Here is a 57,671-nt window from a genome sequence, read left to right as displayed (position 1 = left end):
CCTGCCGGGGCGCCGACGGATCGCCGTCGCAATCACGAAGACCCGGTCCTGTCGGACGAGGACTGGGCGGTCATCGCCCGCCGCATGGTCGCCGCCACGAGCATCGCCCCCGACGACGAGGCGGCATGCCGGTGGGGCCGTACGGCACGCCGACGACCACATCCACATCATCGCCACCCTCGTGCGCGACGATGGCCGCCGCCCCCGCCGCCCCAACGAAGCCCGCCGCGCCCAGACCGAGGCGCGCAGCATCGAAGCCGACTATGGGCTGCGCCGCGTCACCCCCGGCGACGGCACTGCCGCCAAGCGCCCCACCACTGCCGAGCGCCACAAGGCCGAACGCGGCCAGGAAGCTGCCTCGCGTGAGCTGCTGCGCGACCACGTCCGCCGCGCCCTGGCCGGCGCCGTGGACGAGACTGAGTTCTTCGACCGGCTCGCCGCCGAAGGCGTACGCATCAACAAGCGCATCGCGCCCCCGGAGACGCGCTCGGCTACAAGGTCGCCTTGGTCCGCGAGCGCAACAAGGCACGCGAGCCCATCTGGTTCTCCGGATCCGAGCTTGCACCAGACCTGCCTGGAGATCATGATCTTGACCGTCGTTGCGCTGCCCGCTGGCACTCCGCCCGAGGCCACACCCAGCAAGCCGAGGCCGCGCAGCGCGCCGCCGACCACCTGCGCGCCGCCTACCAGGCCACCGCCGCGGCACCGCTGGCCGCCATGCGCGCCTACGGTCAGCGCCTTCCCGACCCAGTCCGGTGGCACCACGTCACCACGATCCACAAAGCGCTCCCCCACCTCGCCGAACGCCTCGAGGCCGAGCCCGGCTGGGGTGCCCTGGCCGCCGTGCTCGGCCAGGCCGAACGCGCCGGCCACGACACCAGAACCCTGCTGGCCAAGGCCACTGCGCAACGCGAACTGGACAGCGCCGACTCGATCAGCGAAGTCCTCGTCTGGCGGTTGCAGCATCTCGGCTACGTCACCCCGCCTGCGTCCGCGCCCCGTCCCCAGCGTCCTCAGACCCCGCCCAATCCGGTCCCCGCCGCAGCCGTCATCGCCCACCAGGCGGAGAAACGGACCGGCGGGGTGATCACGGTCTCAGCACGGGAAGCAGACAGGGGCTTTGCAGCAGCATGGTGCTGTGCCGGTCATCATGTCTGGTTCCGGCCCCCGTTCATCGGCCAGTGATCGCTGTGCGGTAGACAGGGGTCGGTTGCCATACTGCCAACCGGGGGGATGACATTGAGCGGTTTCGAAGTTGATGCCGGCCAGATGATCCGAGCATCCATGGCGATGATGGACGTCATGAGGGGTGTCCGGGACACGGCTATCGGTCTCGCGGGTGAGTTGCAGGACCAGCGCGGGATGGCTGGAGACGATGATGCCGGCAGGGCGTTCGCCTCGGTGTACAAGTCGGCAGCTGGGACCACGCTCGACCAGATCGGCTTCGGCTCGTACATCATGGGGGCGACGGGTTCGGGCATCATGCAGTCCGCCCGGGAGTACATGGCGGCCGAAAGCCAGGTGAGTGCCGGGCTTCTCGGCAAGCAGGAAGACCTCTCGGCCAATATGGGAGACCCGGGAGCCGACTGTTCGTCCCGTTTCATCGGACTGGGCGAGGAGTTGCCCGACGCCGTCGGTGACACCGCCTGGTACGACCAGTACGCGCCGGGCGGCGGCGATCTTTACCGCGGCTCTGCGCAGAAGGCGCGGGATGTCGCCGGGTCCTGGCGGCATGCTGGAAAGCTCATGGAGCGGTTCTATGGGGAAGCCCAGGTTTGCGCTTCGACCGCTCGACGCCATCACACCGGAGCCGCGGCCGATACGTTCCAGGACTACTTCAAGCGGTGCATCGGCACAGGCACCCCGCCCTCACAGGCGCATGGTGACGAGCCTCTGATGGCCAACCTTGTCGGCGCATGTACCCAGTTGGCCAATGCCTGCGACAGCTATGCCGACCACATCGAAACCGCGCTGGCTGCCATCGATGTTCACAAGGCCGACTTCTTCCGTCTCGACCTTCCGTGGGAGCAGCCGATGCTGGGCGGCAACGGCTTCGACGGCGGTCTCCACGATGCGGTCCGCGGCGATCCCCGCATACGTCAGCTCGGCGACATCGCGCACAGCCTGGACTCCTCGCAAGCACGGATCAGGCTGCCCGGCGGGGACACGGTGCCCCGTCCACCGCTGATGCCGGGCGGGGGCATCAGGGTGCCCGTACCGATCATGCTCGCCTCCACGGCACCAACCCTGGTGCCTATGGGACAAGCGGTTGACCCGGGCCTCGCACACAGTGACCCGTTGCCGCCCAACCACCCCAACCTGCTCTCCCCAGCTGATCAAGCCGCGTTCCGGACCTGGCGGAACTCGCTCCCCGCTCACGGCTTTGCCGGTGGTGGTGACGCCAGCAAGCCGGAGAACGCCTATCAGAAGCGGGTGGCCGGCTACCCCGAACGAGAAGTGCCGCTCCCCGCCGGAGCGCCTGGATCGTCCAAACGAGGGCTGAGCGTCGACGGGATGCGGCCTGCGGACGGCTACGCCGTGGAGGCCAAGTACGTGCGGGAGCCCGGATGCCGGAACACCTTCCGGCGTCTGAGCGAAGTGGACAAGACGCTGGGCACGCCGGTCCAGCTCAAGCAGGACGGGACGACCGTCAAGTTCGACCCGCGCCGGGACGGCATGTTCCCGGCAGACGAGCGGGAACTCACGCGCTACCACGCGGCTATGTCGGACCCGCGAAACGCCAAGATCAAGGGGTTCGAGATCATCACCAATGACAAGGAAGGCTCCGCGTACTGGCAGAGCATGATGGCCATGACCGGCGTAAAGGGCACAACCCGCTACGAACCCTGAGACTACGGACTCCCCCATGACTGACAACGAAGACCGCGCGACCCTCCTCTTCTACCCGCCGGTGGACAATGCGAACTCGTGGCACATGACCTTCGAAGGGTTCGAAGAGGCTCTCAAGCGCCAGTTTCCCGATGCCGTCACGCAGATGATGCCCACGATGTTCCGGGGCGGGACCTACCTGGACTTCGAGGTGACAGTGGGGCCGGGAGCCGACGTCCAGGGCATGGCCACCCTCCCCGTCGAGGAGTGCGGCTGCATCACGCTTATCGGTGTCTCGCCAGGCGAGGCAGCTCCTCTCGCGAAGTGGCTGCGCGATGAGTTCAGTCCCTCCCCCGAACTCATCCGGTTCAGCAGCGAGGGGGCGATGGAAATCGGTGACGAGACCCACTGGGAACTGCCGGCCGCTGGAAGTCAGGAAGAGATCGAGGAGGATCTCCGGGCGCATATCGCCTACATCGAAAGCGCCTGAATCGGCCAAGGCAAGACTGCCACCCAGCTCGACCTGCGGCCAGCTCGCTTCGTAGGCGGCGTCAAGGTAGGCCAAGCGACGGCGGCCCGGACTGTCGGGTGCTCCGGGGGCGGTCGCGTTGATCAGCGGAGCCCCAGATCGAACGGGGTGGTGACGCAGCGAAATCCCGTGTCGTTGTCGCTCATCGTCTCGAACGCGTCATTGAAGGAAGCCGGGTCGGCCAGGGCGAACGGGCTGGTGAACGCACTGCCCTTGAGAGCTCGGCGACCGGCTTTCGGCCGCAATACTTCGCGGAGGTCTGGCGCCCCGAGGAGCCGTCCCTCGTGATCCCCATCGCCACTAAGGGCAACCACAGCAACGCGGCCATCTTGGCCGGACAGTTGGCGTCCGCATCGGCACACGCCGAGGCCGTGCACATCGGGGCGTGGAACGAGACCCCGAGCCTGCTGTTTAGCACGGAGCTGCCCGCAGGCGGCACCCTGACCGTCCACGCGCTGCAGGCAGCGGGCCGTGACGGCCTGCTTGCCGTCCCCTCTGGCGGGAGCAGGGCCGACCTGGACTCCGATCCGGTGCAGGAGAACCCCTTTCCGGGAATCCAGCCGCCCCGGGACGGGGGCATGGCCCGCGAGCCCGTGCCCGGCTGCCACGTGACCCCCGAGTACTTCGGGTGGTTCCAACAAGTCCTCGGGCATACGGCGGCGGCCGGGCTCACGGCCTTCACCGGCTCCGGCCAGGGCACCGCCCGCTACCTCACCGAGCGGCAGGGCAACGACCGCTTCGACGATTTCGAACACGCCGCTGTGGGCAGCGTCCAGGACATCAGCCACCGGCTCCTCGGACGCGCCTACGCCGGCACCGACCACGTGTTCCGGCTGAACGGACCTCGCGTCGAAGCCTTCTCCGGTATGGATGAACAGCTCTTCGAACTCCTCATGGCAGGGAAGGCCGAGGAGTACCGCGTCCGCGTACACGCGGCCCGACACGCCCGTCCCAAGCTCGCCTGGGACAAGAAGTGGGATGGCCCCGTCTCCGTCCATGCCGACGGGTCCGTCCTCGCCATCCGCCTGCTGCCTGGTCAGCGAGTGAAGCGCAGCTAGCGGACCGTCCCGAAAAGGCCGGAAGGTCAAGCGCGGGACCTGCGAGAACCGCCGAAGACGCAGGTCACGGACTCTATCCCGCAGATCACACCAAGTGCCTACTAAGCACTTGGCCGCAGGTTCGAGTCCTGCCGGGGCCTCGAACCTGCGGCCACCACATACGTGGTTCCCCGACCGCCAGCCATGCGGCGCCAGGGGCCCGCACCGCAGCCTGCGTGCGGCGCCCGTGGGCAACGGGCACCATCCGCACCCTCACCCCGGCTCCTACCACCCCGCAGCGCCCGTCCACGACGAAATCCGCAGCCGGATGCGTCCCCATCCAACTGAACCGTCAGCCGCATCCAGCAGCGGTGCGGATAACCAGGGATTACGAAAGGTGACGAAGCGTCAGAAGATCCAGCACGGATCCGGCAACGGGCACGGCAACGGGGCCGACCCCATCTGACCTGCATATCTGGCGGATCGCTACGTCGATGCCACGGCGGCGACTCAACGTTGAACCGGAACACCGACGCCTCGGCTACGACCTGCGGAAACCGCTCATCGGAAGGCGCAATCCAGCAGCGATCCAGCGTGCGGCCGCCACCGCGTCAGCCCCGTGCAGCCCGAGCAGTGGTGAGCGGGCACAGCAGCGGGAATACCCGGGCACGGTGCGTAGCGACCGCATTGGGGCCGATTGGCGCCCGGCGTCGCAGAACCTCGTCGCTACCAGTCCCCCGACGACGACACCGAGCTCGCGAAGGGCCTCGTCCCCCGGCAAGGCCGCCGCCGACACCACCCCGGGCGCGAACACAGGCGGCTGCGTCGGATCAGAGGCGCTCTCCCTGCCCCGCCTACGGAGGCGGGCACCGTCCCCCCGCGCACGCACAAAACCCGCAGCTCAGGCGCCCTTAGCCGCCTTCTCCAGCACCACGACGCACTCCACATGATGCGTCATCGGAAACAAATCAAACGCCCGCATCCGCCGCGGAACATACCCCGCCTCCGCGAAGTACTTGAGGTCGCGGGCCAGGGCCGCCGGGTCGCACGCGACGTAGGCGATGCGGCGGGGGGTGAGGGAGGCGAGGTGGGTGACGGTGGTTTTGCCGGCGCCGGCGCGGGGTGGGTCGAGGACGATGAGGTCGACGTCGGTGATGCCGGTGCGGGGCAGGATCTGGTCGACCTTGCCGTGTTCGATGCGGACGCGGTCGAGGTCCTGGAGGTTGTGGCGGGCGTCCTCGACGGCGCGCTTGCCGGATTCGATGCCGAGGACCGCGCCCTTGTCGCCGACGCGTTCGGCGAGGGCGCCGGCGAAGAGGCCGACGCCGCAGTACAGGTCGAGGGCCATGTCGCCCTTCTTGGGCATCAGGCCCTGCATGACGGCCTCGACCAGGAGGTCGGCGGCCTTCGGGTGGACCTGCCAGAAGCCGCCGTTGCCGACCCGCCAGGTGCGGTCGGCGGCCCGTTCGCGGACGAAGGGGCGGCCGTGGACGCGGTGCACGCCGCCGTCCTTCTCCCCGACCCTCATGACCGAGACCGGCTTGTCGAGTTCGACGATGGGGAGGCGGCCGCCGGGGCGGGGGGTGAGGATGACCTGGCGGTCGTGGGAGCCGGTGGCGGCGATCGCCTCGACGGTGGCGATCTGCGGCCATTCGCGCTGCTCGATGCCGAGTTCGGAGACACCGGGGGCGGCGATCATGCAGTGGTCCACCGGCTCGATGTCGTGGGAGCGGTGCTTGCGCAGGCCCGCGTGGCCGTCGGCGTCCACCGCGTACTGGACGCGGGTGCGCCAGGCCGGTACCTCGCCCTTGGCGACCTTGTCGCCGGGGGCGGGCTCGACGGTGCCGTCCCAGCCCGCCTCGTCGGGCGAGAGGCCGGCCAGCCGGGCCAGCTGTTCGGCAATGACCGAGGACTTCAGGCGGCGCTGGGCGCCGGGGGCGGCATGCTGCCAGTCGCAGCCGCCGCAGCGGCCGGGGCCGGAGAAGGGGCAGGGGGCCTCGACCCTGTCCTTGGAGGCCTCCAGGATCGAGACGGCGTCGGTGCGCAGGAAGCGGGCGCCCTCCTCGCCGTCGGTGACGCGGGCGATGACGCGCTCGCCGGGCAGGGCGTGCCGTACGAAGAGGACCTGGCCCTCGTCGGTGCGGGCGATGCAGTGACCACCGTGGGCCACCGGGCCGACCTCGACCTCGTACTCCTCGCCGACCAGCGACTTCTTGGGTTCTGCCTGCATGGCGGGAGGGCTCCTGAGGTGGGTGGTGAGCGGGGACCGGGGCCGGCCTCCGGAGGGAGGCCAGCCGTCAATTCTACGTCCCGTGGGCCGTGCCCCGGCCCGTGCGCGGACGACCGCCGCCGGGGCACGGAAGACAGCCCGCGCTACTTCTTGGTGGCGGCCTTTTCCTTCTTCGGCTGGGCGACCGGGCCGCGGCGGACCGCACCGGGAGCGTTCCACTCGGCGCGCTTGCGGGCGCGCTTCTTGGCGGCCTCGGAGGAGTCCAGCTGCCAGGGCACGGAGGTGACCATGACGCCGGGGGTGAAGAGGAGGCGTCCCTTGAGGCGCAGTGCGGACTGGTTGTGCAGCAGGTGCTCGTACCAGTGGCCGACGACGTACTCGGGGATGTAGACGGAGACGGCGTCGCGCGGGCTCTCCCGGCGCAGCGACTTCACGTAGTCGATGATCGGCCGGGTGATCTCGCGGTACGGGGAGGCCAGGACCTTCAGCGGCACCTCGATGCCGCGGCGTTCCCACTCCTCCCGCAGGGCCTTGGTGTCGGCCTGGTCCACGTCCACGCTGACCGCCTCGAGGCTGTCGGAGCGCATCAGCTTGGCGTAGTTCAGGGCGCGCAGGGTGGGCTTGTGCACCTTGGAGACCAGGACGAGGGAGTGCACCCGGGAGGGGCGGACCACGTCGTCGTCGGGGGTGTCCTCGGCGGCGATCTCGTCGGCGACCCGGTCGTAGTGGCGGCGGATCGCGGACATCGTCACGAAGAAGATGACCATGCCGAGCAGGGCGACCCAGGCGCCGTGGGTGAACTTCGTCAGGAGGACGACCACGAGCACCAGGCCGGTGAAGAAGGCACCGAAGGCGTTGATGGCGCGCGAGCGGTGCATACGGCGGCGCTTGGCCGGGTCCTTCTCGGTGACCAGATGGCGGTTCCAGTGACGGACCATGCCGATCTGGCTGAGCGTGAAGGAGACGAAGACGCCGACGATGTAGAGCTGGATGAGGCGGGTGGAGTCCGCGCCGTAGAGGTAGACGAGGATCGCGGCGGCGCCGGCCAGCAGGACGATGCCGTTGGAGAACGCCAGGCGGTCGCCGCGGGTGTGCAGCTGGCGCGGCAGATAGCGGTCCTGGGCGAGGATCGAGCCGAGCAGCGGGAAGCCGTTGTAGGCGGTGTTGGCAGCCAGGAACAGCACCAGCGCGGTGGCGGCGGCGAGCACGACGAAGAGGAAGCTGCCCTTACCGAAGACCGCCTCGGCCACCTGCGAGATGACCGGGTTCTGGGTGTAGCCGGCGCCGACCGGCGTGCCGTGGTCGAGCAGGTCCTTGGCGGGGGTCTCGGCCATCCGCACGTGGGTGGCCATGGCCAGGCCGATGATGCCGCAGAACATGGTGACGGCCAGGCCGCCCATGAGGGCCAGGGTGGTCGCGGCGTTCTTGGACTTCGGCTTGCGGAAGGCCGGCACACCGTTGGAGATCGCCTCGACGCCGGTGAGCGCGGCACAGCCGGAGGAGAAGGCGCGCAGCATCAGGAAGATCAGGGCGAAGCCGGCCAGGCCGCCCTGTTCGGCGTGGATGGTGAAGTCGGCGGTGGGGGCCTTCATGGTGTCGCCCATGACGACGCCGCGGATCACACCCCAGATGATCATGATGAAGACGCCGGCCACGAAGACATAGGTCGGGATCGCGAAGAGCTTGCCCGATTCCTTGACGCCGCGCAGGTTCATCAGCGTCAGCAGCACGATGATGGCGATCGCGCACAGGGTCTTGTGCTCGACGACGAACGGGATCGCGGAGCCCAGGTTCTCCACTCCGGAGGAGATGGAGACCGCGACGGTCAGCACATAGTCGACGAGCAGGGCGCTGGCGACGGTGAGACCGGCCTTGGGGCCGAGGTTGGTGTTGGCCACCTCGTAGTCGCCGCCGCCGCTCGGGTAGGCGTGCACGTTCTGCCGGTACGACGCGACGACGGTGAACATCAGCACCACGACCGCGACCGCGATCCATGGGCTGAAGCTGTACGCAGACACACCCGCGACGGACAGGACGAGCAGTACCTCGCCCGGCGCATAGGCCACGGAGGACAGCGGGTCGGAGGCGAAGACGGGGAGTGCGATGCGCTTGGGAAGCAGGGTTTCCCCGAGCTTGTCGCTGCGCAGTGCGCGCCCGATCAAGATCCGTTTGGGCACGTCGGTCAGTTTGGACACGCAGAGGATGCTAAGCCTTCGTCAAGGTCCGCGCCCACCCGCTCCCCGCACGGTCTGCGGCGAGGAGGAGCAGAGCGGGGCGGCCGGGGCGCGTCGCGCCTGCTGAGGGGCGCACCACAGGCCACGCCTCCACAGAATCCGCACGTCACGCGCACGTCACGCCCCCGTCAGGGCGTCGTGAGGGCGCCTTCGTGGCATTCGTCACGGGAAGGCCGGTGTCGTCACAGGGTGCGACCTTGGGGTCACAGTGAGGTGGTTCGGCGGTCGGGGGCGGGGAGCGGGGGCGGCGTCGTGGCGGGGCGCGCGGTGGGCGCCCCGGCGTTGTCCGGCAGGTGGGTCCCGTCGCTCCCGCCCCGGCCGCCCCTGCCGGGCGCAGTCACGCCTGCCGGGCCCCGCTCGGCCGGGCCGCGGCCGCCGGCAGGTTCCGGGCGTGCAGATCGCCCAGCCCCTGCCGGGTGGCGGCCAGCAGCACCCGGTCCTGCGGCCGCAGGACATAGCCGTCGCCGAGCTCGTGCACCAGCTGGGCCGGCTTGCGCTCCTCGTCCGGCGGTGGCGCGGCTGCGGCGGTACCCGCGGCGTCCGGCTCCGGGTCGTCGGGTGCGGAGGTGTCGACCGCCAGCACCCGCAGCCGCCCCGGCCGCAGCACCTCGGCGACCGTACGGCCCTCCAGCGCGGCATGGCCCCGTACCTCGACCCGGGCGATCAGCAGGACCCGGCGCTCGACCGGAATGGCCCCGAGGATCTGCCGCCCCATCATCGCGCCGGCGAAGGCGGGCGCGGCCAGGTACGTGACGCTCCGGCTGCGGGTCAGCGCCCGTGGATGCGCGGCGCGCAGGGTGCGGTAGACGGCGGTGGCGAACCGGTCGTCGAACAGCCGCAGCGTCACCCGCAGCCGGGGACTGACCGAGCGGGCGTAGAGGGCGGCCTCCAGATTGGTGGTGTCCTCGCTGGTCAGGGCGAGCAGGGTGGCCGCCCGCTCGATCATCGCGGCTTCCAGGACGCCTTCCTGGGTGACGTCCCCCAGGACGGTCGGCACCCGCAGCCGGCGGGCCAGGGCGATGCCCCGGGCCTCCGGGTCCCCCTCGATACACACCACGGGGATGCCCATTTCATGCAGCCGCGCCAGGACCCGGGTGCCGACCTTGCCGAGGCCCAGCAGCACCACATGGCCCGACAGCCCGCGCGGCGGACGGCGCAGCGCCGAGGCGCTGCGGAAGGTGCCGAGCCCCTCGAACGCCGCCGCGACCAGCACCGGCAGCAGCAACAGCCCGGTCAGCCCGGACAGCAGCTGCAGCACCTTGCGCGGCGCCGGAGCGTTGATCGCCGGCTCGTTGATCGCGAAGAGGTCCAGCAGCGAGAGGTAGACGGCGTGCACCGGATCCTCGCCCATGGTCAGGGAGGACGCGACGGCCAGCGCCAGGACCGCACCGACGACCCCGGCCAGGGACCAGCGCAGCCGCCGGGAGAAGAGGGACGCGAGCGGTGCGCCCCGGCCACGGAGCCAGCGGCGCCGTACCGGCCGGCCCGTATAGGAGACGGTTTCCAGGACGACGGTGCCGCAGCCGACGGCGGCCGCGGTCGCGGCATCGTCCGGCAGGAGTACGGGCCCCTCGTCACCGGCCGCCGAACCGGGCGCATCCGCCGGGTCGTTGGCAGACGCGGAGAGCAGCGCCAGGGTGCACAACCCGGGGTCGCCGGGCCGGCCGGGCGGCACCGGCGTACGCTCCACCGCCCGCAGCAGCAGCCCGTCCGCCTCGATGACCCTGCTGGTACCGGCGACCGCGGCGCCCGCCAGCGCGGGGGCCACGGTGTCGGCGTCGGACAGCACGGTCGTGGACGCGTCGGCGCCTCCCGTGTCCCCGCCGTCCTCGGAGCCCAGGGCGGCGACCGCCGCCGCCTGGTCGAGCAACTCCTCCAGATGCTGGCCGAGTTTGCGGTTGTAGAGCCGGATGACCAGCCGCAGCCGGGGGTTGAGCCGCCGGGCGCGCAGCGCGGCATGGATGTTGAGCTCATCGTCGTCGTAGACCAGCGCCAGCGCGCCCGCCCCGGCGATACCGGCCTCGCTCAGCGCCGCATCGTCCGGCTGCGCCGACTCCAGGATCCGTAACGTCTCCTCCGGTGGCTCCGCACCGTCCCCGAACGCCTCGGACGCCGACGGACGCACCATTGCCGCCGACACCCGGCCCAGCAGCGCGCCGGCCCGGCCCAGCGCGCGGGCCGGCGGCGGAATACGGGGGCGGTGCGGCTCCCGGGCGGAGGGGACGACGAGCGTCACCCGTTCGCCGTAGACGTCCCGGAGTTCGGCAGCCAGGCGATGGGCCAGCGCATCGTCGCCGCAGACCACCATGTGCGAGGTGGAGGAGCCCTGTTGGGGCTGGAGAGGCAGGTTGGGCACACCTCGTAGCGTGCCTTACGGGCCGGGCACGGCGCAGCCCGGCACGGGATGCCGTCGCAGCGGGGCTGCGAACCCGCTGGGGACCGCGGCCCACCGCGCCCCCTACCGGAACCGCCATTACGGCTACGGTTGTACCGGACCACGGTGCGCCCGGCGCTCCCGCTGACGCACCCGGTCCTGTCGCGAGCCGTGGCTTCGTGTCGCCGGTACTGGGAGAAGAAAGTAGTGAGCAGGGTGTTTGTGCAGGTCAGCGCGCTAGTACAGGGCACGGGGTAATCAGCATGCACATCGTCATCATGGGGTGCGGGCGGGTGGGCTCCGCGCTCGCGCAGACCCTGGAGAGCCAGGGGCACACCATCGCGGTGGTCGACCAGGACCCGACCGCCTTCCGCCGCCTGGGCTCGTCCTTCGGCGGTCGCCGGGTGACCGGCGTCGGCTTCGACCAGGACACCCTGCGCGAGGCCGGCATCGAGGAGGCGGGCGCCTTCGCGGCCGTCTCCAGCGGTGACAACTCGAACATCATCGCCGCCCGGGTGGCCCGTGAGATGTTCGGTGTCGAGAACGTCGCGGCCCGTATCTACGACCCGCGCCGTGCCGAGGTCTACCAGCGCCTGGGCATCCCCACCGTCGCCACCGTCCGCTGGACGGCCGACCAGATGCTGCGCCGGCTGCTGCCGTCGGGCGCCGAGCCGCTGTGGCGCGACCCGAGCGGCGGCGTCCAGCTCGCCGAGGTGCACACCGCCGCCTCCTGGGTGGGGCACAAGATCAGCACCCTGCAGGAGGAGACCGGCGTCCGCGTCGCCTTCCTCACCCGACTGGGCGAGGCGATGCTGCCGACCTCGCAGACGGTGCTGCAGGAAGGCGATCTGGTGCATGTGATGATGCGCACCGACGAGGTCGAGAAGGTCGAAGCGGCATTCGCCACGGGTCCTGAGGGGGCGCACGCATGAGGGTCGCAATCGCGGGCGCGGGCGCGGTGGGCCGTTCCATCGCGGGCGAGCTCCTGGAAAACGGGCACGAGATCCTGCTCATCGACAAGGCGCCGACCGCCATCTCGGTCGAGCGGGTGCCGCTGGCGGAGTGGCTGCTGGCCGACGCCTGCGAGATCACCTCGCTCGACGAGGCGGCGCTGCAGCGCTGCAACGTCGTCATCGCGGCGACCGGCGACGACAAGGTCAACCTCGTCGTCTCGCTGCTCGCCAAGACCGAGTACGGCGTGCCGCGGGTGGTCGCACGGGTCAACAACCCGAAGAACGAGTGGCTGTTCAACGAGTCCTGGGGCGTCGATGTCGCGGTCTCCACACCGCGTCTGATGTCGGCGCTGGTCGAGGAGGCGGTGAGCGTCGGTGATCTCGTACGGCTGCTGCGCTTCAGCCACGGTGACGCCAACCTCGTCGAGCTGACGCTGCCCCCGGAGGCCGCGCTGGCCGGTACCCGGGTCGGCGATGTCGACTGGCCCGAGGACACCTCCCTGGTCACGATCATCCGCGGTACGCGGGTGCTCACGCCCAACAAGGAGGACGCGCTGGAGGCCGGCGACGAGCTGCTGTTCGTGGCGGCGCAGTCGCGCGAGGAGCAGCTGGAGGACCTGCTGTCGATGCGGCGCGAGGACGCGTAGCGCCGGCCGGCGGGTGCGTACGGCGGCCGTCCGCCGCCGGGGCGCACCACGCGGGTGGTACCGACGCCGGGGGCCCGGGAACCAAGCGGTTCCCGGGCCCCCGGCGTTCGTGTGGGTGCGTACCGTCAGCGGCGGTGGCGCGGTCCCCCGCGCGGACGCTCGGCGGCGGCCTCCGCGGCGCTCCCCTCCGTCAGATCCGCAGCGAGGCCGGCAGCGGCCCGGTCGAGCGTCTCGCGCTCGCCGCCGCGCCGCTCCTCGGCCTCCTTCTCGGCCTTCTCCTTCGCCTCCATCTCCGCGAAGACATCGATCGGCGCCGGCGCCTTCACCAGGAAGACCCAGGTGAGATAGACCGCCAGCAGGAACGGCGGGATCTTCAGCGCGATCAGCACCCAGCCGAGCTGGGTGGTGTCCGCCCACCAGTACAGCGGGAAGAGGATCGCGCACTTGCCGAGCAGGATCAGCCCCCAGGCCCAGCTGGCCTTCGCGTACGCCTTCTTCCGGCCCGGGTTGCGGGTGCGCCAGGAGAGGTTCTCCTTGAACACCGGTCCCAGGATCAGCCCGATCAGCGGGACGCCCGCGAGCGTGGTGAGCATGTAGGCGAAGGCCAGCCCGAGGGTGTAGAGCATGCCCGGCAGATAGAAGTCCTTGGCGTTGCCGGTCATCATCGCGAAGACCACGCCGAAGGCCACCCCGAAGACGCCGCTGAAGGCATGCTTGACGGTGTCCCTGCGGACCAGGCGGGCGGCCGCCAGCACCAGCGAGACGGCCAGCGCGGCGATCGCCGAGAGGTGCAGGTCCTTGTTGATCGTGAAGATCGTGACGAACAGCAGGCCGGGGGCAACGGTCTCCACCATGCCGCGTACCCCGCCGAACGCCTCGAACAGCGCCGCCTCGGTCACCTGCCTGCCGTCGGCGGCTCCTTCGGCGCCCGGGTCGGGCGAGGCGGGTGAGGGGCCTGCGGAGGTATCGGGGTCGGCGTTCGCGTCAGTGGTCGGTCGGTCGTAAGACGTCACCGGCTACTCCTGTCCGAGCGGTCGGAGTTCGTACTTCGGATTGAAGAGCACCCGGCGTCCATGGCTCAGGGAGACCCGGCCCGAGGCGATGAGCTTGCGGCCCGGCTCTATCCCGACGATGGAGCGGCGTCCGAGCCACACCACGTCGAGCGCCGCGGTGCCGTCGAACAGCTCCGCCTCGAGCGCGGGCACACCGGCGCGTGGCCGCAGCGTGACATGCCGGAGGGTGCCGGTGACCTTCACTATCTGCCGGTCGTCACAGTCGCAGATACGGGTGCAGCCCGCGTCCTGCGCGTCCTGTTGCAGCTCGGCGGACTGCAACTCCTCCTCGGAGGAGGACAGCCTGTCGAGCAGCCGGCGGAAGCGTCCGGCCGGCTTCTCGGATCGGGTCCCAGCACTCATGGCCCCAGCGTACCGGTGGCCGGGGCCCGGGATCACGGCCCGCACACGGAGTTCGTCCCCACCGCACAAAGCCGCGTCCGGCCGGCGGCGCTACTGCTCGAACCGGTAGCCCATCCCCGGCTCCGTGATGAAGTGCTTGGGATGCGAGGGATCGCTCTCCAGCTTGCGGCGGAGCTGGGCCATGTACACCCGCAGATAGTTGGTCTCGGTGCCGTACGAGGGCCCCCAGACCTCCTGGAGCAGCTGCTTCTGGCTGACCAGCCGGCCCGCGTTGCGGACCAGGACCTCCAGCAGGTGCCACTCGGTGGGGGTCAGCCGGATGTCCCGGCCGCCGCGGTTGACCTTCTTCGCGGCGAGATCGACGGAGAAACCTTCCGTCTCCACGATCACCTCGTCGTCGGCCGGTCCGGTCGGCTCCGCCCGGCGCACCGCCGCCCGCAGCCGGGCCAGCAGCTCGTCCATCCCGAACGGCTTGGTGACGTAGTCGTCCGCGCCCGCGTCCAGCGCCTCCACCTTCTCGTCGGAGGTCTGCCGGGCGGAGAGCACCAGGATCGGCACCCGCGTCCAGCCCCGCAGCCCCTTGATCACCTCGACCCCGTCCATATCGGGCAGACCGAGGTCAAGGACGATGACATCGGGGTGGCGGGCCGCGGCGAGTTTGAGAGCGGTGGCCCCGTCGGGGGCGGCATCGACCTCGTACTTGCGCGCCTTCAGGTTGATCACGAGGGCGCGAACGATCTGCGGCTCGTCATCGACCACAAGCACCCGGTTCACTGGCGTTCTCCTCGTGGTGTCGTCTCCCCGCGGGCCGGGCCCGCCGGGCATGGGATGAGGGGGGTCCGTGCGGCCCGGCTCATGTGGTGGCCTGGGCCGGAAGGTCGGGCCTGGCCGGCGGGCGGCCGGGCGCTGCCCGGAGGGTCAGGACCATGGTCATTCCGCCTCCGGGGGTGTCCTCGGCGGCGAGCGTGCCGCCCATCGCCTCCGCGAAACCGCGCGCCACGGCCAGCCCCAGGCCCACCCCGGCACCGCGCGGAGCGTCACCGTAGCGCTGGAAGGGCTCGAAGATCCGGTCCTTGGCGCTGTCCGGCACCCCCGGGCCGCGGTCGGCGATGCGCAGCTCCACCCGGTCACCGAGCGCACTGGCCGCGACCAGCACCGCCGCACCGTCCGGGCTGTACTTCACGGCGTTCTCGACGAGATTGGCGACCGAGCGTTCCAGCAGCCCCGGATCGACGGCGACGATCGGCAGCTCCTCGGGGATGTCGAGGGTGACACTGCCCTCCGGGACGCCGCCGAGCGCCATCGGCACCACCTCGTCGAGGTCGATCTCCCGGATCAGCGGAGTGACCGTGCCGGTCTGCAGCCGGGACATGTCCAGAAGGTTCCCGACGAGATGGTCCAGCCGGTCGGCACCCGCCTCGATGCCGGCCAGCAGCTCCGCCTCGTCGGCCTCGGACCAGGCGACATCGTCGGAGCGCAGGGACGTGACGGAGGCCTTGATGCTCGCCAGCGGGGTCCGCAGGTCATGGCTGACGGCGGCCAGCAACGCGGTCCTGATGCGGTTGCCCTCGGCCAGCTCCCGGGCCCGCTCCGCCTCGCCCACCAGCCGCTGCCGGTCCAGGACGACGGCGGCCTGGGCGGCGAACGCGGCCAGCACCCGGCGGTCCTCGGCGGGCAGCACCCGGCCGGTCAGCGCCAGCGCCATGTGGTCGCCCACGGGCATGTCGACATCGGCGTCCTCGGGGCGCAGGAGCGGCTTGCCGTGGTCCGTACCGGCCCGGCCCGCACAGGTCCACGGCTCGACATCGCCGGCCCGCTCCAGCAGCGCCACCGTCTCCATCCCGAAGGTCTCGCGTACCCGCTCCAGCAGGGCGTCCAGGGTCGTCTCACCGCGCAGCACACTGCCCGCGAGGAAGGACAGGATCTCCGACTCGGCGCGCAGCCTGGCGGCCTGATGGGTGCGGCGGGCCGCGAGATCCACCACGGAGGCGACCGAGACGGCCACCGCGAAGAAGATCACGATGGCGACGAGGTTCTTGGGGTCGCTGACCGTGAGGGTGTGGGTGGGCGGGGTGAAGTAGAAGTTCAGCAGCAGGGAGCCGACCGCGGCCGACGCCAGCGCCGGCAGCTGCCCGCCGAGCAGCGCGGCGAGGACCGTCAGGAAGAGGAAGAGCAGAACGTCGTTGGCCAGGCCGGGACCGTTCGCCATGCTGGTCAGCAGCAGCGAGAGCAGCACCGGGCCGGCCACGCCGACGAGCCAGCCGGCGATGATCCGGGTCCGCCCCAGCCGCGCACCGCGTGCCACCGGCAGCCCCCGGCCCTTGGCGACCTCGTCGTGGGTGACGATGTGCACATCTAGATCGGGCCCGGACTCGCGGGCGACCGTCGCGCCCACCCCCGGCCCGAAGATGTACTGCCAGGCCTTGCGGCGACTGGAGCCCAGCACGATCTGGGTGGCGTTGACGCCCCGCGCGAACTCCAGCAGCGCGCTCGGTATGTCGTCGCCGATGACGTGATGAAACGTCCCGCCGAGGTCCTCCACCAGGGTGCGCTGGAGGGCGAGTTCCTTGGGCGAGGCCGAGGTCAGCCCGTCGCTGCGCGCTATGTAGACGGCGAGCACCTCGCTGCCCGAGCCCTTGGCCGCCATCCGGGCCGCGCGGCGGATCAGCGTGCGCCCCTCCGGCCCGCCGGTCAGGCCGACGACGATGCGCTCGCGCGCCTGCCAGGTGGAGCGGATCGAATGCTCCGCCCGGTACTCCTGCAGATACTCGTCCACCCGGTCGGCGACCCACAGCAGCGCCAGCTCGCGCAGCGCCGTGAGGTTGCCCGGCCGGAAGTAGTTGGACAGGGCGGCGTCCACCTTGTCGGGCTGGTAGATGTTGCCGTGCGCCATACGGCGGCGGATCGCCTGGGGCGACATGTCGACCAGTTCGATCTGGTCGGCCCTGCGGACGATCTCGTCCGGCACGGTCTCGCGCTGCCGCACACCCGTTATGGACTCGACGACATCCCCGAGCGACTCCAGATGCTGGATGTTCACCGTCGAGATCACGTGGATCCCGGCTTCCAGCAGCTCCTCGATGTCCTGCCAGCGCTTGCTGTTGCGCGAACCGGGGACATTGGTGTGTGCCAGCTCGTCGACCAGCGCCACGGCCGGCCCGCGTTCCAGGACCGCGTCCACGTCCATTTCGGTGAAAACCGTGCCGCGGTACTCCAGCTCCCGGCGCTGGATCTGCTCCAGCCCGTGCAGCATGACCTCCGTACGGGGCCTGCCGTGGTGCTCGACGAACGCCACGACGGCGTCCGTGCCCCGCTCCACGCGCCGGTGCGCCTCGGACAGCATCGCGTACGTCTTACCGACGCCCGGTGCCGCGCCGAGATATATCCGTAGCTTGCCGCGTGCCATGGCCCCATTGTCTTACGTGAAGGCTGCCCCCACCGGGCTGAACCTGCTGCGACCCTACCGACCGAACAAGGGGACAAAAGGTGCAGTTGACGACTTGGGGCCGGGTCTTTACGCGACTCTGATACGGGGCTGGGTGGGGGGCTGGGGGCTGGGGGCTGAGGGCTTGTGGAGGGGCGGGGCTTTGCGGGCGTGGGGTGGGGGGACTGCGGGTGTGGGGTGGGGGGCCTGGCTCGGGCGGGTGGTGGGTGGGTGGGGGTTCAGGTGGGTGGTGGGAAATCGATGGGGTGGCAGGAGTGGGGAGGGAGGAGCGGTCGGGGGTGGGTGAGCGGCGGGTCAGAGGGGGCGTTTGAGGGGCGCGTCAGGTGGGGGCGCCGGGTGAGGCGGCCGGGTGGGCAGGGCGCAGGGTGTGGGGCGTGGGGTGGCCGCGGTCGGCGCGTGGGGTGGTGGCGGTCGGGTGGACGGGGGGCGCATCAGGTGGACGGGGTGGCACGTCGGACGACCGCAGTCGGGCACGCGGGGTGGCGCGTCGGGTGGCGACGAACGGATGCGCAGGGTGACGCGTCAGACAGCGCCGATCAGGCGGACGGGATCGCACCTCGGACGACCGCAGTCGGGACGTGAGGTGACGCGTCGGGAGGCGGCGAACGGATGCGCGGGGTGACGCGTCAGACAGCAACGATCCAGTGGACGCGGTGGCACGTCAGATGGGCCGCCAGGGGATGAGCGGAAGGGCCGGACGGGAAGCCGATTCAGCCGGGATGTGCCCCGTGCAGGCACAGGGCGGGCGGGCGCCGCCCGAAGAGGTACGCGACGCCCGCCGAGCGTCCGGCTGACGGGCCGGACCCGGACAGCGCACACCACGCGCCGCCGAGCGGCGGCTGCCCCGGCGGCGCAGATCGCCCGGTCATGCCCTCATGACACCGGCGGGGGCGGAGGCGCGCCAGCCCAAGACGCCCTCTTTGACGCTTCTCTGACGCCGGACAACCGGAGGGAAGGCGTGAACCATGGCCGGAATTATGCCGTCGCCCGGCCACCGGCCGCCTGCGACGATGCCCCACATGACCGAGGCACATCTGACGACGCCCCGCATGACTGACGTACGCATCGCCCACACCGCCGACCTGGACGCCACCACCCTCAAGGCGGCCCGCACCCTCCTCTATGACGTCTTCGACGACATGACCGCGGAGGACTGGGAGCACTCACTCGGCGGACTGCACGCCCTGATCCACGAGGACGGCGAACTGATCGGCCATGCGTCCGTCGTCCAGCGACGCCTCCTGCACGACGGCCGGGCGCTGCGCTGCGGATATGTGGAGGGCGTCGGCGTACGAGCGGATCGGCGCGGCCGCGGCCATGGCGCGGCCCTGATGGACGCCCTGGAGCGGGTGGTGCGCAACGGCTACGACCTCGGTGCGCTCGGCGCCGCCGACGAGGCCGCGACGTTCTACGCGGCCCGTGGCTGGCAGCAGTGGCGCGGCCGCTCGTGGGCACTCACCCCGGACGGCATCCAGCGCACCGCCGACGAGGACGGCTGCATCTACGTCCTGCCGACCGCGGCCACCCCTCTCAACCTCGACACCGACCTCACCTGCGACTGGCGCGACGGCGACGTCTGGTGACTTCTGGTGACGCACAGGAGAGCGGTCGGGGCAGGCTCCGCACCGGGGGCGGGGCCCGCCCCCGCACCTCCCCTCCCCTGTCCTCACCCCACCCGCGCCCCCGTACCCGTCTCCGTGATCACGCCATCGTTCAGCTCCAGGACACGGTCGGCCAGGCCCAGGAGGTTTGCGTCGTGGGTGGCCACCAGGGCCGTGACGCTCTCGCTGCGGACTACGGCGCGCAGCAGGTCCATCACCTCCATGCCGGTCTCGGCGTCCAGTTGCCCGGTCGGCTCGTCGGCTATGAGCAGGGCGGGCCGGTTGGCGAGCGCACGGGCGATGGCCACGCGCTGCTGCTGACCACCGGAGAGTTCGCCTGGCCGCTGCTCGGCATGGTCGGCCAGACCCACCAAGGACAGCAGGAGCGCAACGCGGTCCTCACGCTCGCGCGGCGGGACCTTGCGCAGCCGCAGCGGCACCCCGACGTTCTCCGCGGCGCTGAGGATCGGTATCAGCCCGAATGACTGGAAGACGAACCCTATGCGGTCGCGGCGCATCTCCAGAAGCCCGCTCTCGCCGAGGTCGGCCAGCGGTGTCCCGTCGACGGCGATCCGTCCCGAGTCGGGGGTGTCCAGGCCTCCGATGAGGTTGAGGAGAGTCGTCTTGCCCGATCCGGAACGGCCGCGCAGGGCGACCAGTTCGCCCCGCGGGACACTGCAGGACACCCCGCGCAGGGCGTGTACGGCGCCGGCGCCGGTGCCGTAGCTGCGGTGCAGGTCCTCGACGACGACCATCGCGCCGGCTGCCGAAGGATCGGCGACTGCCACTCCTGTCCTCATCCCCTCCTCCGGCGCCTCGTGCGCCTCGTGCACCTCGTTCCGAGCCCTGCCCCCGCGTCGGCTCTCGCCCGACGTGCTTCCCCCGCCATTCATGGTCTGCTCCCCCACTCCGTTCACGGCATCACTCCCCGCACCGGCCCGGCCGCTGCCGCGCCTACGGCCTGCCGCGCCAACTGCCCCCGCCTGCCTACACCTTGGCCGCCTCGGTCGCGGGCCTCGGGTTGCCTGCCGGTTGCGTCAGTATGCGGACCGCGCGCTTCGGCAGGCAACGCCTGTGGATAACTCTCGGACCGGCTTCGCCGCACACGCCGGGCCGGCCCGGAGCAGCTCCGCATCAGCCCCGGATCACCTCGGGTTCTCCGTGTGGGTCAGGGGCTCCCAGCCGACGAAGAGGTTGTCGCAACCGGCCCGCCGCCGCTACTCGGTCCTTCATGAGTGGGTGCCTTCCTGCCGAGAGGCTCGCCGAACCGGAAGCCGTTCTCGTACATGAACGGCTAGACGCCGACGTGAACACCTGCGAGGACTGGCGAACGCAAGGGCAAGCCATCGCGCCGTCAAGGCTCGACCCCGGGCGCCGGCGTCAACCCTTGACGTCAACGTGAGGCCACATCAGCCACCCTTCCCCCAGCGGCTGTTCACCTCACCGCTCGCGGAAAGCACCGAGCGGCCCCGGGAACATCTCCCCGGGGCCGCCCCTTCATGGCCCGCAGCGGTAGCGCAACCGTCCGGTACCGCACGGCCGCATCACACCGGCCGCCTCAGCCGCACCCGGGCTCCGCCACCCGCCACCGGGCGCCGCCGCCCGCACCTGCGCTCCGTCACCCGTACTCAGCCCTTGCCCGCGCTCCGCACCAGATCCTTCAGCGCGATATTCAGCTCCAGGACGTTCACCCGCGGCTCGCCCAGGAAGCCGAGGGCGCGTCCGTCGGTGTGTTCCTCGACCAGCTTGTCCACCGTGCCGGCGGGGAGGTGGTTCCGCTGGGCGACCGTGGCGGTCTGCAGTTGGGCGTAGTCCGGGGAGATGTCCGGGTCGAGGCCGGAGCCGGAGGAGGTGACGGCGTCCGCCGGGACCTTCGACTCGGGGACTCCGTATGTGGTGGAGACCCAGTGCCTGCGCTCCTTCACCGCTTTGATGAGGTCGGTGTTGGTGGCGCCCAGGTTGGAGGCGCCGGAGACCTGGAGGTCGTACTGGGTGTTGACGCCGTTGGCCTTGTTGCTGCCCAGTCCCGCCGAGGGCCGCGGCTGGAAGTACCTCAGGTCGGGCACCGGCTTGCCGTCCTTGTCCTTGCCCTTGTCGTAGCGCTGGCCGAGCAGCGATGAGCCGACGACCTTGCCGTGGGAGCTCACCTCGGACCCGTTGGCCTTATGGGGGAACGCTGCCTGCGCCACCCCCGTGACCAAGAGCGGGTAGAGGACGCCGCAGACCACGGTCAGGACGAGCAGGGCGCGCAGGCCCGCCCCGATCAACCGGGCGGTGTTGCTTACGGAGTTGTTCACGGCGGTCACCCGATTCCGGGGAGGAGAGAGAGGAGCAGATCGATGAGTTTGATGCCGATGAAGGGGGCGATCAGACCGCCGATTCCGTAGACCGCCAGGTTGCGTCGCAGCATCTTGTCGGCGCTGACGGGGCGGTACTGCACGCCCTTGAGGGCGAGCGGCACCAGCGCGACGATGATCAGCGCATTGAAGATGATCGCCGAGAGGATCGCGGAGTTGGGACTGGACAGCCGCATGATGTTGAGGGTGTCCAGGCCCGGATAAGCCACCGCGAACATCGCCGGGATGATCGCGAAGTACTTCGCGACGTCGTTGGCGATGGAGAAGGTCGTCAGTGCGCCCCGGGTGATCAGGAGCTGCTTGCCGATCTCGACGATCTCGATGAGCTTGGTCGGGTTGGAGTCCAGGTCCACCATGTTCCCGGCCTCCTTGGCGGCCGAGGTACCGGTGTTCATGGCCACCCCGACGTCCGCCTGCGCCAGCGCGGGTGCATCGTTGGTACCGTCGCCGGTCATCGCGACCAGCTTGCCGCCGGCCTGTTCGCGCTTGATGAGCGCCATCTTGTCCTCGGGCGTGGCCTCCGCGAGGAAGTCGTCCACGCCCGCCTCGTCGGCGATGGCCTTGGCCGTCAGCGGGTTGTCCCCCGTGATCATGACGGTCTTGATGCCCATCTTGCGCAGCTCGACGAAGCGTTCGCGCATACCGTCCTTGACGACGTCCTTGAGGTGGATGACTCCCAGGACGCGGGGGCCGCTCTCGTCCTCCAGGGCGACCAGCAGCGGGGTGCCGCCGGCCTGCGAGATGGCGTCGGTGAGCTGCTGAGCGTCGTCGGCGACGGTGCCGCCGCGCTCCTGGACCCAGGCGATGACGGAACCGGACGCGCCCTTGCGGACCTTGCGCCCGTCGACGTCCACACCCGACATCCGGGTCTGGGCGGTGAACGGCACCCACTCGGCGTCCGTCAGCTCGCCCTGATGGCGTTCGCGCAGCCCGTACTTCTCCTTGGCGAGGACGACGATGGAGCGGCCCTCGGGCGTCTCGTCGGCCAGTGAGGACAGCTGGGCCGCGTCCGCGACCTCGGCCTCGGTGGTGCCGCGTACGGGGACGAACTCGGCGGCCTGGCGGTTGCCGAGGGTGATGGTGCCGGTCTTGTCGAGCAGCAATGTCGATACATCGCCGGCGGCTTCGACGGCGCGGCCGGACATGGCCAGGACGTTGCGCTGCACCAGCCGGTCCATACCGGCGATACCGATGGCCGAGAGCAGTGCGCCGATCGTCGTCGGGATCAGACAGACCAGCAGGGCGAGCAGCACGATCATGGGCTGTTCGGCGCCCGCGTAGATCGCGAACGGCTGGAGGGTGACGACTGCCAGCAGGAAGACGATGGTGAGCGAGGCGAGCAGGATGTTCAGCGCGATCTCGTTGGGGGTCTTCTGCCGTGCGGCGCCCTCGACGAGGTTGATCATCCGGTCGATGAAGGTCTCGCCGGGCTTCGTCGTGATCTTGATGACGATGCGGTCGGAGAGCACCTTCGTCCCGCCGGTCACCGCGGAGCGGTCACCGCCGGACTCGCGGATGACCGGGGCGGATTCGCCGGTGATCGCGGACTCGTCGACGGAGGCCACACCGTCGACGACATCACCGTCGCCGGGGATGATGTCACCGGCCTCGCACACGACCAGGTCACCGATGCGCAGCTCGGTGCCGGGTACCTGTTCCTCGCTGCCGCCGCTCAGGCGGCGCGCCACGGTGTCGGTCTTGGCCTTGCGCAGGGTGTCGGCCTGCGCCTTGCCGCGGCCCTCGGCGACCGCCTCCGCCAGGTTGGCGAAGATGACGGTCAGCCACAGCCAGAGGGCGATCGCCCAGCCGAACCAGTCCGACGGGGACGTGCAGGCGAAGACCGTGGTCAGCACGGAGCCGACCTCGACCACGAACATCACCGGGGACTTGACCATCACCCGCGGGTCGAGCTTGCGCAGCGCGTCCGGCAGGGAGGTGACCAGCTGCTTGGGGTCGAAGAGACCGCCGCCCACCCGGCCGTCGCCGGGCTTGTGCCCGCTGGGGACGTCCTGGTGCGGAGCGCGCGTCGGTGTGGCGGTGGACATGGAGCCGGGCTCCTCCGGTTTCACGGGGGCGGTCATGACAGACCCTCCGCCAGTGGCCCGAGAGCCAGCGCCGGGAAGTAGGTCAGACCGGTGATGATCAGGATCGTGCCGACGAGCAGCCCGGCGAAGAGCGGCTTTTCGGTACGGAGGGTGCCCGCGGTCTCCGGGATCGGCTTCTGCTCGGCGAGCGAGCCGGCCAGGGCGAGCACGAACACCATCGGCAGGAAGCGGCCGAGCAGCATCGCCAGACCGATCGTGGTGTTGTACCAGGGCGTGTTGGCGTTGAGGCCGCCGAACGCGGAACCGTTGTTGTTGGCGCCGGAGGTGAAGGCGTACAGCACCTCGGAGAAGCCGTGCGAACCGGCGCCCAGCGCCTTGGTGTTGAGCATCGAGCCCAGCGCGTCCGGCAGCACCATCGAGGCGGCGGTGAAGCCGAGCACCAGCGTCGGGGTGATGAGGATGTAGCAGGCGGCGAGCTTGATCTCGCGGGTGCCGATCTTCTTGCCGAGGTATTCGGGCGTCCGGCCCACCATCAGTCCGGCGATGAACACCGCGATGATCGCCATCACGAGCATGCCGTAGAGGCCGGAGCCGACACCGCCGGGGGCGATCTCGCCCAGCATCATGCCGAGCAGCTGGATGCCGCCGCCGAAGGCCGTGAAGGAGGAGTGGAAGGAGTCGACCGCGCCGGTGGAGGTGAGCGTGGTGGCCACCGAGAAGATCGCGGAGGAGCCGACGCCGAAGCGGGTCTCCTTGCCTTCCATGGCGGCGCCCGCGGCCTGCAGGGCCGGCCCGCCGTGCGCGAACTCGGTCCACATCATCAGCGCCGTAAAGCCGAGCCAGATGATGCCCATCGTGGCGAGGACGGCGTAGCCCTGCTTCACGTTCCCGACGAGCTTGCCGAAGGTGCGGGTCAGCGAGAACGGGATGACGAGGATCAGGAAGATCTCGAAGAGGTTGGTGAAGGCGTTGGGGTTCTCGAAGGGGTGGGCGGAGTTGCCGTTGAAGTAGCCGCCTCCGTTGGTCCCCAGTTCCTTGATGACCTCCTGGGAGGCGACCGCGCCACCGTTGGTCTGCTGGGAGCCGCCCATGAACTGGCCGACCTCATGGATGCCGGAGAAGTTCTGGATGGCGCCGCAGGCCACCAGGACGACGGCGCCGATGACGGCGATCGGGACGAGTACCCGCACGGTGCCGCGGACCAGGTCGGCCCAGAAGTTGCCGAGATCGCCGGTGCGGGACCGGGCGAAGCCCCGGACAAGGGCCATGGCGACGGCCATGCCGGTGGCGGCCGAGACGAAGTTCTGCACCGCGAGACCGGCGGTCTGTACGACGTGGCCCATGGCCTGCTCGCCGCTGTAGGACTGCCAGTTGGTGTTGGCGACGAAGGAGGCCGCGGTGTTGAACGCCTGGTCCGGGCTGATCGACGCGAAGCCGAGGGACAGCGGCATCCCGCCCTGGAGGCGCTGCAGCAGGTAGAGGAAGAGCACGCCCACCGCGGAGAACGCCAGGACGCTGCGCAGGTAGGCCGGCCAGCGCATCTGGGCGTCCGCATTGGCACCGATGCAGCGGTAGACGACCCTCTCGGCACGGAGGTGCTTGGGGGAGCTGTAGACGGCGGCCATGTAGTCGCCGAGGGGACGGTACGCCAGGGCCAGCGCCGCGACGAGCGCGGTCAGCTGGAGCACGCCTGCGAGAACGGGGCTCATGTGGCCCGCTGCGGCAGCAGCAGTCGACACCTCAGAACCTCTCCGGGAAGACGAGGGCGAGGACCAGATAGCCGAGCAGGGCGACGGCCACGATCAGGCCGACGATGTTTTCGACGGTCACAGCTTCGCCACCCCCTTGGCGACGAGAGCCACCAGCGCGAAGACCGCGATCGTGACGACGACGAAGGCCACGTCGGCCATCGTGTGCTCCTAGATGGATGGGGCGGACAGGACCCCTAGAGCAAAGCGCCCTTCCCGGCCCGCGCGACCGCCGTTGACGCCTCCCTTACGGCCATTAGCGCTCCGTTGACGGCTTTCTTACGCATCCCGACCTGACCTGCACAAACGGAGGGGCCCGCACCCCCCATCGGGGAGTACGGGCCCTGGTGACCGTCACGATCCGGCCGTCGCCGGGCGCCTTCGCGCCGCCCGGCCGCCGGGTGTGGTCAGCGGATCTCGGTGATCTCCGGTCCACGCTCCAGACGCTCCACGCCGCCGCCGAAGCGCGACTGCTCGACCTGGTCCTGCTGCACACCGTCCGGCACCATCTGGGCGTCGTCCGGCAGCTTCAGGACGATCGGGTCGCGGGGGGCCATCGGGCCCTCGCCGCGGATGATGACGGTGTCCCGGAAGATGTGCTCCAGCACGCCCGCGGCCTGCGGCTGCACCGCGCCCTGGCCGGAGATCACACCCCGCAGGAACCACCGGGGGCCGTCGACCCCGATGAAGCGCACGACCTGCACACCGTTCGTGCCGTCCGGCAGCTGTACGGGTACCTGGGCGCGCAGCTCCCAGCCCAGCGGGCCCTCGACCTCGTCGATGACCCCGCCCTGCTGGGTGATACCGGCGGCGATCTCCTCGCGGACCTCGCCCCAGATCCCCTCGTTCTTGGGGGCGGCGAAAGCCTGCAGCTGTACGGCGCTGTCCTGCAGCACCACGGTCGCGGCGACGATGGCGTCACCGGCGACCTCCACCCGAAGTTCCATGCCCTCGACACCCGGCACGAACAGCCCGCCGAGGTCCACCCGGCCCTCGCCGGGCTCGGAGACCTCCGACGAGTCCCAGGGACCGTCGGGACGCGGCGCGGGCGGAAGACTGAGCCGCTGCTGCGCCGCCTCGTCCTCGTCGGCGTCGCTCACCGCTCGCTCGTCGGCGAGCGTGGTGTCCTTGGCCGACTCTTCAGGAGCCTCGTTCTTCTTGCGACGTCCGAACACGTCACTGTCCTTCCCGGTCGGCACCGACCGATGCGTATTCATTCCCGCCCGTGGAGCCGCCCACCGCCGCATGACCGCCGGTGGAACCGAATCCCCCCTCGGCCCGCGCCGAGCCGGGAAGTTCCGCCACCTCGTGGAAGCGCACCTTCTCGACCTGCTGGACGACCAGTTGGGCGATCCGGTCGAATCTTTCGAACCGCACGCGCTCGCGCGGGTCCAGATTGACCACGATCACCTTGATCTCTCCACGGTACCCGGCATCCACCGTCCCGGGAGCATTCACCAGCGCCAGTCCGCAGCGCGCGGCCAGCCCGGACCGTGGGTGCACAAAGGCCGCGTAGCCGTCGGGCAGCGCGATCGAGACCCCGGTGGGCAGCACGGCGCGCTCCCCCGGTGCCAGCTCGGCGGCCTCGGTGGTCACCAGATCCACGCCCGCGTCGCCGGGATGCCCGTACGACGGAACGGGCACGTCCGGGTCCAGCCGGCGCAGCAGCACATCCACCGGATTCCGTACCTGACTCACGGGTTCACCTCGAAGGCACGCGCTCGTTTGACCTGGTCCGGGTCGGCCATCGCCGCCTGGATCTCCTCGGTCCTGCCGTTGTCGATGAAGTGGTCGACCTTCACCTCGATGAAGACGGCCTCGGCGCGCACCGCGACCGGGCCGTCCGGGCCGCCTATGCGCCCCACGGCCGTCGAGTAGATCTTCCTGCCGTGTACGGCGGTGACCCGCGCGTCCAGGTGCAGCACGGTGCCCAGCGGCACCGGCCGTACGAAGTCGGTCTCCAGCCGGCCGGTCACCGCGATCACCCGCAGCAGCCAGTTCAGCGAACCGAGCGTCTCGTCCAGCGCGGTGGCCAGCACTCCGCCGTGTGCCAGACCGGGCGCACCCTGGTGGGCCTCCTTGACGGTGAACTCGGCGGACACGCTCACGCCGTCGCCGGCCCGAGCCTCCAGGTGCAGACCGTGGGGCTGGCCCGTGCCGCAGCCGAAGCACCGGTCGTAGTGCGCGCCGAGGAGTTCTCCGGGTGCCGGCGCCTCGGCATGCCGGACCGGAGCGACGGCGTCCGTCGGTGGCGTCAGCCGTGCCCTGGGTTCGTCAGTTCCACTCACGAGTGCAGACCCTACCCGCGCGCGTAAGGGGCCCGCGCCGCCGTGCCAAGCTGGAGCCATGCAGTCGTACGAAGAACGCCTCACCGCGCCCCGCTCCTGGTGGGTGATCGCCGCGCTGATCGGCGTCGCCTGCGCCTTGATGCTGCTCCCCCTGGGGACGCTTCCGATGCTCGGCGGTCTGATCGGCGGGGCGGCGCTGTCCGCGGTGGCGGTGAGCACGTACGGCTCGGCGCGGATCCGGGTGGTGGGCGGTGCGCTGATCGCCGGCGACGCGAAGATCCCGGCGACGGCGCTGGGCGAGGCACGGATGCTGGACGCGGACGAGGCGCTGGCGTGGCGTACGCACAAGGCCGATGCCCGTGCATTCATGCTGCTGCGCAGCTACATCCGCACCGCGGTGCGGGTCGAGATCACGGACCCGCAGGACCCGACGCCGTACGCCTATCTCTCGACGCGGGAGCCGGAGCGTCTGGTGGCCGCGCTGGTGGCCGCACGCGCCTGACGGCGGCCTGCGGGGTCTGCTTCAGCCGTCGGCCGGGGGCAGGGGCGTTCCGGTCCCCGCACCGTCCGTGAGAGCGGCCGGGGCGGAGTCGGGGAGGGCGTCCCAGGGGACCTGCTTCGTGCGCAGGTCCTTACGGACTTTTTCCGCGAGTTTCCGGGTGTCCCTGCGGTTCATGAACGCGCCGACGGAGGCGCCGATCATGAACGGGATGAGATTGGGGAGGTTGCGCAGCGTGCGCTTCATGATCTGCTGGCGCAGTTCGCGCCTCATCTGCACACCGAGGGCGATGTTCAGCGAGGCCGGTTTCGTGACCTCGACGCCCCGCTCCTCCGTCCAGGACGTCAGATAGGCCATCCCCCGCTGCCGGAAATTCCCCGCGGGCCTCAGGCCGTAGACCTCGTGGAGCTCGGCGATCAGTTTGATCTCGACCGAGGCGACGCCGGTGACCTCGGCGGCCAGCTCGGCCGGCATGGCGGGCGGTACGGGCAGCATCGCTGCCGCGCCGATGCCCGCTCCGACAGTGGCGGTGCCCTTGCAGGCGCCCGCGACGAGCTTGTCGGCCAGGTCCTCGGGGGTCAGTCCGGGGAACTGGGCGCGCAGGGTGGCGAGGTCACGGACCGGGATCCGCGGGGCGAGATCGATGATCCGGTCGGCGATCACGGCGAGCCCTGCCCGCACCCGGCCGCCGCCCTTTCCGGCACCGCGGCCGATCATGGCCGCGAGCGAGGCCGTGCGGCCTCGCTCCTGTGGTGCATCGGTCGTCCGCTCCGCGGGGAGGGCGGTCGGGTCGGCGGGCACGGGCGCGGTTTCTTCGCGTGATCGTGCGCCGGCCGCCGGGCCTTCGGCGCCCTTGGGTCCCTTACGGAACGGGTTCACGCCTGCCACGGCGTAGACCGTTCTCAGGCCGCGCAGTCGCGGCAGATCGGGTTGCCGTTCTTGTCCTCCGCGGCCAGCTGGCTGCGGTGGTGGACCAGGAAGCAGCTCATGCACGTGAACTCGTCCTGCTGCTTGGGCAGCACGCGCACGGCGAGCTCTTCGTTGGACAGGTCCGCGCCTGGCAGCTCCAGGCCCTCGGCCTGCTCGAACTCGTCGACGTCGACGGCCGAGGCGGACTTGTCGTTCCGCCGCGACTTCAGCTCTTCAATGCTGTCCTCGTTGAGGTCGTCGTCGGTCTTGCGTGGGGTGTCGTAATCCGTAGCCATTTTCGCTCTCCCCCTCTGGGTGTCTGCGGTGTCTCAGCGCTCGTAACGCGTGAGAGGCCGGACTTGTGCCCGACCTGAGGCGGAGATTTTGCCTCACATCAAGGTCTGTTACTCAATCGACACCCAACCGCACCCCTGAAGAGGTGATCGGTTTGGATGGCGATCAGGACCGTACACGGTCCGAATGTCGCACCTCGCGCAGCCCATCACCTGTACTTCCCGTGATCTGACCCCCCGGAAACCCGGACTTCCCAGGCATTCCGACGGGCATTTTGATCACGGAGGGTAGATGGCCGGAATTTCGCGCCTGTGAGGGATCACACACGCGAAGACCGGCGGGCGGACCGGTCCAATTCCGCGCAAAGCGAACTTGGCGAAGGATCCACGCCGACCCCCCTCCTCGTCAAACCAGGAGGCGAGGCGGCGTACGGCCGCGAGACGAGCGATCGTACGCACAGATGTCCGACGACTGCCCACGGGGGCGCACAGGGGCTCCAGCGGGCGTACAACCGCCCTCTGGCCTGCGTCAGAGCGGCAGGACGACCCTCATGACCAGTCCGCCGCCCTCGCGGGGCCGGGCGGTGATGGTGCCGTCGTGGGCGCGCACCACCGACCGCACGATGGACAGGCCCAGACCGACGCCCTTGTCGCTGCCGGTGCGCTCGGTGCGCAGCCGCCGGAAGGGCTCGAAGAGGTTCTCCACCTCATAGGCCGGCACCACCGGCCCCGTATTGGCGACCACCAGCACCGCACACCCCGGCTGCGGCTCGGTGACCACCTCCACCCAACCCCCCTCCGCCACGTTGTAGCGCACCGCGTTCTGCACCAGATTCAGCGCGATCCGCTCCAGCAGCACACCATTGCCCTGCACCAGCACCTGCCGGCGGACCCCCCGCAGCTCCACCCCCTTGGCATGCGCCTCCTCCCGCGACTGATCCACCGCCTGCGCCGCCACCTCCGACAGATCAACCGGCTTCTTGTCCACCACCCTGTTCTCACTGCGCGCCAGCAACAACAACCCCTCCACCAGCTGCTCACTGCGCTCATTCGTCGCCAGCAACGTCTTGCCCAGCTGCGCCAGCTCCGGCGACGCCCCCGGATCAGCCAGCTGCACCTCCAGCAACGTCCGATTGATCGCCAACGGCGTCCGCAACTCATGCGACGCATTCGCCACGAACCGCCGCTGCGACTCGAACGCCCGGTCCAACCGGTCCAGCATCTGATCGAACGTGTCCGCCAGCTCCTTGAGCTCATCATCCGGACCACCCAGCTCGATCCGGCGATGCAGATCCGAACCCGCCACCCGCTGCGCCGTCCGCGTGATCCGCCCCAACGGCGACAACACCCGCCCCGCCATCGCATAACCGAACGCGAACGCCACCACCGTCAGCCCCAGCAGCGCCAGCAAGGAACGGTTCAGGAGGCTGTTGAGCGCCACCGCCCGCTGATGCTGCAGACAGCTGTTGACGGCTTCCTGGAGCAGCTGCCCGGACGTCTCGGTGGGCAGGTCGCAGATGTCACTGGTCGACTGGAACTTCCCGCCGAGGATCTTCAGCGGCAGCGCACTGCCGTCGTGCAGCGCGTCCGCGGCCAGCATGTAGATGATCGTCAGCAGCACGATGCCGGCCATCAGGAACATGCCGCCGTACAGCAGCGTCAGCCGTATCCGGATCGTGGGGCGCAGCCACGGGAAGGGCCGGACATTGACCGGCCGGGGGTCCCACGTGGGCTTGGGCGGAGCGGACGGCGGCGGGCCGGCCGTCTTGGAGAACGAAGGCAGGGAGGGCATCGCCGGTCAGATCCGGTATCCCGAGCCGGGGACGGTGACGATCACCGCGGGCTCGCCGAGCTTGCGCCGCAGGGTCATGACCGTGACCCGTACGACGTTGGTGAACGGGTCGGTGTTCTCGTCCCAGGCCTTCTCCAGGAGCTGCTCGGCCGAGACGACCGTGCCCTCGCTGCGCATCAGGACCTCCAGCACCGCGAACTCCTTCGGTGCGAGCTGGACCTCCTTGCCGTCGCGGAAGACCTCGCGGCGGTTGGGGTCGAGCTTGATGCCGGCCCGCTCCAGGACGGGCGGCAGCGCGACGGTCGTACGGCGCCCCAGGGCGCGCACCCGGGCGGTCAGCTCGGTGAAGGCGAACGGCTTGGGAAGGTAGTCGTCCGCACCGATCTCCAGGCCCTCCACGCGGTCGCTGACGTCACCGGAGGCGGTGAGCATCAGGACACGGGTGGGCATCCCCAGCTCGACGATCTTGCGGCAGACGTCGTCGCCGTGGACGACCGGGAGGTCACGGTCGAGCACCACGACGTCATAGTCGTTGACCGCGATCCGTTCCAGAGCGGCAGCGCCGTCGTAGACCACGTCGACCGCCATGGCCTCCCGGCGTAGTCCGGTGGCCACCGCATCGGCGAGCAGCTGCTCGTCCTCGACGACGAGAACACGCACGTCGCTAGTCCTTCCTCAGGGCCCTTGCGGGCAGGCAAAACTTGTCTGAAAGCTCTTCCATCCTGCCCCGAAGAGCCGTAAACCGGCGGTAAGAGGGGTGCGGGGTGGGTGGAGGGCGGGGCCGAGGCCCGACGGGCAGGATTCCTGGGCGGGTTGAGGTTTCCCTGAGGTGGCGGGTGGGGAGGACGACTGCACACCCGCGATCACGCCCTGTTTCTTCGGCTACTCGCCATGGACTGATCCATCGCAGGGACCACGCCGTGATCGACCCACCCGTCGGCACACCCCCGTGCCCACCGACCCACGACGAGGGGGCGCACATGGACGCGTTCACCGCAGGCATTTTGCAGCGCATACAGAACACCGAAGCCGATCTGGACCGGGCCCGCGCTGCGGGCGATGACTTCCTCGCCGAGGTCGAGCAGGCAGAGCTCGAGGACCTGCAGCGACTGGCGACCGAGCACGGCGTGCGCTTTGGAGCGGTCAGCAACGCCTGACCGCTGCGCAGTGCACGAACGACAGCGCCCCGGCATCCAGGGGATGGTGCCGGGGCGCTGTCGTGCCCGGACGGGGTCCGGTCAGTCGTGCCAGGCGCCGAGCTCGTCCAGCAGCGGCTGGAGCTGTGCGAAGAGGTCAGGGGACGCGGCGAGGGTCAGCTCCAGGGAGACCGCCCGGCCGGGGCGGCCACCGGTGAGCGCACCGGCCTCGCGGGCGATCAGGGCGCCGGCCGCCAGGTCCCAGGGGTTCAGGCCGCGCTCGTAGTAGGCGTCGAGCCGGCCGCAGGCCACGTCGCACAGGTCGATCGCGGCCGAGCCGCCGCGCCGGATGTCGCGGACCTGCGGCAGAAGCGTGCGCAGCACCTCGGCCTGCGCAGCCCGGCGCTCGGCGAGGTAGGAGAAGCCGGTGCCGAGCAGCGCCTGGGAGAGCGGCGGGGCGGGCCGGTGACGAATGCGCTCGCCGTTGTTGAACGCGCCACGGCCCAGGACGGCCTGGTAGGTCTCCCCGCGCATCGGGGCGGCGACGACCCCGACGACCACCTCGCCGTCCTTCTCCGCCGCGATGGACACGGACCAGGACGGCAGCCCGTAGAGGTAGTTGACGGTGCCGTCGACGGGGTCGATGACCCAGCGGATGCCGCTGGTGCCCTCGGTACTGGCACCCTCCTCCCCCAGGAAGCCGTCGTCGGGGCGGCGCTCCGCGATGAAGCCGGTGATCAGCTTCTCGGAGGCGATGTCCATCTCGGTGACGACGTCGATGGGGCTGGATTTGGTGGCGGCCACACCGAGGTCGGCGGGCCGGCCGTCGCGCAGCAGCGTCCCCGCACGGCGGGCGGCCTCCAGGGCCAGTTCGAGAAGTTCGTCGTACAGCGCTTCGGTCTGCGCCGGGTCGGACTGCGGGACGTCGGGGTGCAGCGGATCGGGCACGATGCTCCTTGCTCGGACGAGCGGTGGTCGGGCGGGCGTACGGGCTTACACGGGGGCCTCGGCGACCGGGCCCCGCCAGTCGGCGCCGGCCGCGGCCGGGCGCGGTGCGCGCGCGGGGCAGCAGCCGACCGGGCACAGGTCGTGGCTCGCGGCGAGGGCGCCCAGGGCGCAGCGCTCCGGGGTGCCGCCCCGTTCGGTGGCCGCGCGCTCCAGGAGGAGGTCGCGGACGGCCGCGGCGAACCGGGGGTCGGCGCCCACGGTGGCCGACCTGGCGACCGGCAGTCCCAATTCGGCGGCCTTGGCGGTGGCCTCGGTGTCGAGGTCGTACTTGACCTCCATGTGGTCCGAGACGAACCCGATGGGGGCCATGACGACGGCCGGGACGCCCGCGGCGTGCCGCTCTTCCAGGTGGTCGCAGATGTCCGGCTCCAGCCAGGGGATGTGCGGTGCACCGCTGCGGGACTGGTAGACCAGCTGCCAGGGGTGGTCCACACCGGTCTCCGCGCGGACGGCGTCCGCGATCGTCCGGGCCACGTCCAGGTGCTGGGCGGCATAGGCCCCACCCTCGCCGCCCCGGGTGTGGTCGCCGGGGGTGCCGGAGGTGTCGGCGGCGGCGGTGGGGATGGAGTGCGTGGTGAAGGCGAGATGGGCGCCGTCCCGCACGTCCTGGGGCAGTTCGGCGAGGGATGCCAGCACCCCGTCGACCATGGGGCGGACGAAGCCGGGGTGGTTGAAGTAGTGCCGCAATTTGTCGACCTGCGGCACCGGCAGGCCTTCGTCCTGCAGGGTGGCCAGCGCGTCGGCGAGGTTCTCGCGGTACTGCCGGCAGCCCGAGTACGAGGCGTAGGCGCTGGTCGCCAGGACGGCGATCCGGCGGTGGCCGTCCTGAACCATGGTGCGCAAGGTGTCGGTCAGGTAAGGCGCCCAGTTGCGGTTGCCCCAGTAGACGGGCAGGTCCAGGCCGTGTGCGGCGAAGTCGCTGCGCAGCGCGTCCAGCAGCTCCCGGTTCTGGGCGTTGATGGGGCTGACGCCACCGAACAGGAAGTAGTGCTGCCCCACCTCCTTGAGGCGCTCACGGGGGATGCCGCGGCCACGGGTGACGTTCTCCAGGAACGGGACGACGTCATCGGGGCCTTCGGGGCCGCCGAACGACAGGAGCAGCAGGGCGTCATAGGGGCTGGGATCGCGCTGTTCGGGCATGCCATCGATCCTGCCACCCTTCCCGAGGGGGCGGCGGGCAGGCCCCGGCGCGGACCGGGCCGCCGGGCCGGGGGGCACCGCCGGAAAACCGGAGGCGGCCGACGGCACACCGGCCGTAAGCTGTATCGGCCACAGACATCCCTTACCGATCTTCGGTCCTCACCGGCGGAGCACTCCCGTTGCCCAGTCCCTACCGCGCCATTTTCGGCCGCCCCGGCACCAAGTCGTTCTCCGCCGCCGGACTGCTGGGCCGGATGCCCCTGTCGATGATGGGCATCGGGATCGTCACGATGGTCTCCCAGCTGACCGGCCGCTACGGCCTGGCGGGCGCGCTGTCCGCGACCCTCGCGCTGTCCGCCGCGGTCATGGGCCCGCAGATCTCCCGGCTGGTGGACCGGCACGGCCAGCGCCGGGTGCTGCGCCCGGCCACCCTGGTGTCGATCGCCGCGGTCGCCGGTCTGCTGCTGAGCGCGCAACAGCGCTGGGCGGACTGGGCCCTGTTCGTCTTCGCGGCCTGTGTGGGGTGTGTGCCGAGCGTCGGCTCGATGATCCGGGCGCGCTGGGCGGAGATCTACCGGGGCTCCCCGCGCGCGCTGCACACCGCGTACTCGTGGGAGTCGATCGTCGACGAGACGTGCTTCATCTTCGGGCCGATCCTGTCCATCGGCCTGTCCACCGCGTGGTTCCCGGAAGCCGGTCCGCTGCTGGCCGCCGGTTTTCTGGCCGTCGGGGTCTTCTGGCTGACGGCGCAGCGTGCGACGGAGCCGGTGCCGCACCCGCGGGAGCAGCACGCCAAGGGGTCGGCGCTGCGCTCACGGGGGCTGCAGGTGCTGGTGGTGACGTTCGTGGCGACCGGCGCGATCTTCGGGGCGATCGACGTGGTGACCGTGGCGTTCGCCGAGGAGGTCGGGCACAAGGCCGCGGCCAGCCTGGTGCTGGCGGTCTATGCGCTCGGCTCGTGTCTGGCCGGTGCCGTCTTCGGGCTGCTGCACCTCAAGGGGCATCCGTCCCGGCGGTGGCTGGTGGGGGTCGGTGCGATGGCGGTGAGCATGGTGCCGCTGCAGCTGGTGGGTTCGCTGCCGCTGCTGGCCGTCGCGCTGTTCGTCGCGGGGCTGTCCATTGCCCCGACGATGGTGACCACGATGGCGCTGATCGAGGAGCATGTCCCGCGGTCGAAGCTGACCGAGGGCATGACCTGGACCAGCACCGGCCTGGCGGTGGGCGTCGCGCTGGGGTCGTCGGCGGCCGGCTGGGTGGTGGACGCCGCGGGGGCCACCCGGGGCTATCTGGTGCCGGGGGCGGCCGGTCTGCTCGCCGCGCTGGTGGCGTTCTCCGGCTACCGCAGGCTCCGTCCGCAGCCCGCCCCCGCGCTGGCGGGCCCGGCCGCGGCAGGCGGGCTGCCCGGCCAGGGCGACACGGAGCGGCAGGGCGAGGAGAGCGTCGCGTAGGGCCGGTCCGGCGGAGCTCGGGTCGCAACGGGCCGGTTCGGCGCGCGGCGTGAACGGGGGCCGCCCGCTTGCGTGTTACCGGCGGTACGAGATGTCCGGGAGCAGGTCGGTTCCGGCCGGTTCCCCGCTCATGTGATTCCCGTCACCCCTCCTGGATGTCGCGTCGGTGACTGACATCATGCGCTCACACCAACGGCGGCCGCCCGCGGCCGGCCCGTGCGGAGGGAGGGGACGTCACCATGGCAGTCAGCAACGCCGTCGGCGGCTCGGGAGGGCGGGGTCCGGCCACCGGGCCCTGGCGCAACTGGGCGGGCAATGTCACCGCCCGCCCCGCCCGGAGCGTGGCCCCGGCGAGCACCGGGGAGCTGGCGGCCGCGATCCGCGCCGCCGCCGCGGACGGACTGACGGTCAAGGCAACCGGCACCGGCCACTCCTTCACCCCGGCCGCCGTCACCGACGGACTGCTGATCCGCCCCGAGCGGCTGACCGGGATCCGTACGGTCGACCGCGAGGCCGGGACGGTGACGGTGGCGGCCGGTACGCCGCTCAAGCACCTCAACGAGACGCTGGCCGCGCACGGGCTGTCGCTGACCAACATGGGCGACGTCATGGAGCAGACCGTCTCCGGGGCGGCCGGTACCGGCACCCATGGGACGGGCCGCGACTCGGCATCGATCGCCGCCCAGATCACCGCCCTCGAACTGGTCACCGCCGACGGCTCGGTCCTGACCTGTTCCGCCGGGGAGAACCCGGAGGTCTTCACCGCGGCGCGGCTGGGCCTGGGCGCGCTGGGCGTGATCAGCGAGCTCACCTTCGCCGTGGAGCCGGAGTTCCTGCTGACCGCCCGCGAGGAGCCGATGCCCTTCGACGAGGTGACGGAGCGGTTCGACGAGCTGGCCGCCGAGAACGAGCACTTCGAGTTCTACTGGTTCCCGCACACCGGCAGCTGCAACACCAAGCGCAACAACCGCAGCCAGGGCCCGGCGGCGCCCCCCGGGAAGGTCAGCGGCTGGATCGAGGACGAGCTGCTGTCCAACGGGGTCTTCCAGCTCGCCTGCAGTGTCGGCCGGGCGGTGCCGGCCGCGATACCGGGCATCGCCAGGATCTCCAGCCGCGCGCTGTCGGCCCGTACGTACACCGACATCCCGTACAAGGTGTTCACCTCGCCGCGGCGGGTGCGGTTCCTGGAGATGGAGTACGCGCTGCCCCGCGCGGCCGCGGTCGCGGCGCTGGGTGAGCTGAAGGCCCTGGTGGAGCGCTCCGGCTTCAAGGTCAGCTTCCCGGTGGAGGTGCGCACCGCGCCGGCCGACGACATTCCGCTGTCCACCGCTTCGGGCCGGGACACCGTGTACCTCGCCGTGCACATGTACCGCGGCACGCCGCACCAGGCGTATTTCGCGGCCGCCGAGCGGATCATGACGGCGCACGACGGGCGTCCGCACTGGGGGAAGCTGCACACCCGCGACGCCGCCCATCTCGCCGACGCCTATCCGCGGTTCGGTGAGTTCACCGCGGTACGCGACCGGCTGGACCCGGAGCGCCGGTTCACCAACCCGTATCTGCGGCGGGTCCTGGGGGACTGACCGACGACGGCCGTGCCGCGGAGCCCATCAGGGGCACCGGGGCACGGCCGTCGCGGCTCCACCGGGCGGGTCCGTTCCTTCGGACGGTCCGCCGGGGTCAGGAGGCGTCGGGGGCCGGGGCCTGTCCGTCGGACTCCTGCTGGTGCTGCTGGTCCCCCTGGTCCTCGCCGCCGGTCGAGCCGTCGCCGTTGCCGGTGCCACCGTCGCCGGTGGCATCGCTCGGGGACGGGTTCGGGGACGAGGGCGTACCGGGGTCCGGCGACGTCTTGTCGCCGTCGGACGGGCTCGGGGCCGGCGACGGGGAGTCGCCGTCCGTTCCCTTGCCCGTGCCGGGGTCCTCCGACGTGCCCGGGTCCGGGTTCGGCTCACCGCTGTTGCCGTGGCGCTTGCCGTGCTCCGGGGAACCGGGATCGGGCGACTGCGGCGAACCGGGCTGCTGCCGGCTCCCACCCCCGGTATGGGTGATGTTGCTCAGCGTGGTGCCCTTCTCGCCGCTCGGCGTCTGCCCGGTGACCAGCTCGGTGCCGGTGACCACCCCCATGGCGAGCGCAAAGACCGCGAGCGCACCGAGCGCCGGCCGCTTCCAGCCGCGCAGCCGGGTGCCGTACGTCGTGGTGCCGAGCTCCTCGGGCGGGCCGGCCGGGTGGCGCGCGGGCCGGCCCGCCGGGTCGGCGGGCGCCGGGGCCGGCGCCATGGTCCGCCCGTCGAGGCGCGGCACCAGTTGCGTCCGGTCGGCGGGCCGCCCGCTGCCCGCGCTGTCCGCCGTGCGCGGGGCGCCGATCGCGCCCTGGCCGGCGGCGCGCAGCATCCGCGTCGCGTCGTCGGACTGCGGAGCCGGGTGGGCACCCGCCGGATCACGGCGGCGGGCCTGCTCGGCCCGCGGGATCAGCTGGGTACGGGCCGTGTCGCGCCCGGGTGTCCTGGCGGCGACGGAGGTGACTTGGTCCTCCGTGCCCTGCCTGTCGAAGGTCGCCAGCACCATCGTGGAACCGGCCTGCCGAGCGTGCGGTGCGGTGGATCGACTGCGGGTGGAGGAGAAGCGGCGCGGCTTCGGTCGCGTGGTGACCGTCGCCTCCTTGATCTGTTCGCCGGTGCGCCGGAACAGGTGGTGGAATATCGAGCCGCCGGTCGTGGCCACGACACTGACCAGACCCGCGCCGATGATGGTTCCGTAGACGCCGAGCCGGCCCGCGAGGTACGCGGCGACGGCCGCAGCGAGCGCGCTGCCGGCAACCTGAGCGATGCTCAGGTCTATCCGCTTCTCCTTCTTCTTCGTGTCGGTTTCGGTTTCTTCGTCCATCTCCTACCTTTGATAGCCCCTTCGATCCATCTTGCATGGAGAAGTGACCATTCGGCGGAGCCATTAGTTCCGATTTTGGGGAATCTGTGAAACTCGCCACCTGAGCGCCAGGTAGAGAGGTCGACAAGGCGACCGAACACCCTTGCCCACCCAGAAGTTCGGCGGCGCGGCGGTCCACCTAAGTGGTCCAAATGGAGTACTGTGGCGAGCCCTGGCCCCGGTTCCCGTCCGGCTGCCCGGAACCCGCGGGAGGGGCCCTGAAGGCGGCACTCACCCGGGGCGCCGCCGCTCAACACGGGTGCACGGCGACAGGGCAAGCGACACGGTCACTGAGCGTGGCGAACAGGTAACCGTGTCATAACGGCGTTTCAGGGCCAAGCCCCGACACGCCGGGCAACTCGGCAATGTTGTGGCAGGCTGCACCCGGGCAGGCCACACTCGACTAGCGGAAGCAGCGACGCACGTGACGTCGGCAGGCACCACCCGGGAGGTCCCCATGCCCGAACTGCGTGTCGTGGCCGTCTCCAACGACGGCACACGGCTGGTGCTCAAAGCTGCGGACAGCACCGAGTACACGCTTCCGATCGACGAACGGCTGCGCGCCGCCGTCCGCAACGACCGCGCGCGTCTCGGCCAGATCGAGATCGAGGTCGAGAGCCATCTGCGTCCACGGGACATCCAGGCACGTATAAGAGCCGGTGCCTCCGCCGAAGAAGTCGCCCAGCTCGCCGGTATCCCCGTCGACCGGGTGCGGCGCTTCGAGGGCCCGGTGCTCGCCGAGCGCGCCTTCATGGCCGAGCGGGCTCGTAAAACGCCCGTGCGACGCCCCGGTGAGAACACCGGCCCGCAGCTCGGTGAGGCGGTCGCGGAGCGGCTGCTGCTGCGCGGGGCCGACAAGGAGAGCGTCCAGTGGGACTCCTGGCGCCGGGACGACGGCACCTGGGAGGTGCTGCTGGTCTACCGCGTCGCGACCGAACCGCACTCGGCGAGCTGGACCTACGACCCGCCGCGGCGGCTCGTCCAGGCCGTGGACGACGAGGCGCGGGCACTGATCGGCGAGAGCGACGACACTCCCGAGCCGAGCTTCCCGTTCGTACCGCGGATCGCGCGGCTGCCGCGCGACCGGCCGCTGGACCGCGCCCTGGACCGGCAGTCGCCCGAGCGCAGCGAGCGCGCGGCGCAGTCCGGCGGTGAGGACGACGAGCCGCGGGTCGCGGAGGAGGCCACGGGTGAGCGGGAGCGGGATTCGCTGACCAGCCTGCTGGAGGCGGTACCGAGCTTCCGTGGCGACATGGTCGTACCGGAGAGCGCCAAGTCGCCGCAGAGTGACGAGGAGTCCGAGGCCGAGGTCGAGGAGCCGCCCGCCCCGGCGGCGAGCGCGGGCGCGGGTTCCGCGTACGCCGATGTGCTGATGCCGCGCGCGGTGGCCGGGCATCGTGACCGGCTGACCGGGACGACGGACCGGCAGGCCGAGGCGGACGGGGTACGGCCCGGGCGCCGTGCCGCGGTGCCCAGTTGGGACGAGATCGTCTTCGGCACCCGGCGCAAGAAGCCGGAGTAACGGGGCCGCCTGCCCCCAGCGCGTAACGCCGTCCGCCCGCCCCGGCTTCCCGGGGCGGGCGGACGGCGTCGTACGAGGCCTCGTCACAGGGCCCGGCGGGGGCTCAGCCGGGCTGCGGGCCGGTGGCGATCGGACGGGACGGGTCGGCCGACCACTCGCTCCAGGAGCCGACGTACAGCGCGGCGGGGATGCCCGCGACCGCGAGGGCCAGCACCTGATGGGCGGCGGAGACCCCGGAACCGCAGTAGACACCGACCTCCACGTCCGTGGTGGCACCCATCGACGCGAACCGCTTGGCCAGGTCAGCGGCGTCACGGAAGACGGTGTCCCCCTCGACGACGTTCTCGGTCGTCGGTGCGGACACGGCGCCCGGGATATGGCCGGCGACCCGGTCGATGGGCTCGACCTCGCCCCGGTAGCGCTCGGCGGCCCGGGCGTCCAGCAGGACGCCGCGGCGGGCCAGGGCGGCCGCGTCATCCGCCGTGAGCAGCGGCAGCGCGCCGGGCAGGGGCGTGAAGTCACCGGCCGGCGGCGCCGGTTGCTCGATGCTCAGGGCGCCGCCGGACGCCTGCCAGGCGGCGAGACCGCCGTCCAGCACCCGCACATCGGGGTGGCCGGTCCAGCGCAGCAGCCACCAGGCGCGGGCGGCCGCCCAGCCCTGGGCGCCGTCGTAGACGACCACAGGACGGTCCGCGCGGACGCCCGCGGCCCGCATGGCCCCGGCGAAGACATCGACGTCGGGGAGCGGATGACGGCCGGCCGGACCGGGGCGCGAGGCGAGCTCGCTGTCGAGATCGACATAGACCGCGCCGGGTACGTGGCCAGCCGCGTACTCGGGGCGGCCGGGCGGCCCGCCGAGCTGATAGCGGACGTCCAGGAGCACCGGCGGGGTGGGCCGTGCCAACTCGCTCGCGAGTTCGGTAGCGGTGATGATGGCGTTCATGGGACTCATCCTTGCGTAGCGACGACTACGTACAGAAGGTGGGTGCCCACCCTCCGTATGGCGCAGTTACACCCTGCCGTATCACCGCCGAAACGGATGGGGGAACGTCAAAACGGGCATTCTCCCTCGCGAACGTGCCATCGACGGCGCGGCCGGGGCGCACACCAGGTCACCGGGTGCGAGCATCTGGACGGGACCCGCGCCCGTACCGCACATGGTCAGCACCCGACGCTCCGAGGAGAGAGTGACAATGACGACCGAGGCAGCGACCCGGCGGATGCCCGGCGCGCCCTGCTGGGTGAGCCTCCTGGCCCACAGCCTGCCCGCGACGCAGGAGTTCTACGGCGCGCTGTTCGGCTGGGAGTTCCGCCCGGGGCCGCAGCACTTCGGTCCGTACGCCCGGGCCTTCCTCGACGGCCGGGAAGTCGCCGGGGTCGGTGAGCTGGCACCCGACCGCCATCTCCCGGTCTCCTGGACCACGTATCTGGCCAGCGATGACGCGGATGTGACCGCCGAGCAGATCCGTTCCTGCGGTGGGACGGTGGGCGTCGGGCCGCTGGACGCCGAGGACGACACGGGGCGGATGGCGATCGCATCCGACCCGCAAGGAGCGATCTTCGGCGTCTGGCAGGGCAGGTCGATGATGGGCACCGCGTTCACCGGGGAGCCGGGCACCGCCGTGTGGAACGAGCTGGTCACCCGGGACACCGGGTCCGTCGGGCCGTTCTACGAGCATGTCTTCGGTTTCGAGGCGGAACTCCAGGCCTCGGACGACGACGCCGACTTCGACTATCTGACGCTGCATCTCAAGGACCACCCGGTGGCCGGCATCCACGGTGTGGGCAGCGCCCTGCCACGTGACCGGGGCTCCCACTGGATGACGTACTTCGCCGTCTCCAATACGGACGCGGCCGCCCGCCGGGTCATCGAGCTGGGCGGGCGCGTACAGGACGGCGCCCGGGACTCCGCGCACGGCAGGCTGGCGACCGTCGCCGACAGCGAGGGCGCCGTCTTCACGATCATCCAGCGACGCTGAACGCCGGTCACACCGGGCCGAGTCCACCGTCCGGCGCGGACCGTCCCACGACCGTGTGGAGGGGCCTGTGGGCGTGGTCGGCGCCGCGCCGGTCATCGGGACCGCCGGTCGCCGCCTCGGCCCGTCCGCGGCTCCTACCGCATGCTGTCGACCGGCAGTACGTCCGGGGAGAGCGCGGCCGCGCGGGCGGTCGCCGAGGTCTGGCGGCGGCGGTGGTGACGTCGGCACAGGACCTCGTAGCCGACCTCGGCCGGGGGGCCGTCCACGTCACCGACGACATCGCCGACCACGACCTGAGCGCCCTCGACGACCATCCGGTTGCCGACCGTACGGGCATTGTGCGTGGCGCGGGCGCCGCACCAGCACAGCGCCTCGACCTGCAGCACCTCCACCCGGTCGGCCAGTTCGACCAGGCGCTGGGACCCGGGGAAGAGCTTGCTGCGGAAGTCGGTGGTGATACCGAAGGCGAAGACGTCCAGTTCGAGGTCGTCGACGACCCGGGCGAGCTGGTCGATCTGTTCGGGGGCGAGGAACTGTGCCTCGTCGGCGATGACGTAGTCGACCCGGCCGCCGGAGGAGAGATGGCCGACGACATGCGCGTAGAAGTCCATGCCGTCGGCCGCCTCGACGGCCTCGGTGACCAGACCGAGGCGGGAGGAGAGCTTGCCCTGACCGGCCCGGTCATTGCGGCTGTAGATCATTCCCTGTAGTCCGCGGGAAGAGCGGTTGTGCTCGATCTGCAGAGCCAGCGTCGACTTGCCACAGTCCATCGTTCCGGAGAAGAACACCAGCTCGGGCATGGGAAGTTGCGGGCCTTTCGGGCTCGTGAGGAGGGCGGGGCGACGTGCGGGCGGGCGACCGTACGGGTCAGGTGCGGACTTCCAGGAGCGGCACCAGCTGCTCCACCGGGGTCATGGAGCCGTGCATCCCGACCATCTCCGACTCCCGGGGCTCCCGTTCCGTCGCGATGATCACCATATCGGCATGGGCGGCCGCGACGACATCGCCGATCCGGGCACGCACCCGGTCGTCGATCTGCGGTCCGAACCACCCGGCGGCGATGGCCTCTTCACGGCTTGCCACCCACATCTGCTCACCGACCACCTCGCGCCATACGGCGAGCACATCGGCGGCCGCGCCCGGGTGGGCGTACACATGCCGGGCCCGGCCCTCGCCGCCCAACAGGCGTACGCCGGCGCGAAGTTCCCAGTCCTCGTCGAAGTCGATCCGGGACTCGGGGTCGAACGGGATGTCGATCATGCCGTGGTCGGCGGTGATGTAGAGGGCGCTGCGCGGCGGAAGCTGCTCGGCCAGCCGCTGTGCGAGCCGGTCGACGTACATCAGCTGGCCGCGCCAGGCATCGGAGTTGACGCCGTAGCGGTGTCCCTTGCCGTCGACTTCGGAGTAGTACGTGTAGACCAGCGACCGGTCGCCGGCGGCGAGCTGCTCGGCGGCGAGGTCCATCCGCTCCTCGCCGGAGAGCCGGCCGTGGAAGGTGCCGCCGCTGAGCGCGACCTTGGTGAGCGGAGTGTGCTGGAAGTTCGGTGCGGAGACCTGGCAGGTGTGGATGCCGGCGTTGTCCGCGAGCTGGAAGACCGTCGGATACGGCTGCCAGACGTAGGGGTCGGTCCAGGGAGACCAGCGCAGCTGGTTCATCAGGGCGCCGGTCGCCGGGTCCTCGCAGGTGTAGCCGGGCAGACCGTGGGCGCCCGGCGGCAGTCCGGTGCCGACCGAGGCGAGGGAGGTGGCGGTGGTGGACGGGAAGCCCGCGGTGAGCGGACGGCCGCTGCCGTTGAATGACGTACCCAGGAGCGAGGTGAGGAACGGTGCCTCCTCCGGGTGGGCACGCAGCAGCTCCCAGCCGAGGCCGTCGATCAGGAAGACACAGGCCCGGTCGGCGGGGGCCAGCTCCATCGCACCGGCGAGGCCGGGTATGCCCAGCCCGGCGGCGATGGTGGGCAGCAGATCGGCGAGCGAGGCGGTGCCGTATCGGGGCACCGGGGCGCTGAGCGGGTCGAGCGGTTCGGGTTCCGGCCAGGCGGGGGCGGTGTGGACCATCAGCGGGTGGTGGTGGCCGCGGTGGCCTCGGAGAGTGCCTGGGCGAAGGTGAGCGTCTCGCGCACCGAGTCCGGTCCGTCCCCGGCCTCGCTGACCCGCAGCGAGAGGTCGTCGGCGGTGGAGGAGCCCGTGTAGCCGTGGTCCGCCTCGCAGTTGGGGTCGCCGCAGGCGGCGGGCTCCAGGTCCAGGCGGGCGACCGCGCCCCAGCCGATGGTCAGTACGACCTCGCGGGGCAGCTGGCCCGGGGTGTACGACTCCGGGTTGGCGACCACGCGGCTGAGCACCACGGAGGAGATCCGGCCCAGCTTGACGGACTCGGTGGAAGTCGTGGCGTACGGCGACGGGGAGGTGGCGTCGGCGGCCTGCTCGTCGGTATGGCTGACGATGAAACGGGTGCCGGTCAGGACCAGGACCGTGACATGGCGGCGGACCTCGTTGGCGTCGAAGGTCGTCTCTTGATGGACGAGGTACGACACCACGGGCTCCCCGCCGACCGCGGCCTGCACCGCCTCGGCCACGAGCGTCGGGTAATAGCCACTGCGCTCGATCGCCGCGCGCAGCCCCTGGGTCGTCGTACCGGTCTTAGCCATGGAGCCCATCTTACGGGGCGTACCGGGCCGCGAGAGCCTCAGTAGACGGGCAGCCGGCGGGGGCCGAGGTCAGTCGTGGCGGGCGGCCGGGCCAGCCGGACGGTGGCGCCCAGGACGGAGAGGCCCTGGGCGGCGACGACGACCGGTTCGAGGTCCACACCCACGACCTCGGGGTGGTCGTCGACGAGCCGGGAGACGCGCAGCAGCACCTCCGCCAGGGCGGCGGTGTCCACGGGCTGGGAGCCGCGCCAGCCGAACAGCAGCGGGGCGGCGCGGATCGAGCGGATCTGCTCGGCGACCTCGCGGTCGGTGGCGGGGATGAGGCGGTGGGCGATATCGCCGAGCAGCTGGGAGGGCGCCCCGGCCAGGCCGAAGGAGAGGACGGCGCCGGCGGCGGGGTCGATGGCGGCCCGGACGACGGTGTCCACGCCGCGCGGCACCATCGACTGGACGACCGGGCGCAGCTCCTCCGGGGAGCCGAGGAAGTCGGTCACTTCGGTGTAGGTACGGCGGAGTTCGGCCTCGCCGGCGATGTCCAGGCGTACGCCGCCGAGGTCGGGGCGGTGGCGCAGATGGGGTGCGGTGGTCTTGAGGGCCACCGGGTAGCCGAGGCGGGCGGCGGCGCGGACGGCGGTGTCCGGGTCGGGGGCCGGGAGGACGGGGTGCGTGTGGATGCCGTAACGGGCGAGCAGGGCCTCGGCGTCCTGGGGCGGCACCGGGACGGAGCTGCCGGTGGGGACGTCGGGGGTGAGCCGGTCCAGGAGGCGCTCGATGTCGGCGCCGGCCGCGGCCTCCTGGATGTCGTCGTACTCCGGCACCCGGCCCGGGTCGGCGGCCTCCCGGCGCCAGGCGGCGTAGCGGACGGCCTCGGCGAGCGAGCGGACGGCGCGCTCGGCGGCGGGGTAGGCGGGGATGCGGAGGGGCTCACGGCGGGGCCGGCGCGGGGTGTCGGCCTCGGCGTCACGGGCCGGGGGCGCCTGACGTGCGGTGAGGGTGGGCGGTGGGCCGGTGGGGACCGGGGGGCGCGGGGAGCGGGACGGGGCGGGCGGGACCGGGGGCGGCGGTGCCGGGTCCACGGGGCGGGCCGCCGGCTCGGGGCGGGCCGGCTCCTCCCCGGCGGGAGCTGCGGACCCGGCCGGCTGTGCCGATGCCGCGAGCGTCTGTGCCAGGTCGTCCATCGCGAGGTGGACGACCGTGACCGGCTTCTCCGGGTGGGCGGCCGCGGCGGCGCGCAGGGCGTCGGCGAGCGCGGCGCCCTCGCTCCCGCCCGGGGAGACGGCGGCCCCCTCCCCCACCCAGGGGATGGCCGTGACGACCACGGCATCGCAGCCCTCGGCGGACAGCGCCTCGGCGAGCGCGGCCCGGAAGTCGTCCGGTGTCGCGGCGGAGGCCAGTACACGGGGGCGCTGCGGGCGCAGCCCCTCGGTCAGGCAGGCGTCGTACGCCAGCAGCGCCAGCGACTCGGAGTTGCCCAGGATGGCGATCCGCGGGCCGTCCGGCAGCGGCTGGGAGGCCAGCAGCAGCCCGGCGTCGATCAGCTCGGTGACCGTGTCGACGCGGATCACGCCGGCCTGGCGCATCAGGGCGGCGACGGTGCTGTCGGGGACCCGGACGGTGGGCACGGCATGGCCGGGCGGGGCGGTGCCGTTGTGCCGGGCCCCCTTGGCGACCACCACCGGTTTGACGGCAGCGGTGCGGCGGGCGAGCCGGGCGAACTTGCGGGGGTTGCCGATGGACTCCAGATAGAGGATCACAACATCGGTGTCCGGGTCCTCGTACCAGTACTGGAGCAGGTCGTTGCCGGAGACATCGGCGCGGTTGCCGGCCGAGACGAAGGCGGAGATACCGGCGATACCGCCGTCACCGGGGCCGCGCGCATGCAGTCCGCTGAGCAGGGCGATGCCGATGGCTCCGGACTGGGTGAACAGCCCGATGTGGCCGGCACCGGGCATCTGCGGGGCGAGGGAGGCGTTCAGCCGGACACCGGGAGCGGTGTTGATCAGCCCGAAGGCGTTGGGCCCGATCAGCCGCATGCCGTACGAGCGGGCCTGGCGGAGCAGGGCGCGCTGCCGCTCCCGGCCGTCCGGGCCCGCCTCGGCGTAGCCGGAGGACAGGACCAGCACGCCCTGGACGCCGTGTTCGCCGCAGTCGCGGATCACGTCGGGGACGCGGTCCGCGGGGACGGCGATGACGGCGAGGTCGACCGGGTCGGTGATCTCCCGCAGGGTGCGGACGGCCGGTACGCCTTCGGGGTCCAGCCGCCGCAGGTCCGCGGGGAAGGCGTGGTTGACGGCGTGCACCCGGCCCGTGAAGCCGGAGTCGAGGAGGCTGCGCAGGGCGGTACGGCCGACGCCGCCGGGGGCCCGGCCGGTGCCGATGACGGCGACCGAGCCCGGCGCGAGCAGCCGCTGTACGGAGCGGGCCTCGGCGCGCTGCTCACGGCCGCGCATCACGGCCATGGACTGCTCGGTCGGCTCCAGATCGAACTCGAGACGGACCACGCCATCCTCGAAGGTGCGCTTGTGGGTGTAGCCGGCGTCCGTGAACACCTTGATCATCTTGGAGTTCGCGGGGAGCACCTCGGCGGCGAACCGGCGGATGCCCCGTTCACGGGCGACGGCCGCGATGTGCTCCAGGAGGGCGGAGGCGACTCCGCGGCCCTGGTGGGCGTCCTGGACGAGGAAGGCGACCTCGGCCTGGTCGTCCTCGGGGTTCTTGGCGGGCAGTCCCTGGTCGTTGATCCGGTCGTAGCGGACGGTGGCGATGAACTCGCCGCCGATCGTGGCGGCGAGGCCGACCCGGTCGATGTAGTCGTGGTGGGTGAAACGGTGCACATCGCGGTCGGACAGCCGCGGGTAGGGCGCGAAGAAGCGGTAGTACTTCGACTCGTCCGAGACCTGCTCGTAGAAGGAGACCAACCGCTCGGCGTCATCGGGGGTGATGGGGCGGATCCGCGCCGTGCCGCCGTCGCGCAGCACCACGTCTGCTTCCCAGTGGGTCGGGTACGCGTGCTCCGGCGGCGTCTGCATGCGGACAGCGTACGACCGGCCACCGACAACCGACCCGGCGCGCGTACGCTCGGGATGCGGGGCAGGCTGGGACGCCGTAGGACGTATGGGCCTTGCCGGGCCTCCCCCTGGGCCCCACGGCCGCACAGGCCAGTACGAAGGACTGGCGGACCACACCCGGCAGCGTGAGAGACTGGTCTAGACAACTGTCACGACTTTGAAGGGCAACACCATGGCAGAGCGCCGCGTCAATGTCGGTTGGGCCGAGGGCCTGCACGCCCGCCCCGCGTCGATCTTCGTCCGTGCGGCCACCGCCTCCGGCGTCCCGATGACAATCGCCAAGGCTGATGGCAACCCCGTCAACGCGGCCTCCATGCTCGCGGTCCTCGGTCTGGGCGCCCAGGGCGGCGAGGAGATCGTGCTGGCCTCCGAGGCCGAGGGCGCCGAGGCAGCCCTCGACCGTCTGGCCAAGCTCGTCGCCGAGGGTCTCGAGGAGCTCCCCGAGACCGTCTGAGTCCGCCAGGACCTCTGCTGTATGCGGCGGCCCCGCCGTGGCAACCGGACCGGTTTTCACGGCGGGGCCGTTTCGCTGGGCCGGCATCCGGGACGCCGGGGCGCTCGTCCGCCATGCCCGACGGCCTGCGCGGCGGGCACGCCGGATACGCCGCACGCCGGATACGCCGGATACGCCGGTGTGCATTATGCGGGACGGGGACGCGGAATTTCCTGGGACCGCCATCGGGGATCCGTAAGGAAAAGCGCACACCATTAACCGCACCTGGTGCGGTAAAAATCAGGCAGGCACGCCAATTCAGACGCGGACCGAATAGCGCGCGACCATGCGCCGCGGCAGCCTATTCCGCACTTCTTTGTATACGGGGCGATTGTTAAGGGCGGAGGCGTGCCGTGTTGACGGGCCGTTTCGGATCCCTCACCTCGGCATTGGCGGGGAGCCGCAGCCGGTAGACCGGAAGCGAGCGCTCGACATGAGTTGCCATCAGGGCGCGCGCCCGTTCGGCGTCCCCCCGGGCCACCGCGTCCAGCACCGCGCCGTGTTCGTCCCAGGACTCACCGGCCCGGGGCGGCAGTTCCACCGTGTACATCCACTCGATCTTGCGCCGCAGCTGGGTCAGCAGCGCCGTCAGACTGGGGCTGCCGACTGCCTGAGCGAGTGTTTCGTGGAACCAGCCGTCCAGTTGGCGCAGATCTGCGGGATTGCCGTGACGGGCCCGCTCGCGGCCGAGCCGCACCAGGCCGCGGAGCACCTTCAGGTGGGCCGGGCTGCGGCGGGCGGCCGCGCGGGCGGCGCCCAGCGGCTCCAACAGGGCGCGGATGTCGAGGAGATCGGCGGCCTCCTGCTCGGTGGGCTCGGCGACACAGGCGCCCGCGTGGTGGCGGGTGGTGACGAAGCCCTCGGACTGCAGGGTGCGCAGCGCTTCACGGACCGGCACCCGGGAGACGCCGTAACGGGCCGCCAGGATCTCCTCGATCAGCCGGCTCCCCGGCGCCAGTGCGCCGGAGACAATGTCGTCGCGAATCGCCGTGCACACCGCATGCGCGGAAATATGGCCTCGCATCTTCCGTGCCTCCGCCGTAATCCCCTGGAAACGCCGCCGGTCGGCGACTTTTCCGTGACTCTATTCGACCGGCACGGCTTTTCCGACGGCCTCGGGTTATTCATGGATATTTTTTGGCCGGAAGTCGCGGGCCACCGGCGTATCCGGTGCGTATCGCCCGCACTCCGGATACGCCGAAGCCCCGGCCGTGGGGCCGGGGCTCCGGAAGGACTCGGCGTGTGGCGCAGGCCCCGTACGGGGCGCGGCGCCGACGCGGGGGGATCAGACGTTGACGCCGTGCCCGCGCAGGTACGCGATCGGGTCGATGTCCGAGCCGTAGTCAGCGCCGGTGCGGGCCTCGAAGTGCAGATGCGGGCCGGTGACGTTGCCGGTGGCGCCGGAGAGGCCGATCTGCTGGCCCGGGGTGACCTGCTGGCCGACCGAGACGCCGAGCGACGACAGGTGACCGTACTGGGTGTACGTGCCGTCGTTCATCTTGATCACGATGTTGTTGCCGTACGAGCCGCCCCAGCCGGCCTCGACGACGGTGCCCGAGCCGACCGCGTGGACGCTGGTGCCGGAGGCGGCGTGGAAGTCGATGCCGGTGTGGCTGCCGGAGGACCACAGTCCGCTGGAGGCCTTGTAGGCGGTGGAGACGTAGGAGTCGGCGATGGGGGAGACAAAGGCGTTGAGGCGCTTGCGCTCCGCGTCGCGGGCGGCGCGGACCTTGGCCTCGTGGGCGGCCTTGGCCTTCTTCTTCGCGGCCTCGGCACGCCGCTTCGCCTCGTCGGCCTGCTTCTTGGCGACGGCCTCGGCCTTCGCCTTCGCCGCGGCGGCCTCGGCGTCGGCCTGCTGCGCGTCGGCCTGGGCCTCGACACGGTTGGCGAGCTCGTCCCCCAGCACGACGGCGTGCTGCAGTCCGGTGTCGTGGAGGCGTGCCTCGTCCGTCGCGGCCAGCGCCGGCGAGGCCACGGAGGCGACCACACCGCCGGCCGCGAGGGTGGCTATGCCGGCGACGTTGCGGGTCGTCCGAACGGGACGGCTCGCGCGACGGTGCTTCCCGGTGGCACGGATGAACGCCATGTGCTGGCTTGTCCTTTCCTTCCTTCTCGCCTACCGGGTTAGCTGACGGGTTCGGAGCAGGAAGGTCTCCTACGGGCTCCTCGGAGAGGAGTCCGATTCACCCCAAGGGACATTTGGGTCCCCGGCTCCCCTGGCTTGCGCCGTACGGGGACTCGGCGATGACTGTCCGGTGCCACTGTTGTGGCGGACTTGTGACGAACAGCCGGACCGACGCTAAACGGGGCAACTTTCAATCGGCAAACAGAACCGGTTTTTTGTGCGGGATGCCACAAGAACCGGGGCACCAGCTGCGATAAAACGGACATACGGCGGCTCCCGTGGTGAACGAGCACCACGGGAGCCGCACGGTCGTCATATGACCTTCCGTCACACGGGAGGGGCTAGCCGCTGACGACGGTCACCTCACCGATGCCCAGCGCCTTGACCGGCTCGGCGATCTGTGCGGCATCGCCCACCAGGACCGTCACCAGCCGGTCCACGGGGAAGGCGCTGACCGCCGCCGCGGTGGCCTCGACCGTGCCGGTCTCCGCGAGGCGGGCGTACAACTGCGCCTGGAAGTCGTCCGGGAGCTGCTGCTCCACCTGGTCGGCGAGGGTGCCCGCGACGGCCGCCGCGGTCTCGTACTTCAGCGGCGCGACCCCGACGAGGTTCTGCACGGCGACATCCCGCTCGTCGTCCGTCAGCCCCTCTGCCGCGAGGGTGCGCAGTACCTTCCACAGGTCCTCGAGCGCCGGGACGGTGGAGCCGGTGTCCACCGAGCCGCTGATGGCGAGCAGCGCGGCGCCCGTGGACCCCTCGGGGGAGGTGGGGGCGGTGGACCGGAGCACCTGGCCGAAGGCGCGCACCCCGTAGGTGTAGCCCTTCTCCTCCCGCAGCACTCGGTCCAGACGGGAGGTGAGGGTGCCGCCCAGGCAGTACGTGCCGAGCACCTGTGCGGGCCACACCCGGTCGTGCCGGTCGGCACCGATACGGCCGATGAGCAGCTGCGTCTGGACGGCGCCGGGGCGGTCCACGATCACCACCCGGCCGGTGTCGTCGGCGACGATCGGCGCGGCCTTCAGCGGCTCGGACGTCGAGCCGCTCCAGGCGCCGAGCGTGTCGGCGAGCGCCGTGCCGAGGTCGACGCCGGTGAAGTCACCGACGATGACGGCGGTGGCCGTGGCGGGCCGTACATGGGCGTCGTAGAAGGCGCGGACGGCCGCTGCGTCGATGCGGGCGACGGTGTCCTCGGTGCCCTGGCGGGGCCGCGACATGCGGGCGGTGGCCGGGAACAGTTCCTTCGACAGGGCCATGGCGGCGCGGCGGGCCGGGTTGGCGAGCTCGTGCGGGATCTCGTCGAGACGGTTGCGTACCAGCCGCTCGACCTCGCTCTCCGGGAAGGCGGGCGCCCGGAGCGCGTCGGCGAGCAGGCCGAGCGCACGGGTCAGCCGGGACGCCGGCACTTCGAGGGAGACCCGTACGCCGGGGTGGTCGGCGTGCGCGTCCAGGGTGGCGCCGCAGCGCTCCAGCTCGGCGGCGAACTCCTCCGCGTCATGGGTGTCGGTGCCCTCGGACAGCGCACGCGCCATGATCGTCGCGACGCCGTCCAGACCCTCGGGTTCGGCGTCCAGCGGCGCGACGAGGTTGATCTCGACGGCGACGACCTGCTGGCCGGGGCGGTGGCTGGTCAGGAGCGTGAGCCCGTTGGGCAGTTGGCTGCGCTCGGGGGCCGGGAAGGCCCACGGCCTGGGCGCGCCGCCCTGGGGCTGCGGGTGGAAGTCCATGGTGCTCACGGGGGAATCGGCGTGGGTGGTGGCGTCGCTCACTGGTCCGCCTCCCCTTCCTCGGTGTCGGCGGCGTCGGACGGCTCGGTGGGCTCGTAGACGAGCACCGCGCGGTTGTCAGGGCGCAGCCGGGCCTTGGCGACCGCCTGCACCTCCTCGGGGGTGATGTCCAGGACGCGCTGGACGGCGGACAGCGCGAGCTGCGGGTCGCCGAACAGGACGGCGAAGCGGCACAGTTCGTCGGCGCGGCCGCTGACCGTGGCCAGCCGGTCCAGCCACTCGCGCTCCAGCTGGGCCTGCGCCCGCTCCATCTCCTCCGGGGTCGGCCCCTCGGCGGCGAAACGGGCCAGCTCCTCGTCGACCGCACGCTCGATGTCCGGAACCTCGACCCCGCCGGACGTCTTCACGTCCAGCCAGCCCAGCGAGGGGGCGCCGGCCAGCCGCAGCAGGCCGAAGCCGGCGGCGACGGCGCTGCGGTCGCGGCGCACCAGCCGGTTGTACAGGCGGGAGGACTCGCCGCCGCCCAGGACGGTCAGCGCGAGGTCCGCGGCGTCCACCTCACGGGTGCCGTCGTGCGGCAGGCGGTACGCCGCCATGAGGGCGCGGGAGGGCACGTCCTCCTCGACGACCTCGCGCAGCTCGCCGCCGAGGACGTCGGGCAGGGTGCCGTCCCGGGGCGGCTGCTTGCCGTCGTGCGAGGGGATGGAGCCGAAGTACTTCTCGATCCAGGCCAGCGTCCGCTCGGGGTCGATGTCGCCGACGACCGACAGGACGGCGTTGTTGGGCGCGTAGTACGTACGGAAGAACGCCCGCGCGTCCTCCAGGGAGGCCGCGTCCAGATCGGCCATCGACCCGATGGGCGTGTGGTGGTACGGGTGGCCCTCGGGGTACGCCATGGCCGTCAGCTTCTCGAAGGCCGTGCCGTAGGGGACGTTGTCGTAGCGCTGGCGGCGCTCGTTCTTGACGACGTCGCGCTGGTTCTCCAGGGACTCGTCGTCCAGCGCGGTGAGCAGCGAGCCCATCCGGTCCGCCTCAAGCCAGAGCGCGAGCTCCAGCTCATGGGCGGGCATGGTCTCGAAGTAGTTGGTCCGCTCGAAGCTCGTGGTGCCGTTGAGCGAACCGCCGGCGCCCTGCACCAGCTCGAAGTGGCCGTTGCCCTTCACCTGCGCGGAACCCTGGAACATCAGATGCTCGAAGAGGTGAGCCAGGCCGGTACGGCCCTTGACCTCGTGGCGGGAGCCGACGTCGTACCACAGGCAGACCGCTGCTACCGGGGTCAGGTGGTCTTCGGAGAGCACCACGCGCAGGCCATTGGCCAGCCGGTGCTCGGTCGCTGTCAGGCCGCCGGAGCCGGCTTGTTCTGTGGCCGTGTGACCCATGGGCATGTACGTCCCTTCGATCCGCTTGCGAGGAAGTTCTGTCACTGTATGCAAGCGCGTCGGCATCTGGCGAAGTTCCCGTCCGACCGGCCCCGAACGTGCGCCGCGCTCGGCCCCGAGGGAGCAGAAGGGGGAGTCGCGGTCGGCGTTGTCAGTGGGGCGGTCCACAATGGTCCGCGTCAGACTCAGACATACTCGCGGGTCGATCCCCCAGCTGGTTGACCCGACTGGCTGACCCGACGCTTTCCCGACATCGGCAGTAGACGCAGCAGAAGGAGCCGCAGCCGCGATGGCCCGCCGCAGCACGAAGACCCCGCCGCCGGACGACTTCGAGGAGAGGATCCTCGACATCGACGTCGTCGACGAGATGCAGGGTTCCTTCCTTGAGTACGCGTATTCGGTCATCTACTCGCGCGCCCTGCCGGACGCCCGCGACGGTCTCAAGCCCGTACACCGCCGCATTTTGTACCAGATGAACGAAATGGGGCTGCGCCCCGACCGCGGGTACGTCAAGTGCGCCCGCGTCGTCGGCGAGGTGATGGGTAAGCTCCATCCGCACGGCGACGCCTCGATCTACGACGCGCTGGTGCGCATGGCACAGCCGTTCTCCATGCGGCTGCCGCTGGTGGACGGCCACGGCAACTTCGGTTCCCTGGGCAATGACGACCCGCCCGCCGCGATGCGGTACACCGAGTGCCGGATGGCGTCCGCCACCTCCCTGATGACGGAGTCCATCGACGAGGACACCGTCGACTTCGCGCCGAACTACGACGGCCAGGAGCAGGAACCGGCCGCCCTCCCCGCCGCGTATCCGAACCTCCTCGTCAACGGCACCTCCGGTATCGCCGTCGGTATGGCGACGAACATGCCGCCGCACAACCTGGGTGAGGTCATCGCCGCGGCCCGCCATCTGATCAAGCACCCCAACGCGGATCTCGACACCCTGATGCGCTTCGTGCCGGGTCCCGATCTGCCGACGGGCGGCCGGATCGTGGGTCTCGGCGGCGTACGGGACGCGTACGAGAAGGGCCGTGGCACGTTCAAGATCCGTGCGACGGTCACCGTGGAGAACGTCAGCGCCCGCCGCAAGGGCCTGGTCGTCACCGAACTTCCCTTCATGGTCGGCCCCGAGAAGGTCATCTCCAAGATCAAGGACCTGGTCGGTTCGAAGAAGCTCCAGGGCATCGCGGACGTCAAGGACCTCACCGACCGCGAGCACGGCCTGCGGCTGGTGATCGAGGTCAAGAACGGCTTCAACCCCGAGGCCGTATTGGAGCAGCTCTACAAGCTCACGCCGATGGAGGAGTCCTTCGGCATCAACAACGTCGCGCTGGTGGACGGTCAGCCGCTGACGCTGGGCCTCAAGGAGCTGCTGGAGGTCTATGTCGACCACCGCTTCAATGTGGTGCGCCGGCGCAGCGAGTTCCGGCGGACCAAGCGGCGCGACCGTCTCCACCTGGTCGAGGGCCTGCTGACGGCCCTGCTGGACATCGACGAGGTCATCCGCCTCATCCGCTCCAGCGAGAACAGCGCACAGGCCAAGGAGCGGCTGATCGAGCACTTCTCGCTGAGCGACATCCAGACGCAGTACATCCTCGACACCCCGCTGCGCCGGCTGACCAAGTTCGACCGTATCGAGCTGGAGTCGGAGCGTGACCGGCTGCAGGACGAGATTGAGAAGCTGACGCAGATCCTGGAGTCGGACACCGAGCTGCGCAAGCTGGTCTCCGGCGAGCTGGCCGCGGTCGCGAAGAAGTACGGCACGGACCGGCGGACGGTGCTGCTGGAGTCGGCGGGCACCTCGGTCGGCGCGGTGCCGCTGGAGGTCTCCGACGACCCGTGCCGGGTGCTGCTCTCCTCTACGGGCCTGTTGGCGCGTACGGTTACCGGGGATGTGGCCTTCGACGCCGACGCCAAGCGCGTCAAGCACGATGTGATCGTTTCGGCGGTGCCGGCGACGACCCGTGGCGAGGTGGGGGCGGTGACGTCCCTGGGCCGGCTGCTGCGGATCGCGGTGATCGACCTGCCCCAGCTCCCGGAGACCGCGGCGGCGCCCAGCCTCTCCGGTGGCGCGCAGCTCTCCGAGTTCCTCACCCTGGAGGACGGCGAGGAGCTGGTCTGTCTGACCACGCTGGACGAGTCCTCGCCGGGCCTGGCGCTCGGCACGGAACAGGGCGTCGTCAAGCGGGTGGTGCCCGACTACCCCGCCAACAAGGAGGAGTTGGAAGTCATCACCCTCAAGGAGGGCGACCGGATCGTGGGCGCGGTCGAGCTGCGCACCGGTGAGGAGGACCTGGTCTTCATCACCAACGAGGCGCAGCTGCTGCGCTATCCGGCGTCGCAGGTACGGCCGCAGGGCCGGCCCGCGAGCGGTATGACGGGCGTCAAGCTGAGCGAGGGCGCGAAGGTGATCTCGTTCGCCGCGGTCGATCCGGCCACGGACGCCATGGTGTTCACGGTCGCCGGCTCGCACGGCACGCTGGACGACTCGGCGGCGACGGCCAAGCTCACCCCGTTCGACCAGTACCCGCGCAAGGGCCGGGCGACCGGCGGTGTGCGCTGCCAGCGGTTCCTGAAGGGCGAGGACTGTCTGAGCCAGGCGTGGACCGTGCCGGCTCCGGTACGGGCCGCGGATGCCAAGGGGAACCCGGTCGAACTGCCGGAGGTGGACCCGCGCCGGGACGGCTCGGGAGTGCCGCTGACGAAGCCGGTGACGGCGCTGGCGGGGCCGGTGTAACCAGCAGCCGCGGTGGCAGAGGTGGTCGACGCCGTCGGGCCGGTGAACAGCCGGCCCGACGGCGTCACCCGTCTTCCGCTTCCTCGCGTGCTGCCACGTACCGCAGGACACCCCACATGCTGTTCGGATCGGCTTCCGACGGTGCGCCCTCCCGGCAGTTCTCCAGCTCCTTGCGCAGGGCCGGGGCGTCGATGCCGCTGCCGATCATGACGAGCTGGGTGCACCGCTCCTCGCCCTTCGGCCACGGCGCGGGGTAGAAGCGCAGGAAGTCACCGACGGCGTGCACCGTGAACTTCTGGCGGTTCTCCGGCACGTCGAAGTGGACGAAGCCCTTGATGCGGTACAGGCCGGCCGGGCGGCTGTCGAGGAAGTCCATGAGACGGCGCGGGTGCATCGGCTCGGCGGAGGTGAACTCCACACTCTCGTAGGCGGCGTGGAGGTGCCCTGCGTGGTGGGTGTGGCCGGGGTGGCCGCAATCGCCAAGGGGGCCGCAGCGGTCGTCGGCGTCGTGGGCGGGGGCCCCGCTCGCCGCGGCCTCACGCAGCAGGTCCTCGAAGGACAGCTGGCGGACGGCCGCGTCGTGGTCCTCGCCCGGTCCGCGGTCGAAGAACAGCTCGGGGTCGACCCGCCCGTATGCGGTGCAGATCACCGGGCGGCCGGGAGCGAGGCCGGCGAGCGTGTCCATGAGTGACTGCCGCGCCGTGTCGCCGATGCGATCGGCCTTGTTGAGCACCACGATGTCGGCGATGCTCACATGCCGGTCCAGTTCGGGATGCCGGGCCCGGGTGTCGTCGAACTCCGCGGCGTCGACGACCTCGATCAGCCCGCCGTAGACGATCCGGTCGTTGTCGCTGGCGAGGATCATCCGGATGAGTTCCTGCGGCTCGGCCAGCCCGCTGGCCTCGATGACGATCACGTCGATACGGGCGGCGGGGCGGGCCAGCCGTTCCAGGTAGGTGTCCAGCTCGCTGGTGTCGACCGCGCAGCACAGACAGCCGTTGCCGAGCGAGACCATCGAGTCGACCTGGCCGGCGACGGTCATGGCGTCGATCTCGATGCTGCCGAAGTCGTTGACGATCGCGCCGATTCGGGTGCCGTCGCCGGTGCCGAGCAGATG

At 71.0% G+C, this 57,671-nt stretch carries 46 protein-coding genes, 1 tRNA gene, 1 pseudogene and 1 riboswitch (2 of these 49 only partly in view); of the genes and pseudogenes, 16 read left to right on the top strand and 32 right to left on the bottom strand.

The annotated features are described in order from the left end of the window. The 5 genes and pseudogenes from AB0C46_RS19090 to AB0C46_RS19070 form a co-directional block, all read left to right on the top strand. Window positions 1-14: transfer RNA gene (locus tag AB0C46_RS19090), tRNA-Gly, on the top strand (it extends 69 nt beyond the left edge of the window). A gap of 22 nt (window positions 15-36) precedes the next feature. Then, window positions 37-963 (top strand): annotated as a pseudogene (locus AB0C46_RS19085) (relaxase/mobilization nuclease domain-containing protein); the annotation flags it as partial. Window positions 964-1,239: 276 nt separating this feature from the next. After that, window positions 1,240-2,850, top strand: a complete 1,611-nt coding sequence (locus AB0C46_RS19080; protein ID WP_362828974.1) for a restriction endonuclease fold toxin-2 domain-containing protein — start codon at window positions 1,240-1,242, stop codon at window positions 2,848-2,850. A gap of 16 nt (window positions 2,851-2,866) precedes the next feature. Then, complete coding sequence (locus AB0C46_RS19075; protein ID WP_362828972.1) at window positions 2,867-3,319, top strand: hypothetical protein; 453 nt, start codon at window positions 2,867-2,869, stop codon at window positions 3,317-3,319. Between the two features lie 323 nt (window positions 3,320-3,642). Continuing rightward, window positions 3,643-4,416, top strand: coding sequence for a hypothetical protein (locus AB0C46_RS19070; protein WP_362828971.1), 774 nt, complete (start codon window positions 3,643-3,645; stop codon window positions 4,414-4,416). A gap of 880 nt (window positions 4,417-5,296) precedes the next feature. Here AB0C46_RS19070 and AB0C46_RS19065 read toward each other — a convergent pair. From AB0C46_RS19065 to AB0C46_RS19055, 3 genes are all read right to left on the bottom strand, one after another. Continuing rightward, window positions 5,297-6,625 (bottom strand): TRAM domain-containing protein, encoded by a 1,329-nt coding sequence (locus AB0C46_RS19065; RefSeq protein WP_362828970.1) that lies wholly within the window; start codon window positions 6,623-6,625, stop codon window positions 5,297-5,299. Between the two features lie 143 nt (window positions 6,626-6,768). Next, a complete protein-coding gene (locus AB0C46_RS19060; RefSeq protein WP_362828969.1) occupies window positions 6,769-8,820 on the bottom strand; it encodes an APC family permease in 2,052 nt (683 codons plus the stop codon). 376 nt (window positions 8,821-9,196) lie between these two features. Then, window positions 9,197-11,167, bottom strand: coding sequence for an NAD(P)-binding protein (locus AB0C46_RS19055; RefSeq protein WP_362828991.1), 1,971 nt, complete (start codon window positions 11,165-11,167; stop codon window positions 9,197-9,199). Window positions 11,168-11,496: 329 nt separating this feature from the next. Between AB0C46_RS19055 and AB0C46_RS19050 the strand changes: the two genes are divergently transcribed. Further along, window positions 11,497-12,165, top strand: coding sequence for a TrkA family potassium uptake protein (locus AB0C46_RS19050; RefSeq protein WP_018093582.1), 669 nt, complete (start codon window positions 11,497-11,499; stop codon window positions 12,163-12,165). Continuing rightward, the gene (locus AB0C46_RS19045) at window positions 12,162-12,833 is read left to right on the top strand and encodes a TrkA family potassium uptake protein (RefSeq protein ID WP_327154412.1); all 672 of its coding nucleotides are present in this window, start codon (window positions 12,162-12,164) and stop codon (window positions 12,831-12,833) included. The genes AB0C46_RS19050 and AB0C46_RS19045 overlap by 4 nt, the downstream gene beginning before the upstream one ends. A 125-nt stretch (window positions 12,834-12,958) precedes the next feature. On the opposite strand, the gene AB0C46_RS19040 is transcribed toward AB0C46_RS19045, so the two are convergent. The 4 genes from AB0C46_RS19040 to AB0C46_RS19025 all read right to left on the bottom strand — a co-directional run bounded on the left by AB0C46_RS19040 (window position 12,959) and on the right by AB0C46_RS19025 (window position 17,654). After that, window positions 12,959-13,846 carry a DUF3159 domain-containing protein gene (locus AB0C46_RS19040; RefSeq protein WP_362828968.1) on the bottom strand — a complete coding sequence of 296 codons (888 nt, stop codon included), beginning with the start codon at window positions 13,844-13,846 and terminating at the stop codon, window positions 12,959-12,961. Between the two features lie 3 nt (window positions 13,847-13,849). Then, entirely contained in the window at window positions 13,850-14,248 is a 399-nt protein-coding gene (locus AB0C46_RS19035) for an OB-fold nucleic acid binding domain-containing protein (RefSeq protein WP_018093579.1), read from the bottom strand. Window positions 14,249-14,338: 90 nt separating this feature from the next. Further along, window positions 14,339-15,022 (bottom strand): response regulator, encoded by a 684-nt coding sequence (locus tag AB0C46_RS19030; RefSeq protein ID WP_042159739.1) that lies wholly within the window; start codon window positions 15,020-15,022, stop codon window positions 14,339-14,341. 79 nt (window positions 15,023-15,101) lie between these two features. Then, window positions 15,102-17,654, bottom strand: coding sequence for a sensor histidine kinase KdpD (locus AB0C46_RS19025; RefSeq protein ID WP_362828966.1), 2,553 nt, complete (start codon window positions 17,652-17,654; stop codon window positions 15,102-15,104). 1,058 nt (window positions 17,655-18,712) lie between these two features. Between AB0C46_RS19025 and AB0C46_RS19020 the strand changes: the two genes are divergently transcribed. After that, window positions 18,713-19,276, top strand: a complete 564-nt coding sequence (locus tag AB0C46_RS19020) for a GNAT family N-acetyltransferase (RefSeq protein WP_362828964.1) — start codon at window positions 18,713-18,715, stop codon at window positions 19,274-19,276. An 83-nt stretch (window positions 19,277-19,359) separates the two neighbouring features. On the opposite strand, the gene AB0C46_RS19015 is transcribed toward AB0C46_RS19020, so the two are convergent. The 8 genes from AB0C46_RS19015 to AB0C46_RS18980 form a co-directional block, all read right to left on the bottom strand. Beyond that, window positions 19,360-20,094 carry an ABC transporter ATP-binding protein gene (locus tag AB0C46_RS19015; RefSeq protein ID WP_362828962.1) on the bottom strand — a complete coding sequence of 245 codons (735 nt, stop codon included), beginning with the start codon at window positions 20,092-20,094 and terminating at the stop codon, window positions 19,360-19,362. A gap of 828 nt (window positions 20,095-20,922) precedes the next feature. Further along, window positions 20,923-21,591 carry a potassium-transporting ATPase subunit KdpC gene (gene kdpC / locus AB0C46_RS19010; protein ID WP_362828960.1) on the bottom strand — a complete coding sequence of 223 codons (669 nt, stop codon included), beginning with the start codon at window positions 21,589-21,591 and terminating at the stop codon, window positions 20,923-20,925. A 5-nt stretch (window positions 21,592-21,596) separates the two neighbouring features. Beyond that, the gene (kdpB, locus tag AB0C46_RS19005) at window positions 21,597-23,732 is read right to left on the bottom strand and encodes a potassium-transporting ATPase subunit KdpB (RefSeq protein ID WP_362828959.1); all 2,136 of its coding nucleotides are present in this window, start codon (window positions 23,730-23,732) and stop codon (window positions 21,597-21,599) included. Continuing rightward, window positions 23,729-25,405 (bottom strand): potassium-transporting ATPase subunit KdpA, encoded by a 1,677-nt coding sequence (gene kdpA / locus AB0C46_RS19000; RefSeq protein WP_362828989.1) that lies wholly within the window; start codon window positions 25,403-25,405, stop codon window positions 23,729-23,731. The genes kdpB and kdpA overlap by 4 nt, the downstream gene beginning before the upstream one ends. A gap of 31 nt (window positions 25,406-25,436) precedes the next feature. Beyond that, window positions 25,437-25,526 carry a K(+)-transporting ATPase subunit F gene (gene kdpF, locus AB0C46_RS18995; RefSeq protein WP_046925563.1) on the bottom strand — a complete coding sequence of 30 codons (90 nt, stop codon included), beginning with the start codon at window positions 25,524-25,526 and terminating at the stop codon, window positions 25,437-25,439. 325 nt (window positions 25,527-25,851) lie between these two features. Further along, window positions 25,852-26,619 carry a DUF3710 domain-containing protein gene (locus AB0C46_RS18990; RefSeq protein ID WP_362828958.1) on the bottom strand — a complete coding sequence of 256 codons (768 nt, stop codon included), beginning with the start codon at window positions 26,617-26,619 and terminating at the stop codon, window positions 25,852-25,854. A gap of 1 nt (window position 26,620) precedes the next feature. After that, window positions 26,621-27,142, bottom strand: a complete 522-nt coding sequence (gene dut / locus AB0C46_RS18985; RefSeq protein WP_362828957.1) for a dUTP diphosphatase — start codon at window positions 27,140-27,142, stop codon at window positions 26,621-26,623. Beyond that, on the bottom strand, window positions 27,139-27,732 hold the full coding sequence (locus AB0C46_RS18980; RefSeq protein WP_262042856.1) for a PaaI family thioesterase: 594 nt from the start codon (window positions 27,730-27,732) through the stop codon (window positions 27,139-27,141). Before AB0C46_RS18980 ends, dut begins: the two co-directional genes overlap by 4 nt. Window positions 27,733-27,790: 58 nt before the next feature. Here AB0C46_RS18980 and AB0C46_RS18975 point away from each other — a divergent pair, with 58 nt between their 5' ends. After that, window positions 27,791-28,234, top strand: coding sequence for a DUF3093 domain-containing protein (locus AB0C46_RS18975; RefSeq protein WP_362828955.1), 444 nt, complete (start codon window positions 27,791-27,793; stop codon window positions 28,232-28,234). 21 nt (window positions 28,235-28,255) lie between these two features. Here AB0C46_RS18975 and AB0C46_RS18970 read toward each other — a convergent pair whose 3' ends face one another. The 4 genes from AB0C46_RS18970 to AB0C46_RS18955 all read right to left on the bottom strand — a co-directional run bounded on the left by AB0C46_RS18970 (window position 28,256) and on the right by AB0C46_RS18955 (window position 31,885). Further along, window positions 28,256-29,032: a hypothetical protein gene (locus tag AB0C46_RS18970; protein ID WP_362828988.1), complete on the bottom strand. Its 777-nt coding sequence runs from the start codon at window positions 29,030-29,032 to the stop codon at window positions 28,256-28,258. Window positions 29,033-29,133: 101 nt separating this feature from the next. Beyond that, window positions 29,134-29,436 (bottom strand): DUF4193 domain-containing protein, encoded by a 303-nt coding sequence (locus AB0C46_RS18965; RefSeq protein ID WP_016575747.1) that lies wholly within the window; start codon window positions 29,434-29,436, stop codon window positions 29,134-29,136. Between the two features lie 526 nt (window positions 29,437-29,962). Next, the gene (locus tag AB0C46_RS18960; protein ID WP_362828954.1) at window positions 29,963-31,225 is read right to left on the bottom strand and encodes a HAMP domain-containing sensor histidine kinase; all 1,263 of its coding nucleotides are present in this window, start codon (window positions 31,223-31,225) and stop codon (window positions 29,963-29,965) included. Window positions 31,226-31,231: 6 nt separating this feature from the next. Beyond that, window positions 31,232-31,885, bottom strand: coding sequence for a response regulator transcription factor (locus AB0C46_RS18955; protein WP_006602630.1), 654 nt, complete (start codon window positions 31,883-31,885; stop codon window positions 31,232-31,234). Between the two features lie 320 nt (window positions 31,886-32,205). Between AB0C46_RS18955 and AB0C46_RS18950 the strand changes: the two genes are divergently transcribed. Beyond that, window positions 32,206-32,382: a hypothetical protein gene (locus AB0C46_RS18950; RefSeq protein ID WP_362828953.1), complete on the top strand. Its 177-nt coding sequence runs from the start codon at window positions 32,206-32,208 to the stop codon at window positions 32,380-32,382. 81 nt (window positions 32,383-32,463) lie between these two features. Here AB0C46_RS18950 and AB0C46_RS18945 read toward each other — a convergent pair whose 3' ends face one another. Together AB0C46_RS18945 and AB0C46_RS18940 are read right to left on the bottom strand one after the other, a co-directional pair. After that, the gene (locus AB0C46_RS18945) at window positions 32,464-33,309 is read right to left on the bottom strand and encodes an inositol monophosphatase family protein (RefSeq protein WP_362828952.1); all 846 of its coding nucleotides are present in this window, start codon (window positions 33,307-33,309) and stop codon (window positions 32,464-32,466) included. Window positions 33,310-33,354: 45 nt separating this feature from the next. Continuing rightward, window positions 33,355-34,509: a ferrochelatase gene (locus tag AB0C46_RS18940; RefSeq protein WP_362828951.1), complete on the bottom strand. Its 1,155-nt coding sequence runs from the start codon at window positions 34,507-34,509 to the stop codon at window positions 33,355-33,357. A 179-nt stretch (window positions 34,510-34,688) separates the two neighbouring features. Here AB0C46_RS18940 and AB0C46_RS18935 point away from each other — a divergent pair, with 179 nt between their 5' ends. Then, window positions 34,689-35,957 (top strand): MFS transporter, encoded by a 1,269-nt coding sequence (locus AB0C46_RS18935; protein WP_362828949.1) that lies wholly within the window; start codon window positions 34,689-34,691, stop codon window positions 35,955-35,957. A 239-nt stretch (window positions 35,958-36,196) separates the two neighbouring features. Next, the gene (locus tag AB0C46_RS18930) at window positions 36,197-37,540 is read left to right on the top strand and encodes a D-arabinono-1,4-lactone oxidase (RefSeq protein WP_362828948.1); all 1,344 of its coding nucleotides are present in this window, start codon (window positions 36,197-36,199) and stop codon (window positions 37,538-37,540) included. A gap of 97 nt (window positions 37,541-37,637) precedes the next feature. On the opposite strand, the gene AB0C46_RS18925 is transcribed toward AB0C46_RS18930, so the two are convergent. Continuing rightward, the gene (locus tag AB0C46_RS18925; RefSeq protein WP_362828947.1) at window positions 37,638-38,840 is read right to left on the bottom strand and encodes a hypothetical protein; all 1,203 of its coding nucleotides are present in this window, start codon (window positions 38,838-38,840) and stop codon (window positions 37,638-37,640) included. 496 nt (window positions 38,841-39,336) lie between these two features. Here AB0C46_RS18925 and sepH point away from each other — a divergent pair, with 496 nt between their 5' ends. Beyond that, entirely contained in the window at window positions 39,337-40,401 is a 1,065-nt protein-coding gene (sepH, locus tag AB0C46_RS18920) for a septation protein SepH (protein WP_362828945.1), read from the top strand. A gap of 103 nt (window positions 40,402-40,504) precedes the next feature. Here sepH and AB0C46_RS18915 read toward each other — a convergent pair whose 3' ends face one another. Continuing rightward, window positions 40,505-41,344, bottom strand: coding sequence for a sulfurtransferase (locus AB0C46_RS18915; RefSeq protein WP_362828943.1), 840 nt, complete (start codon window positions 41,342-41,344; stop codon window positions 40,505-40,507). Between the two features lie 250 nt (window positions 41,345-41,594). Here AB0C46_RS18915 and AB0C46_RS18910 point away from each other — a divergent pair, with 250 nt between their 5' ends. Next, complete coding sequence (locus AB0C46_RS18910; RefSeq protein WP_362828941.1) at window positions 41,595-42,380, top strand: VOC family protein; 786 nt, start codon at window positions 41,595-41,597, stop codon at window positions 42,378-42,380. 134 nt (window positions 42,381-42,514) lie between these two features. On the opposite strand, the gene AB0C46_RS18905 is transcribed toward AB0C46_RS18910, so the two are convergent. The 4 genes from AB0C46_RS18905 to AB0C46_RS18890 form a co-directional block, all read right to left on the bottom strand. After that, complete coding sequence (locus AB0C46_RS18905) at window positions 42,515-43,180, bottom strand: thymidine kinase (protein ID WP_362828940.1); 666 nt, start codon at window positions 43,178-43,180, stop codon at window positions 42,515-42,517. A gap of 67 nt (window positions 43,181-43,247) precedes the next feature. Further along, window positions 43,248-44,438, bottom strand: coding sequence for a nucleotide pyrophosphatase/phosphodiesterase family protein (locus AB0C46_RS18900; protein ID WP_362828939.1), 1,191 nt, complete (start codon window positions 44,436-44,438; stop codon window positions 43,248-43,250). Beyond that, a complete protein-coding gene (locus AB0C46_RS18895) occupies window positions 44,438-45,028 on the bottom strand; it encodes a DUF5998 family protein (protein ID WP_006602644.1) in 591 nt (196 codons plus the stop codon). The genes AB0C46_RS18900 and AB0C46_RS18895 overlap by 1 nt, the downstream gene beginning before the upstream one ends. 38 nt (window positions 45,029-45,066) lie before the next feature. Next, complete coding sequence (locus AB0C46_RS18890; protein ID WP_362828937.1) at window positions 45,067-48,057, bottom strand: GNAT family N-acetyltransferase; 2,991 nt, start codon at window positions 48,055-48,057, stop codon at window positions 45,067-45,069. 211 nt (window positions 48,058-48,268) lie between these two features. Here AB0C46_RS18890 and AB0C46_RS18885 point away from each other — a divergent pair, with 211 nt between their 5' ends. Further along, window positions 48,269-48,550 (top strand): HPr family phosphocarrier protein, encoded by a 282-nt coding sequence (locus AB0C46_RS18885; protein ID WP_362828935.1) that lies wholly within the window; start codon window positions 48,269-48,271, stop codon window positions 48,548-48,550. 373 nt (window positions 48,551-48,923) lie between these two features. Here the strand turns inward: AB0C46_RS18885 and AB0C46_RS18880 are convergent, their stop codons facing one another. The 4 genes from AB0C46_RS18880 to AB0C46_RS18865 form a co-directional block, all read right to left on the bottom strand. After that, window positions 48,924-49,613, bottom strand: a complete 690-nt coding sequence (locus tag AB0C46_RS18880; protein ID WP_362828934.1) for a GntR family transcriptional regulator — start codon at window positions 49,611-49,613, stop codon at window positions 48,924-48,926. 261 nt (window positions 49,614-49,874) lie between these two features. Continuing rightward, window positions 49,875-50,675, bottom strand: a complete 801-nt coding sequence (locus tag AB0C46_RS18875) for a M23 family metallopeptidase (RefSeq protein WP_362828933.1) — start codon at window positions 50,673-50,675, stop codon at window positions 49,875-49,877. Window positions 50,676-50,687: 12 nt separating this feature from the next. Continuing rightward, window positions 50,688-50,843, bottom strand: a riboswitch (cyclic di-AMP (ydaO/yuaA leader). Between the two features lie 212 nt (window positions 50,844-51,055). Beyond that, window positions 51,056-52,438, bottom strand: a complete 1,383-nt coding sequence (locus AB0C46_RS18870) for a pitrilysin family protein (RefSeq protein WP_362828986.1) — start codon at window positions 52,436-52,438, stop codon at window positions 51,056-51,058. Window positions 52,439-52,476: 38 nt separating this feature from the next. Further along, window positions 52,477-53,817 carry a pitrilysin family protein gene (locus AB0C46_RS18865; RefSeq protein WP_362828985.1) on the bottom strand — a complete coding sequence of 447 codons (1,341 nt, stop codon included), beginning with the start codon at window positions 53,815-53,817 and terminating at the stop codon, window positions 52,477-52,479. A gap of 289 nt (window positions 53,818-54,106) precedes the next feature. Here AB0C46_RS18865 and AB0C46_RS18860 point away from each other — a divergent pair, with 289 nt between their 5' ends. Further along, entirely contained in the window at window positions 54,107-56,554 is a 2,448-nt protein-coding gene (locus AB0C46_RS18860; RefSeq protein WP_362828931.1) for a DNA topoisomerase IV subunit A, read from the top strand. 64 nt (window positions 56,555-56,618) lie between these two features. Here the strand turns inward: AB0C46_RS18860 and AB0C46_RS18855 are convergent, their stop codons facing one another. Beyond that, a protein-coding gene (locus AB0C46_RS18855; protein ID WP_362828930.1) for a CobW family GTP-binding protein crosses the window boundary here: on the bottom strand, window positions 56,619-57,671 show its 3' portion. 72 nt of this gene lie beyond the right edge of the window; 1,053 of the gene's 1,125 nt are visible here — the last part of the coding sequence; the start codon falls outside the window, past its right edge; its stop codon occupies window positions 56,619-56,621.

This window comes from Streptomyces sp. NPDC048637 (assembly GCF_040650675.1).
Taxonomy (GTDB): Bacteria; Actinomycetota; Actinomycetes; order Streptomycetales; family Streptomycetaceae; genus Streptomyces.
The sequence above is the reverse complement of the archived record's forward strand: the minus strand, read 5'-3'. Positions and strand labels throughout refer to the sequence as shown.

Bases quoted from the DNA above. Each gene is read 5' to 3' on its own strand.
- AB0C46_RS18885 (WP_362828935.1), top strand. From the start codon at position 48,269: ATGGCAGAGCGCCGCGTCAATGTCGGTTGGGCCGAGGGCCTGCACGCC.
- AB0C46_RS18900 (WP_362828939.1), bottom strand. From the start codon at position 44,438: ATGGTCCACACCGCCCCCGCCTGGCCGGAACCCGAACCGCTCGACCCG.
- AB0C46_RS18865 (WP_362828985.1), bottom strand. From the start codon at position 53,817: ATGGGTCACACGGCCACAGAACAAGCCGGCTCCGGCGGCCTGACAGCG.
- AB0C46_RS18915 (WP_362828943.1), bottom strand. From the start codon at position 41,344: ATGAACGCCATCATCACCGCTACCGAACTCGCGAGCGAGTTGGCACGG.
- AB0C46_RS19050 (WP_018093582.1), top strand. From the start codon at position 11,497: ATGCACATCGTCATCATGGGGTGCGGGCGGGTGGGCTCCGCGCTCGCG.
- AB0C46_RS18965 (WP_016575747.1), bottom strand. From the start codon at position 29,436: ATGGCTACGGATTACGACACCCCACGCAAGACCGACGACGACCTCAAC.
- AB0C46_RS18930 (WP_362828948.1), top strand. From the start codon at position 36,197: ATGGCAGTCAGCAACGCCGTCGGCGGCTCGGGAGGGCGGGGTCCGGCC.
- AB0C46_RS19015 (WP_362828962.1), bottom strand. From the start codon at position 20,094: ATGAGGACAGGAGTGGCAGTCGCCGATCCTTCGGCAGCCGGCGCGATG.
- kdpB (WP_362828959.1), bottom strand. From the start codon at position 23,732: ATGACCGCCCCCGTGAAACCGGAGGAGCCCGGCTCCATGTCCACCGCC.
- AB0C46_RS19045 (WP_327154412.1), top strand. From the start codon at position 12,162: ATGAGGGTCGCAATCGCGGGCGCGGGCGCGGTGGGCCGTTCCATCGCG.
- AB0C46_RS18880 (WP_362828934.1), bottom strand. From the start codon at position 49,613: ATGCGAGGCCATATTTCCGCGCATGCGGTGTGCACGGCGATTCGCGAC.
- AB0C46_RS18925 (WP_362828947.1), bottom strand. From the start codon at position 38,840: ATGGACGAAGAAACCGAAACCGACACGAAGAAGAAGGAGAAGCGGATA.
- AB0C46_RS19055 (WP_362828991.1), bottom strand. From the start codon at position 11,167: ATGGTGGTCTGCGGCGACGATGCGCTGGCCCATCGCCTGGCTGCCGAA.
- AB0C46_RS19075 (WP_362828972.1), top strand. From the start codon at position 2,867: ATGACTGACAACGAAGACCGCGCGACCCTCCTCTTCTACCCGCCGGTG.
- AB0C46_RS18870 (WP_362828986.1), bottom strand. From the start codon at position 52,438: ATGGACTTCCACCCGCAGCCCCAGGGCGGCGCGCCCAGGCCGTGGGCC.
- AB0C46_RS18895 (WP_006602644.1), bottom strand. From the start codon at position 45,028: ATGGCTAAGACCGGTACGACGACCCAGGGGCTGCGCGCGGCGATCGAG.
- AB0C46_RS18905 (WP_362828940.1), bottom strand. From the start codon at position 43,180: ATGCCCGAGCTGGTGTTCTTCTCCGGAACGATGGACTGTGGCAAGTCG.
- AB0C46_RS18860 (WP_362828931.1), top strand. From the start codon at position 54,107: ATGGCCCGCCGCAGCACGAAGACCCCGCCGCCGGACGACTTCGAGGAG.
- AB0C46_RS19025 (WP_362828966.1), bottom strand. From the start codon at position 17,654: ATGGCACGCGGCAAGCTACGGATATATCTCGGCGCGGCACCGGGCGTC.
- kdpA (WP_362828989.1), bottom strand. From the start codon at position 25,405: ATGAGCCCCGTTCTCGCAGGCGTGCTCCAGCTGACCGCGCTCGTCGCG.
- AB0C46_RS18890 (WP_362828937.1), bottom strand. From the start codon at position 48,057: ATGCAGACGCCGCCGGAGCACGCGTACCCGACCCACTGGGAAGCAGAC.
- AB0C46_RS19035 (WP_018093579.1), bottom strand. From the start codon at position 14,248: ATGAGTGCTGGGACCCGATCCGAGAAGCCGGCCGGACGCTTCCGCCGG.
- AB0C46_RS18875 (WP_362828933.1), bottom strand. From the start codon at position 50,675: ATGGCGTTCATCCGTGCCACCGGGAAGCACCGTCGCGCGAGCCGTCCC.
- AB0C46_RS19020 (WP_362828964.1), top strand. From the start codon at position 18,713: ATGACCGAGGCACATCTGACGACGCCCCGCATGACTGACGTACGCATC.
- AB0C46_RS18950 (WP_362828953.1), top strand. From the start codon at position 32,206: ATGGACGCGTTCACCGCAGGCATTTTGCAGCGCATACAGAACACCGAA.
- AB0C46_RS18960 (WP_362828954.1), bottom strand. From the start codon at position 31,225: ATGCCCTCCCTGCCTTCGTTCTCCAAGACGGCCGGCCCGCCGCCGTCC.
- AB0C46_RS18910 (WP_362828941.1), top strand. From the start codon at position 41,595: ATGACGACCGAGGCAGCGACCCGGCGGATGCCCGGCGCGCCCTGCTGG.
- AB0C46_RS19065 (WP_362828970.1), bottom strand. From the start codon at position 6,625: ATGCAGGCAGAACCCAAGAAGTCGCTGGTCGGCGAGGAGTACGAGGTC.
- sepH (WP_362828945.1), top strand. From the start codon at position 39,337: ATGCCCGAACTGCGTGTCGTGGCCGTCTCCAACGACGGCACACGGCTG.
- AB0C46_RS18940 (WP_362828951.1), bottom strand. From the start codon at position 34,509: ATGCCCGAACAGCGCGATCCCAGCCCCTATGACGCCCTGCTGCTCCTG.
- AB0C46_RS18975 (WP_362828955.1), top strand. From the start codon at position 27,791: ATGCAGTCGTACGAAGAACGCCTCACCGCGCCCCGCTCCTGGTGGGTG.